Origin of the sequence: Bacillus sp. FSL K6-0138 (assembly GCF_037982765.1) — a bacterium.
In the GTDB taxonomy this organism is placed as follows: domain Bacteria; phylum Bacillota; class Bacilli; order Bacillales; family Bacillaceae; genus Bacillus; species Bacillus glycinifermentans.
In genome coordinates this window covers 1,393,864-1,451,534 of the sequence record NZ_CP150286.1, presented here as the reverse complement: position 1 = coordinate 1,451,534, position 57,671 = coordinate 1,393,864, and the positions used below count along the sequence as shown (strand labels likewise).

Below are 57,671 nucleotides of genomic sequence, written 5' to 3'. Positions count from 1 at the left end.
TGTCGGCTGATAGCCCGGCAGGCGAATGTCATGGTCGTAGCTGAATTCCCCTTCGATTCCGGCGATATCTTTCGGGATGTCGATTAAAACGGGGCCAGGTCTGCCGGTTGTCGCGATGTGGAACGCTTCTTTAATGATTCTCGGCAGGTCTTCAGCCTCCCGGACCTGGTAGCTGTGCTTTGTGATCGGCATCGTAATCCCGATCACATCCGCTTCCTGAAAAGCGTCAGATCCGATGACCGATGTCGCTACCTGACCCGTAAACACGACCAGCGGCAATGAATCGATCATTGCATCGGCAAGGCCGGTCACGAGATTGGTCGCCCCCGGCCCCGAGGTGGCGATCACGACGCCCGGCTTCCCGGAAATTCTCGCATACCCTTCCGCCGCATGAATCGCCCCTTGCTCATGGCGCGTCAACACATGAAACATTCCCGATCCGTAAAGTTTGTCATAAATCGGCAGGACAGCCCCGCCAGGATATCCGTAAATCACTTCAACATTTTCCCGCTTTAAAGCTTCAATCAGCATCGACGCCCCAGCCATCGTTTGTGTACATTGGGCATGATCTGCATCCAACTGTACATTCGTCCTCATTTTTCTTCCTCCTTATTTGTTCATCACTCACAACTTCAAGTTTGATTTTGATTTGATCTATATGTGCCGCAAAGCATGCATCCATTATGCCTTTACAGCTAAAAAAGCCTTCCCGCCCACAATGGCGCTGCTTACCTCGCAGGCCAAAGGGGCGAAAAGGCTTTTCTTTCCGCGGTACCACCCTTGTTCACGGCCGTTACGGCCGCCTTATGGATAACTATATCCGCTTTAATAACGAGTGATCGTTTCGGTTCACCCGGCCGGCCCTACTAAATTCTAACGAATCGTTCAAACCGGCACTCAGAGGGGAGTTCGCAAGCGGAGGCCGCCACCGGTTTCCAGCAATCCCGGCTCTCTGTAGACGGCGTTTCCGCTGTTACTTATCCTCTTCTACGTTTATCTTTATTCAGCTGACATTCAAGCTTTGATCGTTAAAGTTTACCTTTTCTCCTTCACGCACAACGCGTTCGCGGAATTTTTCCAGCATCCGGTTTGTATGGACTCCCGGCTTTCCGCTTCCGATCTGCCGGCCGTCCACTTTGACAACAGCGATGACCTCGGCAGCGGTTCCCGTCAAAAACACTTCCTCCGCCGTATATACATCATGGCGGGTAAACGGCTCTTCCTTCACTTCATAGCCGAGCTCTTCGGCGATTTCAATGATCGCATTGCGCGTGATTCCTTCTAGCGCGCCAAGGTATCCCGGCGGCGTCAAAAGCTTTCCGTTTTTATAAATAAAAACATTATCCGCAGAACCTTCGGCAACATAGCCTTGATCATTGAGCATAAGCGCTTCGCTGACCCCGGCCATCCGCGCCTCGATCCGGACAAGAATATTATTTAAATAATTCAGGGATTTTACTTTCGGGCTTAATACATCCGGCCGGTTTCGTCTTGTCGGCACAGTAACGATATCAATTCCCGTTTCATATAAATGCTTTGGGAATATTGCCAATGGTTCGACAATTATGATGACACTAGGGGCTGAACAATTGTTTGGATCGAGTCCGAGATCTCCCGGCCCCCTTGAAACAACCAAGCGGATATAAGCATCTTTGAGCCCGTTTTTCTCTACCGTTTTCAGAACGTGATCCGTCAGTTCTTCCTGCTGATAAGGGATCTCGAGCAGGATGGATCTTGCTGAATCATACAGGCGGTCCATGTGCTCCTTCATTCTGAAGATGTTTCCGTCATACACCCTGATGCCTTCGAACACCCCGTCGCCGTATAAAAAACCGTGATCATAGACTGATATTTTAGCGTCTTCTTTTTTAACGAGTTTGTCGTTTAGGAAGATCCACTGGTCTTTCTGGTCCCCCATCCTTTTAGCACACCTTTCTGTTGTAAATGAACGCGTTACCTGATTAAAAAATCATGATGCGGGAACCCGTTTTCCCGCCGTTATTCTTCGGGAAAATTGAAAAGCTCTAAAGCGATTTGATCTTTTGTTTGAACTCATATTACGCTCCTTTACAAACAGTGTCAACCGTATTTTTTAAAATTATTAGACAATTTAGATTTATCAATCTACTTGTATACGCTTACATGATTGCTATAAAAGGAAATTCGAAATTAAAAAATAATTAAAAATTTTTTCTGTAATCTATAAAGATTACACAATGAAAACGAAGTTTTATACTATTTTGTCACATTTCATGACAGAAAAAATGGAGCCTCCCAGGTTTGCCGGGTTAGGTTTTTTACCAGCAAACGTGTACAGACTCCATTTACAATAATTCACATAAACTAATAAAAATAAGAAAAGATAGGTGAATGATATGTACAGCACATACTCAGCTTTCCCGTATTCTGATCCTTCTTACGAAAACGGGTACCGTCAATATCCGGGATTTTTCGGATATCCGGGATTCCCGGGATATCCCGGATACTACCCTGGACCTCAGATGACTTACGTATATACGCCCGGCACCCCGATGACGTACTACCCGTATGGTTCCGTATTAACCGGTCCCACTCCCGTAGGCGCCATCAGCCACCCGGGAGTCATCAGCAGTCCCTCTGTCGGTGCGCATGGATTTAGAGGGGTTGGCGGCGGGTTCAGATAAAGAAGGAACACCCGTTGAATTAAACAACCCCCTGAGCAATCATCGCATCGGCGACCTTGATGAATCCCGCAATGTTGGCTCCTGCCAATAAATCACCAGGGCGTCCGTACTCCCCGGCCGCCTTCATGCTGTTTTGGTAAATGCTTGTCATGATATCGCGCAGCCTGTGATCCGTCTCCTCTGCCGTCCATCGCAGACGGGCGCTGTTTTGCGCCATTTCCAACGCAGAAACGGCGACACCGCCGGCGTTGGCGGCCTTTGCGGGACCGAACAGAATGCCAGAATTCAAAAAGCGCTCGATGGCTTCCTGTTCAGACGGCATGTTCGCCCCTTCCCCGACGGCTTTTACGCCGTTTGCGATCAGCATGTCGGCCGCTTTTTCGTCAATTTCATTTTGGGTCGCGCACGGAAGCGCAATGTCGCAAGGCACGGACCAGATTCCTGAACAGCCTGTGTAATAATGCGCGTCAGGATGTTCATCTACATACTCAGCGATTCTTTTGTTCCCGACTTCTTTCAATCGTTTGACAGTATCAAGATCGATCCCGTTTTTATCGTATACGTATCCGTCAGAATCGCTGCAGGCGACCACTTTTGCACCAAACTGCATCGCTTTTTCCATGGCGTATATCGCTACATTTCCCGATCCCGATACGACGACGGTGCTTCCTTCAAAACTCAGCCCCTTATCCTTCAACATTTCTTCGACAAAGTAGACAAGCCCGTAGCCGGTGGCCTCTGTGCGCGTTAGACTGCCCCCGTATTCAAGGCCTTTCCCCGTCAAAACACCCGCTTCATAAGCGCCGCGTATTTTTTTATACTGCCCGAACATATACCCGACTTCTCTTGCGCCTACGCCAATATCGCCCGCCGGCACGTCTCTGTCTGGTCCGATATATTTATGCAGTTCATTCATGAAGCTCTGCGTAAAACGCATGATTTCCCTGTCTGATTTGCCCTTTGGATCAAAGTCGGATCCGCCCTTTCCGCCTCCGATCGGAAGGCCTGTCAGAGAGTTTTTAAAAATTTGTTCAAAGCCTAAAAATTTAATGATGCTTGCGTTAACGGAAGGGTGGAAACGGATGCCCCCTTTGTACGGGCCGATCGCGCTGTTGAACTGGACGCGGAATCCGCGGTTAACCCGAACCGTCCCCTGATCGTCAACCCACGGAACCCTGAACACAATCATTCGTTCCGGTTCCGCGATTCTCTCAAGTATATTGTGCTCAATATACTTCGGATATTTCGCAAAAACAGGGACAAGCGAATCAAAGATTTCTTTTACCGCTTGAAGAAATTCGCTTTCATGAATATTGCGCTGCCGTACGGTTTCAAACGCTTCTGTCACATAATCTCTCGCCGCTCGCATATTTGTTTCTTCAGCTTTTTCTAGTGTGTGCACCTTTCTTCAGCTCCCTTTTTAAGTTGGATGTCCGATTGAACGTTGGAAGATTTTCTATCATGGTAAATATTACATCTTGGAGGCGTTTCCATCAATCTGGATAACAGATCAAACCATTGCTTGTATGAGATATATGTCTAAAACTGTGAATTGGCGGGTATTTAGGCAGGGCGGTGACGAGCGAAAGGCAAGGCGGAACGGACTATCGCCGTTTCGAAAGTTACTTGATCAAAATAGACGTTTAGGCCAATAAAGCGAGGTTTTGGGTGGGATGCCGGGAGCTTTCAAGTATCAGCTCAAATCACATTTTTTGTTGATCCCGATTTAGAGTCATAAAAAAATGAATCGTTCAGCATAAAATTTTGTTAAAAGTGACAGAGGCTCATAGCGCCGCTTTCATGGGCTGTTTTTTCTTGTGGAACCATTTATGCCCATGGTATCTTTTAAAAGATATGCGATAGGAGGCTTAGATTATTTGAAAAACATTAGAAGGTATTTCAAGAGACACCCCAGAATAGGTTTTACTATAGATTTTGTCACAACGGCTATTTGTTTAATGATCGCCTATCTGCTTTTACCCGGAATGTTAGGCACCCTCATTGCAGTGGCGGGATTGCTTTTGATCAGAAGCCTATTAGGTACATATTGGTCGGATCAGGGGGAATAAGCCTCAATATTAATCTCTGATTGAGTGTTTTTTATGCTCAAATCCGAGAAAAAGCCGACAAAAATTGGATAAAATGTCTTTAGTTCGTAATATTATCTTTAAACATATGAAACGGATCCTACAAATTTAAAAGTATACCCATTGTTAACAATTTCATTTCTTTTTCCTTCATAAACAAAGTTATATAGTAAAATGGCAGAGTTTATATTCTTGGGAAGTTGTTTATCCTGAATAGCTTCAAAACGAGACAAAATGATTTCATCATACGAACAGCCACCTATTAATTCTTGCAGCAATTCTTTATTTTGATCATAAACAACCTTTTCGATAAAATCTTCATCTAAATCATCAATATCTATGTCAAAATCTATTAAAAACGGAGAAGGGAGGAAGTCACCTTCTTCTTCATCGCAAGGTAATTCAACGTATTCATTTAATTTATCATCAGTTTGAATACTACCAATCCATAATGAGACATAATTTTCTCGTTCCATTTTAAACCCTCCTATTTTTTTATCCTTAGCCCATCAGGCAAAGCCTCAACTCCCCCTTTTAGTCTGTAATTGGCCCAATTGTCTAATCCTCTTACAAACATATTATAATCTTTTAATGAGTCTATAATCTTTAGTAGTGTTGTGAGCAGCAGTAGAACATAATCCACCGTGCTTTCCTGTCGGGTTAACAAATTCCACTTCATTTATTGCCGTTCGCAGCTCTCTAATTTGTTCTGCCGTTACTCCCCAGTGTTTAAAAGTATAGAGGCTCGTGAAACTAAATGCCACTTATGCATTCCTCCTGAAGCTCGAAGCTGTCTTTCTATGGCCCTTCTAGTTTTTTTATCACTCCAGAGTTCATCTAATTGTTTAGTTGATAATGAATTCAACCATTATTAAACTCCTCACTTTTAACTGTTGGCACAGCGGTCCCCAATCAGCTTCACAACAACAGTGTGCAAAAGATCAGTGCCCGCAGGCTCTCCGTCTTGGACTCAATATTCACGTTCGTTTTTCTTGTCTCTATCGTATAACAAAGTGGAATTAAAAAAGCCCCCTATTTTATCCCCCTTTTTGTCGGATTTTTCTCGAAGATGAACATTAAAAAGCACCCAAATAAAACTGGGTGCTAAAAAACTACTCTTCGTCCTCCTTAAGAGGTCTGAGTCCATTGATTAATTCTGTGAAATTCTCACAAACGTAAATCAACGCTTTTTCTGGATTTGTATAAGCCTCTTCGTGATCCCAAAAAACAATTTTAGGTTCAGAGGAATCTCTATAATCAAAACAATAAAAGTTTCCTCCTGGATCATTTGCAAACGGAATCACATTTTCTACTAATCGATCTTGTATAGAGTCGTAAACTTCTAGTATTCCTATATATTCATCGCTTTCAATTGTAAGAAGAAAATTAAAAGACTCTTTAAAACTTCCAATTTCAACAACGTTTTTATCTAAAGGTACGCACCCCTGATATTTCTTAACAATTTCTTTATAGTCGGATGGAAAAGCTACCTTCATTTTATTTTCTACAGCGTTAATGTCTTTATTTGAAAGTTCTTTATACTCTGATGGACTAAGCCAGTTTATTTCTTGAATCATCATCTAGGTTCTCCTTTCTATTTATGAGTCTCTCCCCCATATTTTTTGGCCTCCAGTATGTCCTGTTTTTGCATGGATTTCAGAATCAACAAGTTCCATTCGCCCAGGAATTTGATGGTGATGCCATGTATATTTCTTAGGTGTAAAGCCAGCTTGTAACATTAAAACTTCTTTATCGGTCAACCCTAAGTCTTTCTGTATTATGGGGTTCTCTTTAATCTGTTTATATAGCTTCTTATTAAGAATTGAAAATTGTGCAGTACGGGTTTTCTTATAATCAGCTTTATCAAGAGGCAATGTATGCTTTACTTCAAAAATAGGAAAGCCATCTTTATCGTACGGAACGCCTGTAATGGGATGCTTGTCATTTTTTAAATGTCCCATTCTCAAATTGATTGTTTTCGTTGCTCCTGAAGAATCTTTATATGTGTATGGAGCAGCTTGTACAAGCACACTTTTCTTTCTATCCTCGGCCAATTCTTTTAATACCATCGGCGTATTCTTCACGTTAATAGAATTCGGTGCATCTTGAAGAATCCCTTGCAATGCAGGAGTATATCGATTATTAGGTGGCTTGATTGACTGTTTTACGGCCTTACCGGCTTTCTTCACCTTACTTACCGCTGTTTTTCCCGCTTTCGCAATATCTTTTGAGCCAGTTGAAACAGAAGATTTTCCGTTTCTCAAGCCCCACAGGCTACCGATCATATAAGTAAAATAATGCGCTCTTGAATACGCATCCCCATGTACTACCTTCTCATCCCATTTTTCCGCCAACGTGTCAATCATACTCAGAAAAGAGCCTTTATAATCGTATCCAAGAACAGTATCTAAACCATCCGATATTCCATCCCAGCTGAATTCCGCCATCAACAAAATCTTTCGCAAGATCATATCCGGCGACCGCACTGCCTTTAACTGATTTATATACAGGACCTAAATATTTTTCCCCCGCCTCATCTAATTTTTCCCCTGCGTCCACTACACCGTCTAAAAGGCCTTGACCGGCCTCTTTAACATTATTAATTGTCGCTTGAAGAGGATCGTCCCAGAACTCAATGGATTTAACATGCTCCATTTCTTCTGGTGTGAGATTATCATAACCGATTTCTTTAGCAATCTTAATATATTCCTCTGAATCGGATGCATTTTCGAGCTTTTTCCTCAGCTTATAAAGTTGAACATCATGTTCGCTAACTTCGCTAATCTCTTTTTCAAGCTTTGATCTCTTATCAAGCTTATCCAACATGACGCCCATCGCTGTCTCTTGATCCCCGCGTAAAGCATCCATCTCATCCGGCTTTAAAATCGAGCCTTTTTGATAGGTTGCAATCTCAATTTTAGGACCCGTATACATTTTTTCAAGCTTGGTTATGTACCTCTGCATCGTCTCAAGATCGTTTTCAGCGGTTTTGAGGGCGTTTGTCTGCTCCCTGTCAAAAGTGTGCAGCTTTTCAATTGTCTGATTGATGTCTTTCATTGCTTTTCGGTTTTGTTCATGAAAATCATTGTCATTCAAATCCGGCAAATCAACAATATGGCTGACTTTTGAAATCGCGGCGTTAGCTTTTGATACCAAATGTTTCGTTGTTCGATCAGCCGCGTTTAAGCCTTGTTCCAGATCGTGATCGAGAAAGGCTTGCGAAATATAACCGTTGTGATTCGGTTCCAAGGAATTCAGTGCATTTTTCACTTTTTTACAGATGACTCGTATTCCTCGACGAAAGATTCATAGAACCGCAAAAACGGAGTGTGGCATTCTTCATAAAAGGCGCGAATCGCGTCGCCTCCTTTACCTTTTAAAGCATCATCAAGAGCCGTTATCCCGTCAACGCTTTTTTTGAGATTGGCGATTTCTTCTGATTGCTTTTTTAATTGTTCCAGCGTTTGATCAATTGCATGGTGCAACGCATGGACATCAAGAGTCTTCATGGCATTCCCCTCTAATACTAAAGTTACAATCAGTATAGAGTTTACCACTTTACGGAAAGAAATTGGTGAATAAATCCTGTCTATCCACGAAAATGAATCTTATTGATCAGGTCAAAAAACCCACCTTCTGTTTCTTGAAGTATTAAAAATAAAAATGGCTTTAAGATTGTAGACATGCTTTTAGAAGATGGTGCAGGTTGAATATGTACGTTTGAACAGTATTTATAGGGGTATAATGATATTTTATCGAATATACCAGAATTTTTCCCCACAGCTTTTACGCCTTTACCTTTGATCTTAAAGAAAAAAGCCCCAAACCCTTGTATACCAAGAAATTTGAGGCTTTTCAGCTTAACGTCCCAGGAGAGATTCGAACTCCCGACCGACGGCTTAGAAGGCCGTTGCTCTATCCAGCTGAGCTACTGGGACATGATGTGTTGTTTTTTGTTTGCTTTAACTATCAGCGACAAGATTTATTATATGCGTATTGTGCCCATAAGTCAACATTTTTTTAGAATTTTTTTCATCACGAGGAAGAAGAAATTCTTCCTCATGAATGTTACGGCAATCGGCAACGATTTGTTAAGCTTTCGATTTCCTGTCCGGATGTATCGTAAAAGCGGACTTCTGCGTTGTTATTGTCAATGCTTAGTATAGCATAAGTTTTCTCCCTTCGCATCCGGGGAAGGCGGATGCTGCCGGGGTTGATCAGCAGCTTTCCGTCCATCAGCTCGCTGCCGGCGATGTGGGAGTGGCCGAAGCAGATGATATCGGCTCCGAGTTCTTCCGCCCGGTAATACACATTTAACAGTGACTGCTTGATGCCGTATAAATGTCCGTGTGTAAAAAACAGCTTCCGCTCGCCGACCGGTACAACGATTTCATCTTTAAATTCCCCGTAAAAGTCGCAGTTACCTTTTACCGTCAAGTAGGAAGCAAGCGCCGGATGAGAAGGGTCAAGCTCGGAATCTCCGCAGTGGATGTTGAGATCGGCATCCTTCTCATGACGTTTGGCGATTGTTTCGAGTTCATTTTCAAGGCCGTGGCTGTCGCTTACGATCAGCACCTTCATTCCGGCACCCCCTCTCCGTGTCAATCCAATAATGCAGTCAGCTTTTTCAGCGCATCCGCCCTGTGGCTGATCTTGTTTTTTTCGCTGCTTGAAAGCTGAGCCATCGTCTGGTCCTTATCTTTGACGAGGAACACCGGATCATAGCCAAATCCGTTCGTCCCCATCGGCTCCTCTGTAATATAGCCTTCGACGGCCCCTTCGACCGTTTTCGTTTCCTGTCCCGGAATGCATAAGGCAAGCGCGCATCTGAATCTTGCCGAACGGTCTTCCTTTTCGACTCCTTCGAGTTCTTTTAACAGCTTCTGCAGGTTGGCGAGGTCGTTTTTTTCTTCTCCGGCATAGCGTGCCGAGTAGACCCCCGGCCTTCCGCCGAGATAATCGACGGACAGGCCGGAGTCGTCGGCAATCACGATTTTGCCGGTCGCTTTCGAAATCGTTTCCGCTTTGATGATTGCGTTTTCTTCAAAGGTTTGTCCGGTTTCTTCGATATCGGCCGTATAGCCGATATCCAGTAATGATTTGACATCATAGCCTCGCGGGGCGAGCATTTCTTTGAATTCCTTGACTTTTCCTTCGTTTTTTGTGGCAATGATGACTTCTTTCATTTCGTATCAAGCCTTTCTGAAAGTTTTATTGTTGCTGAATGGCCGCTGCAGCGTCACCGAGCGCTTCTTTCTGTTTTTCGATGAGTTCGGCAATCCCTTTTTCGGCAAGCTCTAAAAGACCGTTTAGTTCGCTTTTTGAAAATGTCGCTTCTTCACCGGTTCCCTGAAGCTCGACAAAGCGGCCTTCCCCCGTCATAACCACGTTCATATCAACCTCTGCTGCCGAGTCTTCCTGATAATTCAAATCAAGAATGAGTCCGTGCTCCTTGTCGATTCCAACTGAAGTGGCAGCCAAAAAGTCAGTGATCGGCATCGTTTTCAGCGTCCCGTTTTCCATAAGCCGGCTGACGGCAAGCGCCATCGCGGTGAATGCCCCGGTGATCGAAGCCGTTCTCGTTCCGCCGTCCGCCTGAATCACGTCACAGTCGATCCAGATCGTCCGTTCGCCGAGCTTCTCCAAATCAACGACCGCCCGCAAAGCTCGTCCGATCAGCCTTTGGATTTCCATCGTACGTCCGGAAATTTTTCCTTTTGACGATTCCCTGATCGTCCTCTGATTCGTGGCGCGTGGCAGCATGCTGTATTCTGCCGTAATCCAGCCTTTCCCTTCTCCGCGCAAAAACGGCGGAACTCGGTCTTCTACGGACGCGTTGCAAATCACCTTTGTATTGCCGACCGTAATCAGCACCGATCCTTCAGGATGGGTAATGAAGTCAAGTTCCATCTCTACAGGGCGCAATTCGTCATTTTGTCTTCCATCGTATCTCATGTTTTACCTCCGATTGTATGTACATAAACATTTCGCAGATTTCCTGTCAACGAAAACTGAATAAAGAAAGAGGCAGCTCTATACGCCCACCTCTTTTTTTATAGTATATCAAAAATCTCCGGCTAAAAACTACCTGTGTTCACCCTGCTCGGCCTTGAAACCGGTTTTGACAGCTTTTCTCCTTTTTCATTGACAAGCTCGGCCTTTCCGTTTACGGTGACAGATACGCTTTTAACATCCGGCAGTTCGGTTACCGTCAGCACGATGCTGTTTAACACTTCATCGGAAATCACTTTCTTTTGCCCGTCTGCGCTTCCGTAAATGGCTTCATTGAAGTCGAGCGTCACGTGGCCGTCCTCAATTTTCGGCTTGCTCTCGAGCTTCACGTCCCCCTGGAAATCCGACAGCAATCCGCTTTTTTTGCTCGGGCCTTCCGTCAGTTCTTCAATCGCTGCCGTGACTTGATCGCTTTCTTTGTCAGATGCGCGCTTTGTAACAGGGACATAGTATGTGCCTTCATCCGTCTCGGCTAAATAATAAACGGTAACAGGCTGTGTGGCTGTCATATCCGTAACACCTGCGGTATCAATATTAATGCCGTCCTCGCGGCTCAAATTCTCCGGCAGCGGCGTGCCGTTTACAGGCATTTCTTTTAAATCGTGCCCGTTCATCCGAATTTTCACTTTGTCGATGGAGTTAAATTGCGTTAAAGTCCATGTGATCGCCTGGACGATTTTTTGTTCATCTTCTGCTTTATAATTTTTAAATTCGTTTGAAAAATCGGCGATGGCTGTGCCATCTTCTTTAATGTCGACATTTACTGTTGTGTCCGCCGGCAGCACGGCTCTGAAACCGTTGGGAAGGATGTTTGAGACCGGACCTCCTTCAACGAGGTATTCAAGGGCCTGTTTTGCCGTTCCTTCCTGTTTTGGAAGCGGAAGCGTCTGTGCCGTTACATATCCGTTTTTATCGATCAGATAAAGCTCCCTCATGACCGTATCGCCATTTTGTTCCGCTTTATTTTCGCTTGTCGTTTTGCCGTCCTGGTCATCTGTTTTTTCTTTCGTCCGATCCGTTTGGTCTTGATCCTTCTCCTCTTTTACATATGTGATATCCTGCGGCGGATCAATTTCCTCTGATGCCTGATCTGACTGAAACAGACCGCATCCGGAAAGAAGCAGCACGGAGGCCGTCACAGACACCGCGATTCCCATCATCCCTTTTTTCGGCATACCTTTCCCTCCTAAGACTGTTTGTACTACTATGTATACGAGCCTTTATGCAAAATAGACCAATTGTTTGAATTGGTCTCAGGGCCCGAGGGGGAACATTTTAAGAAAACAAAATGAGCATCTTCCGCATGAGAAGATGCTCATTTGTTTCATGTATGTTTAGTACTCTTTTACAGCTGTTTTTTCAATCGTGATGCTGTTCACATTCTTTACGTCGTAGCCAAACCAATCGTTTGCGATTTTTTTAAATCGTTCTCGATCTCCGGTTGTGAAAAATTGGTGTTCAGGCGAAAGCGAGCTTTTGTTCAATAAACCGTTGTAGGATAAAATCGTACTGACTTCTCTCGCCGTCTCATCACCTGAAGAAATGATGTTGACGCGTTCGCCCATGTAGCGCTGAATCGGCTCTTTTAAGATGGGGTAATGCGTGCACCCGAGGATCAGCGTATCAATGGATGAATCCCTGAGCGGATACAGCGAAGCCCTGACGATTTCATCAGCCGTTTCGTCCAAAAATTTGCCGCTTTCCACGAATGGAACAAACATCGGACAGGCTACGTTTTCGACCGTGAGATCGCCGTTTAATGAAAGCAGCGCTTTTTCGTATGCTCCGCTTCTAATTGTATTCTCCGTTCCGATGACGCCGATCCGCTGATTTTCCGTCACTTTAATAGCCGCCCTTGCTCCGGGCTGCACCACTCCGATCACGGGAATGCCAACCGTTTGGCTGATGTCCTCAAGCGCGATGGCGGTTGCCGTATTGCAGGCGATCACGAGCATTTTAATATGATGACGGGATAACAGGTAATTTGTCATTTCCCATGTATATGAAAGAACTTCTTTTCTGTCCCGCGGACCGTACGGACATCTTTTCGTATCTCCGAGATATATGATGTTTTCTTTCGGCAGCTGCCTCATGATTTCTTTTGCCACGGTTAAACCGCCGACACCCGAATCGATGACTCCTATCGGTTGATCCAACAAAATCGCCTCATTTTCTATTCATTTCCTGCTGAAGTTTGATTAATAATTTTTCAAAAACGGCTGTTTCCTCTTCAGAAAACGCTTCTAGCATGTTATCCAAGTAATCCTGCCTTTTTTGAATAACCTCTTGAATGATCCGCTCCCCTTCCGGTAAAAGGTGGATCCGGACAACCCTCCGGTCTGACGGATCTTTCACACGTTCAACGAGGTTATTTCTTTCCATCCGGTCAATTAAATCTGTCGTGGTGCTGCACGCCAGATACATTTTGTGAGATAGCTCGCCGATCGTCATATCCCCGTATTCATACAGCCATTGCAAGCCGACGAACTGCGGGGGTGTAATCGAATATTGAGTAAGAATTTCTCTTCCTTTTTGCTTAATAATGCCCGCGATATGGCGGAGCGATTTTTCAATATCCGCAATATGGTTCAAAGAAGCTTTCGTATTCATGTGCTAAAACCTCGCTCAACTCGTCGTTTTATTTCACAACACCCGAGTCTATTTTCCTTCTTTTCTGCAAAAATTGCAAGACTAAGCACATGAATATGCTGCTTCCGGAAAAAACAAATAACCGGTTCCCTTCTTTTTCAAAAGAAGGAATACCGGCGCAATTTAGAGCTCTAGCTCACCCATTCGAAGAAGTTCAACAACAGCTTGCGAACGGCCTTTCACTCCCAATTTTTGCATGGCATTGGAAATGTGATTACGAACAGTTTTTTCACTTATAAAGAGCTCGCTTGCAATTTCCTTTGTTGTCTTGTCTTGAACGAGCAATTCGAACACTTCTCTTTCTCTCTTTGTTAGCAGCGGCTTTGATTGAAACTCTTTCTCCTTCAAGTATTGTAACCCTCCTTGCTAGGTGAGAGCTGATCTGAAACGAATGGGTTTCGATATAGTCGTGATATCATATGAAACATCCCTGAAGTCGGTGACGTTTCCGAAGGAGAAAAGGGTAACCGCTAACACCTATTTTTCGTTTTTTCGAAAAACAGCGGGACAAACCGCCTCCATTAAGGAATGCACTTCAAAATCCAGGCATGATCCGCCACCTTTTTGATATATAAGCGTGTTTTTTCTTTTTTCGGACAGCCTTAAGAATTTGTGCAGCTGCTTTTTCAGGAGAAGCCGCCCAAAACAGCCTCTCCCCTTTGGCAAGCGTAGTGTTGACGAAGCCGGGCTGAATTTCGGTGACGACGATGTCGGCCCCCGTGCTTTTCATTTTTCTTCTCAGGCCTTTTATATAATTTGAGACGAAGGCTTTTGAAGCGCTGTATAAGGCGCCTGATCCGCTTCCCCTTAATGCGGCAATCGATGAGATGCCGACAAGATGGCCGCGTCCGTTTTGGACGAAATGATCGAGAAACAGATTTGCACATACGGCAAACCCCAATACATTCACATCAATCGTTTCTTTTTGCTTTTGCCGGTCGAGTTCGCTTTCTGTATAGCCGACACCTGAACAAATGAAGACGGCGTCCGCCTGTCCCATCTCATCAATCAGATCCTTTAACAGTATATTCGTCGTTTTAGCGTCGGCTACATCAACTTTTTGATATATGAGGGGTTGGGCAGTTCATTCTGAAGTTTTTTGAGCAGTTCTTCCCGCCTTGCAGCAAGCCCGACGGTAACACCGCTCTCTGACAGCTGTTTTGCAAGCTCTCTCCCGATGCCGGAACTTGCGCCGATCACCGCTGCTTTCTTCATCTCTTTTCTCCTTGCATATTATTTCTCAGGAAATGAACCTGACAATTTGTTTTTTTGTTCGTCTGTCCAGCTTTCGGGTTTCCCCGTATCCCTTGCAATTTGAACCATGACGGCTTTTCCTGTAAAACAAGGAACCCCCGCTTCGTTTTCCGCCAGGTAATGGAGCGTGAGCGACGTTTGTCCGAGAGCTGCCGTTTTGACGCCATGTTTACGTTCTCATGGAGCATGACTTGCCTGAGGTAGTCGCACTGCTGGCTTGCAACGACAGGAATCGTCCGGCTGACTGTTAAGTCATCCATCGCCTGAAGATGTTTGAAATAAGAAATTCTCGCTTCTTCAAAATAGATGAACGGTGTCACATTGTTCATATGTCCGAACATATCCGTTTCCGAAAAACGGACAGACACCTTTTCAAAAAAGGAAAACGACTGGCGCCATTTGTCGAATGACCCCTCAATATATGAAGGCAATTTCAATTTATTCATCCCCTTATATCATGAAAACACCTCTTCAAAACTGAAGAGGTGCGTTCTCATTATTCCGTGTTGTCGCTTCCAAAGAAGTTTTTAAACGCCTGAACGGTTGTATCCCTGTTTAATGCAGCGATCGATGTTGTGAGAGGGATTCCTTTCGGACATGCCTGCACGCAGTTTTGCGAGTTTCCGCAGTTGGCAAGGCCGCCGTCTCCCATAATCGCTTCAAGCCGCTCCGATTTGTTCATCGCTCCTGTTGGATGGGCGTTGAACAGGCGGACTTGCGAAAGCGGGGCAGGACCCATGAAGCTTGATTTATCATTAACGTTCGGGCAAGCTTGAAGGCAGACGCCGCATGTCATGCATTTTGACAGCTCGTACGCCCACTGCCGTCTTTTTTCCGGCATTCTCGGTCCAGGCCCGAGATCGTATGTGCCGTCGATCGGCACCCATGCTTTGACTTTCTTCAATGAATCAAACATCCGGCTCCGGTCGACCTGAAGGTCTCTGACAACCGGGAATGTTTTCATCGGCTCAAGGCGGATCGGCTGTTCAAGCTGATCGATCAGCGCTGTGCACGATTGTCGCGGCCTTCCGTTGATCACCATGGAGCAGGCGCCGCACACTTCTTCGAGGCAGTTCATATCCCAGGCGATGGGCGTCGTTTTTTCTCCCTTTGCGTTAACCGGATTTCTTCTGATTTCCATTAAAGCGGAAATGACATTCATGTTCGGACGGTAAGCAATTTCGAACTCTTCCTGGTAAGGACTGGATTCCGATGTATCCTGACGAGTGATGATAAACCTGATTGTCTTATTTTCACTCATGATTTCGCCACCTTTTTCTTCGTGTAATCCCGTTTACGCGGTGCGATTAATGAAACGTCGACATCCTCATAATGGAATTTCGGGGCTTCAAAATCGCCAGCATGTTTCGCCATTGTCGTTTTCAGCCATTCCTCGTCATTTCGGTCAGGGAAATCCGGTTTATAATGGGCGCCGCGGCTTTCGTTCCGGTTGTATGCGCCGATCGTAATCACCCTTGCCAGCTGCAGCATGTTTCTCAGCTGACGCGTGAATGCGGCCCCTTGGTTGCTCCATTTCGCCGTATCGTTAATATTGATGTTGCGGTAGCGTTCCATAAGCTCCTGGATTTTTTCGTCCGTTTTCAGAAGCATGTCGTTGTGCCTCACGACCGTCACGTTGTCCGTCATCCATTCGCCGAGCTCTTTGTGAAGGACGTAAGCATTTTCATTGCCGTCCATCTTCATGATGCCCTCCCATTTTTCTTCTTCTTTTCCGACATAAGACTCGTATAGAGAAGAAGACAGGTCTTCGGCGGATGTTTCAAGCCCCTGGACGTATTCAACGGCTTTCGGCCCGGCCACCATGCCGCCGTAAATCGCGGACAAGAGCGAATTCGCGCCGAGGCGGTTTGCGCCGTGCATCGAATAATCGCACTCTCCTGCGGCAAACAGTCCCGGGATGTTTGTCATTTGGTCGTAGTTGACCCAAAGTCCGCCCATTGAGTAATGAACCGCAGGGAAGATTTTCATCGGCAGCTTGCGAGGGTCGTCCCCCATGAATTTTTCATAGATCTCGATAATTCCGCCAAGCTTGATGTCAAGCTCTTTCGGATCTTTATGGGAAAGATCGAGGTACACCATGTTTTCGCCGTTGATTCCGAGCTTTTGTCTGACGCATACATCGAAAATTTCGCGTGTCGCGATATCGCGCGGCACGAGGTTTCCGTATGCCGGATATTTTTCCTCAAGGAAGTACCAAGGTTTTCCGTCCTTATAGGTCCAGACCCGTCCGCCTTCCCCGCGGGCCGATTCGCTCATCAGCCGCAGCTTGTCATCTCCCGGGATGGCCGTCGGGTGAATCTGGATGAATTCTCCGTTTGCGTAATATGCACCCTGCTGGTAGACGATCGAAGCCGCTGATCCCGTATTGATCATGGAGTTTGTCGATTTTCCGAAGATGATCCCGGGTCCGCCGGTCGCCATGATGACGGCGTCAGAACGGAACGATTCGATTTCCATCGTCGTTAAGTTTTGCGCGACGATCCCCCGGCACGTTCTCTCGTCATCAAGTACGGCGCCGAGGAATTCCCAGCCTTCGTATTTTGAAACAAGTCCTTCGACCTCAAAACGGCGAACCTGCTCATCGAGCGCATACAGAAGCTGCTGGCCCGTCGTTGCTCCGGCATATGCCGTTCTGTGATGCTGCGTTCCCCCGAAGCGCCGGAAGTCAAGGAGCCCTTCCGGTGTTCTGTTGAACATGACCCCCATCCTGTCGAGCAGGTGAATGATTGACGGCGCAGCTTCGCACATCGCTTTAACCGGCGGCTGGTTGGCCAAAAAGTCACCGCCGTAAACCGTATCATCAAAATGCTCCCAAGGAGAGTCTCCTTCGCCTTTCGTATTGACCGCACCGTTGATTCCGCCCTGCGCGCATACAGAATGCGACCGTTTCACAGGGACGATCGAAAAGAGTTTTACGTTTGTTCCTGCTTCCGCAGCTTTAATGGTCGCCATCAGACCCGCGAGTCCTCCGCCGACGACGATAATGCTTGAGTTACTCATGCCAGCCCCACTCCCTCTAGTAATCTAGTTCTTTTACACAAATGCCAAAATCGCTCTCAGCCCTACATAGGACAGCACAACAAAGACTCCCATTGTCACAAACGTGGAGATTCGCTGCGAACGCGGGGAGACAGTAATTCCCCAAGTGACAGCAAACGACCATAAACCGTTTGAAAAGTGGAAGATCGTTGAAAGGACACCTACAATGTAAAAGCCGAGCATGATCGGGGAGCTTAAAATATCAGCCATCATGTCAAAGTTTACTTCTGCCCCCATTTGGGCGGCAATCCGCGTTTCCCAGACGTGCCAGCTGACAAAAATTAAGGTAATGATTCCAGTAATCCGCTGCAACACGAACATCCAGTTTCTAAAGTACCCAAATTGGCTCGCATTATTTTTCGCTGTAAACGCTATGTATACACCATAAACAGCATGATAAATCAGCGGTAGGAAAATCACGAAGATTTCCAAAGCGTACCTGAACGGCAGGTTTTCCATAAAACCAGCGGCATTGTTAAATGCCTCTTCTCCTCTTGCCGCAAAGTGGTTGACAACCAAATGCTGGATTAAAAAAATGCCAACCGGTATGACGCCAAGCAAAGAATGCAATCTTCGATACACAAATTCTCTGTTCCCGGCCAATTGCTTTACCCCCTAGTAGTTGAAAAGTGCAGAAAAATTGAAAGGTCTCCTATCCCCGTCCTGTTTCAAATATCGCACTTTGTTAAGATTTTATGACAATTTCATTTTACTCCTATGAGAAATAGGCGTCAAGAAAACGCGTACATAAATTGAAATTTTCTAATATTTAATTATATTTCAGAAAATTTTATTTTATTAAAATATAAATATATCAAATTTTTTTCTGTTAAAACGCATGTCCGCGCTATAATCTTCGGCCCCATTTAAGCTATAATATACGGAGGAAAGAGGGGAGACATTGGATATGAATAAATATGAAGCAAACTTAGCGCAATTAAAAGAGCTGGAAGTCTCCGCATATGCCTATGAATTAATCAGGGAAGTGGTTCTTCCGGATATGCTGGGACAAGACTATGCCGACATGATGTACTGGGCCGGGAAAAACCTCGCCCGAAAGTTCCCGCTCGAATCATGGGAGGATATCCCTGCGTTTTTTCATGATGCGGGATGGGGAACGCTCACAATGGTCCATTCAAAAAAACAGGAACTCGAATTTGAACTGGAAGGCCCGCTGGTCTCCAATCGTCTCAAATTTCAAAAAGAGCCTTGCTTTCAGCTTGAAGCCGGATTTATCGCCGAACAAATCCAGCAGATGAACGAGCACATCGCCGAGTCATACGAACAGGTGAAAAAAAGAGCCGAAAAAGTCGTGTTGACGGTGAAGTGGGATTTGAAAGATCCGGCATAATACATGAAAAAGGGCTGCCGGATATGATGCAGCCCTTTTTATCATAACAAGACTTTTGTCCCGGTATGATGTTGTTACATTTCCGCGTTCCCATCCGTCACACACGACCTTTCTCCCCGTACATCCGTCATGTATTCGCCTGCTTTTTGAACAAATTCCTCTTCGATTTTAAGGAGTATTGTATTTCTGTTAAATACATCGGATTGCAATTCGCTGATATACAGGCTTTTTGCCTTGTCGTCCTGCTTGATGACGGCGTCGCGCTTTAACTCATATAAACGGCGGTCATCAGCATCAGCCAGCTTTGCATACAGCGTTTCAGCAGCCTCCGCATTACCTTCCATTAATAAATTCATTTCTTCCAGATATACAATGGCGGTTAATACAGACCTTTTTTGCTTATTTTTGAATATGCCAAGCCCTTTATGTTTAATTTCGTTCAATATATATTGGTGAATTTTTACTCCTTCTCGGCTTGTCATATTAAAATTGATTTGAGAACAATATGAATAAAAATACAATGCACCCAAACAAGTCAGGCTGATCTTCTCAATGGAGTCCGCTTTCACCTTTTGCAGCTCGCCCCTCAATTCCTTCAGCAAAAAATCAAATTGCTTTTCCTCTTTGGAAGTCATCAATTCTACACTCAAAAAATAATAATAGGCATACAGGCTGTTCGTGAAAATGAGAATGGCAGGAAGTCCATCCGTAAATAGCAGTGTGCCTGTTCCTATTAAAATTGAGAAAATGCCAAAATAAAAAGCGTATTCATTGTTTTGACCAGCGTACAGAAAACCAAATCCCGACAGAAAACTTGTGACCGGGCCTCCTAGAAGACTCACTGCCGCTTTAATTTTTTCTTTACGGTACGCTTCCTTGTTTGTAATGGCTTCACCGTATAAAAACACGGCTCCGCCAAAATATTTGTGCTTCCAGCGAAATAAGATTTTCCCGTCTCTATATATGATGAGCGGCCCGATTGCCAGCCAATCGGCCTTGCGCCTGACGATCCGCCCGAAAAGGATATGCCCCAGCTCGTGTACGGCAATGCTGGCGATTGCTGCGACGGCCAATGGGCCTATGCTATGTACCAATGCAGTCATAATATGATTCCATACTCTCCTTATCAGCTAAAATCCTCAATGTGCCAATATTAACACAAATTTCACATTCCTCACATAAAAAATCCTGGAGTTGACCCTCCAGGATGCTGATTTAATTGGCCGGAACGCTGATTTTTGACAATTCAAATGCATCATGCAATGATTCAACGGCCTTTACCATATCGTTTTCATTGATCACGGTTGAGACTTTGATCTCGGACGTGCTGACCATTTTGACCTGGATGTTTTTTTCGGCAAGCACGGCGAACATTTCAGCTGCCACGCCCGGATTGGAAATCATGCCGGAACCGACGATGGACACTTTGGCTAGTCTGTTTTCAGTCTCAATCCGCTCATATTGCAGCGCGTCTTTGTATTCCTCCAACACCTGAACGGTTCTTGACAGGTCTTCCGTTTTCACGGAGAAGGATATCGACGTTTGGCTCGTGCTTGTGACCGATTGAATGATGATGTCGACATTGATGTTTTGTTTTGCGAGCGTTGTAAAAATCGTCGACAATGTCGTCAGCCCGCTTGACAGGCCGCAAACCGTGACGCGCGTAATTTGATCTTCAAATGCAATCCCTCTGACGACTAAATTCTCTTCCATGGATGATTCCTCCTCGATTAATGTTCCGGCTTCTTTTTCAGTGCTAGAACGGACCTCTAACGGGACCTGATAGTTTTTCGCAAATTCGACAGCTCTCGGATGCAGGACGCCTGCGCCAAGATTGGCAAGCTCCAGCATTTCGTCGTAGGAAATGCCGTCAAGCTTCCTCGCCGTTTTGACATAGCGGGGATCTGTCGTGAAAACGCCCGGCACGTCTGTGTAAATATCGCACTTATCGGCTTTTAAAGCGGCAGCGAGCGCGACCGCCGTCGTATCGGAGCCTCCCCTTCCGAGCGTGGTGATTTCCCCGCCTTCTGTGACACCCTGAAATCCGGCGACAACGACGATTTTTCCTTCTTTCAAGCGCTCCTTCAGCCTTGCCGCCGCGATATCGATGATCCTTGCATTGCCGTGAATGTTTTCGGTTTGGATGCCCGCCTGCCAGCCGGTATATGAAACGGCTTTATATCCTTTCTCCTGCAAGGCCATGGTCAAGAGAGAAATCGTCACCTGCTCACCGGTCGTAAGCAGCATGTCCATTTCCCGGCGGCTCGGCTGTTCGGTGATTTCCTTGGCAAGACTGACGAGGGAATCGGTCGATTTCCCCATGGCAGACACGACGACGACAACGTCATGGCCACGCTTTTTTTCCTCGATGACGCGGCTTGAAACGTTTAAGATTTTTTCCACTGATCCTACTGAAGTTCCGCCAAATTTTTGGACGATGAGACCCATATATACCACCCTTTTTGTTTTCAGTCGTGTTTGGCTATGTATGAAGAGGAAAGCCGGATCTGCGGTTTGTTCGCGAAAAACAAAAAAGCAATGAGAGAATTCCCTCATTGCTTTAACCGACAAACTGCGCCGATGATCTTAAACAACGAGATAGCTCTCCAAGAAAGTGACTTTCTTGACAGCCTCACATTTATTCAATGTAAAGCCAGCAGATAAAACGCATGGATTTTTACCCGCTTCGGCGACGCTCCCCTTTCAGCTTTCATCATCGAAATCCACCTTTCTCAGAAAGCCTACTCTTGAAGTTCGCACCTCTATCTTCACCATATCACACGATCTTATTATGAAATTAGTACAAATTCTATCAGATTCCTGCAAAAAGTCAATGTTATTTTTTCAGCGCCTCGAAAATCAATTGGGCCGTCTTCAGCGGAATGCCCGCTTGCTGGATGTCTTCGACGCTCGCTTCCTTCATTTTTTTGACCGAGCCGAAGTGCTTTAACAGCCGCTTTTTCCGCTGCTCCCCGACGCCGGGAATCCCGTCGAGAACGGATTGGAAAGCGCTTTTTCCCCTGAGCTGCCTGTGAAAGCTGATCGCAAACCTGTGCACCTCGTCCTGAATGCGCTGAAGCAAATAAAATTCCTGGCTGTTCCGTTCAAGCCGGACGATCTCAAGCGGATCACCGATCAGGAGGTTCGATGTTCTGTGCTTGTCGTCTTTTACCAGGCCGGCTACAGGAATATCGAGGCTCAGTTCGTTTTCAAGTACATCGAGCGCGGCTGAAACCTGTCCTTTCCCTCCGTCGATCAAAATCAAGTCGGGCAGGGGCAGATTTTCTTTCAACACCCTCGTGTACCGCCTTCTGACGACTTCGCGCATGGAGGCGTAATCGTCAGGCCCTTCGACCGTCTTGATTTTATACTTCCGGTACTCTTTTTTATTCGGCTTTCCGTCAAGAAACACGACCATCGCCGAAACCGGGTCCGTCCCTTGAATATTCGAGTTGTCGAACGCTTCAATTCTGTACGGCGTGTAGATTCCGAGGGCTTTGCCGAGCCGTTCGATCGCGCCGATCGTCCGCTCTTCATCGCGTTCGATCAGCGAAAACTTCTCTTTTAAGGCAAGCTTCGCGTTTTTATGGGCAAGGAGAAGCAGGTCTTTCTTCGCTCCCCTTTTCGGCTGGCGGACTTTGACATCCAAAAGCTCCTCGATCATGTCTTTGTCGACGCTGTCCGGCACCAAAATTTCCTTCGGAAGAAAATGATTGTTTTTGGAGTAGAACTGGCCGATGAACGTAAGAAATTCTTCATCGGCTTCCCTGTATAAAGGAAACATGCTGACATCCCTTTCGATCAGTTTTCCCTGCCTGATGAAAAAGACCTGGACGCACATCCACCCTTTGTCGTACGAGTACGCAAAAACATCGCGGTCAACCATATCGTTCATCGCCATTTTTTGTTTTTCCATCGTCGACTCGATATGGGCGATCTGATCGCGGTATTCCTTGGCTCTTTCAAACTGGAGGTTCTCCGATGCTTCAAGCATTTTCGCTTCCAGTTCTTTTTTCACGTCGCTGTAGCCGCCCTTTAAGAAGCGGGTGATTTCTTCCGTCAGCTCTCTGTTCGTCTCCTCTGTTACGTCATAGACGCACGGCGCCAGACACTGGCCGAGGTGATAGTACAAGCAGACGCGGTCAGGCAGCTTCGCGCATTTTCTGAGCGGGTACAGGCGGTCGAGCAGTTTTTTCGTTTCCCTGGCGGCCTGCACGTTCGGGTAGGGTCCGAAATAGCGGCCTTTGTCTTTTTTGACCTTCCTTGTTACGATCAGTTTCGGATGCCGTTCATTCGTAATTTTGATAAATGGGTAGCTTTTATCGTCTTTCAGCATCACATTATATTTTGGGTCGTATTTTTTGATTAAGTTCATCTCAAGGATCAGCGCTTCGATGTTTGACGAAGTGACAATGTATTCAAAGTCTTCGATTTCGCTGACAAGCCTTTGCGTTTTGGCATCGTGGGACCCGCTGAAATAAGAGCGGACCCTGTTTTTTAATATTTTCGCTTTCCCGACGTAGATCACGGTCTGCTGTCTGTCCTTCATCAGATAGCAGCCCGGCTGATCAGGAAGAAGGGCAAGCTTTTCTTTGATCGTTTTATTCATCAAAAATCCTTCCTTGTTTCGGCGTTTTACTTGCTTTTAGTTTACCACGGGCGACCACACGTTCTCCACAATTAGAGGTCCTTAAGAAAGCGGGATCGTATGAAAAAAGCGATCCCCTTGGGAATCGCCTTTTTCTCGTTTTATATTACAAATGTTTGTTGACAAGCTCTTCAAGCGCTTCTTTCGGCTTGAAGCCGACAGATGTTTCGACAACTTCGCCGTCTTTCAGCACAAGCAGAGTCGGGATGCTCATGACGCCGTATTTTCCGGCTGTTTCCTGGTTTTCGTCAACATCGATTTTTACGATTTTCAGTTTGTCTCCCATTTCTTGGTCAAGCTCTTCAAGTACAGGCGCAATCATTTTACAAGGTCCGCACCAAGGTGCCCAGAAGTCGGCAAGTACGACGCCTTCGCTTGTTTCAGATGAAAATGTTTGGTCAGTTGCTTTTACGATAGCCATTCTTTCATTCCTCCAATTGTGAAATTATGCTTTTTAGTATAGCATCTCCCTTTGGTTCACGCTAACATATTGCTTGAGTTTACGTTTCCCTATCTGCAAAGTTTTACACCTATCCTATGTTATTTTCACCCGGGGCGGAATGTGCCTATATAAAAAGCCGGCCCGTCATAGGCCGGCCCGTTATGCGCTGACGATGAGCTTTTTAAATTCCTCCGTCAAAAGCGGGACGATTTCAAACAAATCTCCGACAATGCCGTAGTCCGCAACCTTGAAAATATCGGCTTCGGGATCTTTGTTGATCGCGACGATGATTTTGCTGTTTGACATGCCGGCGAGATGCTGAATTGCTCCCGAGATGCCGCAGGCGATGTAAAGATCGGGCGTGACGACTTTTCCGGTTTGCCCGATCTGCAGGGAATAGTCGCAGTAATCTGCATCACACGCCCCGCGCGAGGCTCCGACCGCGCCTCCAAGCACATCGGCAAGCTCCTTAAGCGGCTTAAAGCCGTCTTCGCTTTTCACGCCGCGTCCGCCGGCGACGATAATTTTCGCCTCTGACAAATCAACGCCTTCAGACGTTTTCTTGACGACATCCCTGATGATCGTTCTGATATCGGCAACCTTGACCGGAACGCTTTCGACTTGTCCCGTCCGGCTTTCATCTTTGGCGAGCGGCGAGATGTTGTTCGGTCTGATCGTCGCAAAAATCGTATCATCGTCAGAAACGATCCGCTCAAACGCTTTCCCCGAATAAATCGGCCGCGTAAAGACGACATTTCCGCCTGCCACACTGACGTCGATCGCATCTGAGATCAGCCCTGTACCAAGGCGGGCAGCAACTTTCGGCGTAAAATCCTTTCCCACTGATGTGTGCCCGGCAATGATTGCATCCGGCTCTTCTTTTTCCAATATCGGCATAAACGCTTGCACGAAACCGTCAGATGTATAGTTTTTCAGGAGCGGGTCCTCGGCCGTCAGCACTTTGTCAGCGCCGTAATGGATCAGTTCGCCTGCATAATCTGAAACGTCTTCTCCGATCAGAACCGCGACCACCTCTCCCCCTTCGGAGATCGTTTTTCCCGCGGCTATGGCTTCAAAGGTGACATTTCTTAATGCGCCGTCCCGGCATTCTCCCAATACGATAACTTTTTTGCTCATATCCGTTTCCCCCTGTATTTTGATGACCGTGTTTCTCCCTTAAATCACTTTAGCTTCGCTTCTGAGCAGTGACACGAGCTCTCTTGCCTGCTCTTCCGGCTCACCTTCAATGATTTTGCCGGCTTCTTTTTTCGGAGGCAGAAAGCGCTCAATCGCCTTTGTTTTCGCGGCTACGTCTTCTTCATCAAGATCGAGGTCATCGAGTTCAAGCTCTTCAAGAGGCTTTTTCTTCGCCTTCATGATACCGGGAAGCGAAGGATAGCGCGGTTCATTTAGCCCTTGCTGAGCGGTCGCAACAAGCGGAAGAGACGTTTGCACGACTTCAAGGTCTCCCTCTGCGTCGCGTTCTGCTTCAACATCGCTACCGTTTACCTCAAGCTTTGTAATGGTCGTGACGCACGGAATGCCGAGCAGCTCGGCCAGCCGCGGCGCGACCTGTCCGGATCCGCCGTCAATCGCTACATTTCCGCCGAGAATGATGTCATAATCGCGGTCTTTTAAATAATGATAAAGGATGGCTGACGCCGTATATTGATCAGCTTCCTCCAAATCGTCTTCAATGTTGATCAAAACGGCTTTGTCGCACCCCATCGCCAGAGCCGTCCTGAGTTCTTTTTCAGCTTCCTCTTCACCGACGGTGACGACCGTGATCTCGCCGCCGTGCTTCTCCTTTAATTGGAGCGCCTCTTCAATCGCGTATTCATCGTACGGATTGATGATAAATTCCGCTCCGTCCCGGCTGATTTCCCCTTGTTCAATGTGAATTTTTTCTTCCGTATCAAACGTGCGCTTCATTAAGACATAAATGTTCATATTCGCTTTATCCCCCTTGTTTTCGCGCTTGTTACTCCCCTTTGAAATGCGGCTTGCGCTTCTCTAAAAAGGCCTGGATCCCTTCTTTTGCATCTTCTGAACGGAATACGTCGCCAAAGTGCTTTCCTTCAAGCTTCAGGCTTCCTTCATACGAATACACCTTGTTTGAATGGAGCAGCTCGATGACATAAGCCAATGTTTTCGGGCTTTTCTCAGCAAATTTACGGGCCAGCTCTTTTGCCTTCTCAAGCACTTCGGTTTCATCTTTCGCCAGGATGGTGACAAGGCCGTATTCAAACGCTTCCTTTCCGGAAATCGGTTCAGACGTTCCGATCATTTCGAGCGCTTTGGCAGTGCCTACGTATTTCGGAAGGCGCTGTGTTCCGGCAAACCCCGGAATGATGCCGAGATTCAGCTCTGGAAGGCCGAGCTTTGCCTGTTCCTCAGCGATCCGGATATGGCAGGCCATCGCCAGCTCAAGCCCGCCGCCGAGCGCTGCGCCGTGAATGGCGGCGATGATCGGCTTTGGAAACGATTCGACCTTTTCAAACATCTGCTGTCCTTTGTCGGCAAGGGCCGAGTAATCCGATCCGTCCATCAATTCGGTAAATTCCTTAATATCCGCACCCGCTGAGAAAAATCTTCCTTCCCCGTGAATGATAATGCTTCTGACATTGTTGTCTGAGGCAAGCTGATCAAGACATGCTGACAGATCGTCAAGGACCTTTGTGGAAAGCGCATTTGCAGGCGGATGCTGAATCGTGATGACGGCAATATGGCCGTCTGTCGCAACAGTTATTGTCCCCATGATTATTTCTCCTCCTTCTTCCTGCTGAAACCGTGTATCAGCAATTCGTGAATGCTGTCTGCCAGCTGCGGCAGATCGTATTTTTGATCATTCATCACCCAGGTCGTGACAGTCTCATCGACGGTCCCGAAAATCATCTGTTTCGCCAGCCGCACATCAAGCTTATCTTGAAATTCGCCAGCTTCTTTTCCCTCGGTGATGATGTCCTCCAGAATCATTAAATAACCTTTTAGAATTTCATTGATTTTCAGGCGCAGCTCCCGGTGCGACTGCCTCAGCTCAAGCTGGGTCACAATCGCCAGGTGCCTGTCGCCGCTGAGCAGCTCAAAGTGCTTCTTGATGAACAGCGCAAGCTTCTCGGTCGCCGTGTGCTTCGCTTTCATCTCTTCATTCATCTGCTCGATAAACTGGCCCATTTTCTCTTTGAATAACGAAATGAGAATATCTTCTTTATTTTTAAAATAAAGATAAATGGTCCCGTCCGCCACGCCGGCCTGCTTCGCGATCTTTGAAACCTGTGCCTGATGGTATCCGTTTTCTGCAATCACAATAACAGCTGCGTCGATGATCTGCATATACTTTGGTCGCTTTTGTTTCAATTGGTTTCGTTCCTTTCCGCTTAAATGAATGAGTATTCATTCATGACTTAATCGTAAATAAAATGACGCGCTTTGTCAAGCGCTAGAAAAGAACTTCTTCCCGATCCGCCGCCGGCGGCAGACGGCGGATCAGGATATTATACGTTCGCCTTTTCGTCTTGAACGAGCGCCCTTCTTAAAATCTTGCCGACCGCCGTTTTCGGAAGTTCGTCCCTGAACTCATAGACCTTCGGAACTTTGTAAGGAGCAAGGCGCGATCTGGCATATTCGTCCAATTCCTTTTCCGTAATTGTAACATGTTCTTTTAAAACGACAAAGGCTTTCACGGTCTCTCCCCTGTATTCGTCGGGAATTCCCGCTACGACCGCCTCCTGCACCGCTTCGTGCTCGTAAAGCACCTCTTCGATTTCGCGTGGGTAAATGTTGTAGCCGCCGGCAATGATCATGTCTTTCTTTCTATCGACGATGTAAAAGAAGCCGTCCTTATCCATGTATCCGATATCCCCGGTAAAAAGCCAGCCGTCACGGAGAACGGCTGCCGTTTCCTCATCGTTGTTCCAGTAACCTTTCATGACCTGCGGGCCTTTCACAACGATTTCTCCGTGCTCATAAGGCTCCAGAAAACCGCACGTGTCTTCCGAAAAGATGGCGGCGTCTGTGCCGGGCCACGGACAGCCTATGCTTCCCGCTTTATTTTTGTCCCAAATAAAATTGGCATGGGTGATGGGCGCCGCTTCAGACAGTCCGTAACCTTCAACAAGCTTGCCTCCGGTGACGTTTTCGAACTGCTGCTTGACCTCGACGGGCAATGCTGCCGATCCGCTTAAACAGCTTTTGATGGACGACAGATCATACCGCTTGAGATCAGGATGGTTCAACAGGGCGATATAAATGGTGGGCGCGCCGGGAAATATGGTCGGCTTTTCTTTATCGATCGTCTTCAAGGCGGTTTCTGCATCGAATCTCGGCAAAAGGATCATTTCATACCCTTGCCTGATCGTAAAGTTGAGGACTGCCGTCATCCCGTATACGTGAAAAAACGGAACGATGCCGAGCACTTTCTCGTTTCCTTTTTTTAATCGGTAAAACCATGCCGCACACATTTCCAAATTGGCTAAAATATTTCGGTGGGAGAGCATGACGCCTTTCGGAGTTCCTGTCGTGCCTCCAGTATATTGCAAAACCGCGATGTCGTGAGCGGGATCAATGCCGATTTCCGGCGGATGCGGAGGGACGGGGCGCTTCATGATCGTCCGAAACAGATGCGTCGTTTCGTTTTCCGCGATTTCGATCGAAAACCGCTGCTGCTTTTTTTGGACAAACGGATACAGCAAATTTTTCGGAAAAGGCAGGTAATCTTTAATTCCCGTTGCAATAATATGCTTCACATTTGTTAGCGTTTTCATTTTGAAAGCCGCCGGGTACAGCACATCAAGGGTAATGATCATTTCAGCTCCGCTGTCTTTCAGCAAATGTTCAAGCTCTCTTTCCGTGTAGAGAGGATTCGTCTGGACGACGATCCCGCCGGAGAAGAGTACGCCGTAGTACGCGATGACGGCCTGAGGACAGTTCGGCAGCATGATTGATACCCTGTCTCCTTTTTTCATGCCGAGCATCAATAAATAATCTGCCATTTTTAACGCTTCTTCATATACTTGCTGATACGTTCGTTTCTTTCCGAGAAAATGAATCGCTGTTTTTTCAGAAAACTGTCGGGCGGATTGTTGCAGGATGGAGTGCAGTGTCTGATCTTCAAACTGGAGGTCTTGAGGAATTTGTTCTGGATAGTGAAGCAGCCACGGCTTTTCAGTCGGCATAAGATCCCCCCTTTAAACAAAATATAGTCTCAATTTCAGTATATCAAAACAATTTTCAGAACGTAATGATTTTTTGGAATAAAGAAAAAGACGCCAAAGGCACCAGCCTCTGAAAGCGTCTTTTTTCTTAAGCGTAAAACAGCATATAAATGAGACCGATGATTACAAATACCCCGGCAGCGCAAAACAGGATTTTCGCTAATTTCTCCATGTCTGTCCCCTTTAGATTCCGGCGGCCACGACGAATGACAGGCCGACGGAGATCACAAATGAAATGAAACCGACGGCTCGGTTGTCGTTTTCGATTTCCTTGTCAATTCTGAATCGAGGCGTCAGGAATTCGAAAATGAAATAGCCGATCAAAAGCAGCATGAAGCCGAACAATCCCCACCCCATCATTTGCAGAAGGGAATTGTGCTGGCTGATCGACTTTTGCAGAACGTTGGCGATGCCTAAAATTTTCCCGCCTGTGGCCATCGCCACCGCCATGTTTCCTTTTTGAATCTCCTCCCAGTTTTTATACGTGGTGACGAGTTCGAATACGGTCAAGAAGATGACCAGGCAAAGAACGGAAACGCTGTAATAGGCGGCGATTTCCACGAGATCATTTTCCCAAAACTCTTTCATGTTTCCAGACTCCCTTTTTATTTTAGTTCGACAATCGTAACTCCTGATCCTCCCTCTCCCGCTTCGCCGAACCGGGAGTTTTTCACGCTGCGGTGGTTTTTCAAGAGGTCCTGAACGCCTTTCCTGAGAGCGCCCGTTCCTTTTCCGTGAATGATCGATACCCGCGGATATCCGGCGAGAACCGCATCGTCCAGATATTTTTCAACCCGGTGGAGCGCGCTTTCATAGCGTTCTCCCCTGAGGTCGAGCTCAAGCGATACGTGATAATCCTTGCCTTTGACTTTGGCGATCGATTGCTGCTTTTCGGGTTCTGGCGCCGATTTCAAAAATTCAAGATCCTTTTCTTTCACTTTCATCTTCAGGATGCCGATTTGCACGTTCCATTCGTCAGCACCTGTTTTTTCAAGCAGCGTTCCTTTTTGGCCAAAGGTGAGAACCTTGACCTCGTCGCCCGGTTTCAGCGTACGCTTGTCCGTTTTTTTCTGAACGGGCTTTTTTGTTTTTTCAAAAGAAGGCACCGCTTCTTCAAGGCGCTTTTTCGCCTCGATCAATTCGTGGTCTTTAAACGTTTTCTGCTCGTCTTTTATCATTCTGAGCGACTGGATAATGTCATCGGCTTCCTTCATCGCTTCCTTGACCTTTTCGGCAGCTTTCTGCTCCGCTTCCTCATAGAGCCTGTCTTTTTTCTCCTGCCACTCGCTGATCTGTTTTTTCAGATCGCGGTGAAGGGCTTCCGCTTCCGCACGGATCGCTTCGGTTTCAGCCAGCTCGGTTTCCGCGCGCTTTTTGCTGTCTTCAAGCGAGGCAATCATCGTATCGACCTCATTGTGCTCAGCCGTCATTTCTGCTTTCGCGCGGCTGATCAAGCGCTCAGGCAAGCCGAGTCGCTTCGATATTTCAAACGCATTGCTTCGCCCCGGCACCCCGATCAGCAGCTTATACGTTGGAGACAATGTTTCGATGTCAAATTCGACGCTTGCATTAATGACATTTTCACGGTTATAGCCGTACGCTTTCAGCTCCGGGTAGTGGGTCGTCGCAATGACGCGGGCGCCGGTCTGGCACACTTCGTCAAGGATGCTGATCGCAAGCGCCGCTCCTTCCTGCGGATCGGTTCCGGCACCGAGTTCGTCAAACAGTACCAGGCTGTTTGGCGTCATGTCCTTTAAAATGTCGACGATGTTCACCATGTGTGATGAGAACGTACTCAAGCTTTGCTCGATCGACTGTTCGTCCCCGATGTCCGCAAATACTTGATCAAACACCGCGGTTTCCGAGCCTTCCTCAGCCGGAACGTGAAGTCCGGACTGCGCCATTAAGGTCAAAAGGCCGAGCGTTTTCAGCGTAACCGTTTTTCCGCCCGTATTGGGCCCCGTGATCACGATCGTTGTATAATCACCGCCGAGCTCGATATCGTTCGGAACGACCTGATCGGCGGGCAAAAGCGGATGGCGCGCCCGGATGAAGCGGACATAGCCGTCTCTATTGACGGCCGGCTTGACTGCCTTCGTCGCCTTCGCATATTTCGCTTTTGCAAAAATAAAATCGAGGGTTTGCAGGATCTTTACATTGTGTAACAGTTCATCCGTGTGCTCCGCCGTTTTTTCCGTCAGCACGCGCAAAATCCGTTCGATCTCCTGCTTTTCGTTTACTTTCGCCTGGCGGAGCGAATTGTTCATATCGACGATGACCTGGGGTTCGATAAACAGCGTAGCCCCGGAAGATGACTGGTCATGCACAATCCCCCCGTAGCTTGACCTGTATTCCTGTTTAACGGGGATGACGAAACGGTCGTTTCGAATCGTAATGATCGTGTCTGAAAGCATTTTTTGCGCTGAAGAGGACCGGAGCATCGCTTCCAGACGGTCTCTGATTCTTGATTCGAGCGTCCTCAGCTGCGTTCTGATTCCCCTTAGGGTCTCTGATGCATGGTCAAGGACCTCTCCGTGGTCATCGATGCACGAGTTAATGTCTTTCTCCAAGTCTGACAGCGGAATCAGCTGTTCCGCATACTGATGAAGGTGAGGAATCTCAACGCCGTCTTCAAACAACCCTTCGAGAAAATGCTTCATCTGTTTGGCGGCGTATAACAGACCTGATATTTCCGTAAACTCGGCCGGGCTTAAGATGCTGCCGATTTCGGCTCTTCTGACCGCTTTTCTGATGTCCGACAGCCCGCCGAAAGGGGCGCTGCCTTTCAGGCGCAGGACAGTCCCCGCCTCATCGACTTCTTCCAGGAGCTTTTTGACCTCCTCAAATGAGCGGGAAGGCTTCAGGTCAAAGAGCATCTCCTTCCCTAAAGAAGATGCCGCATGCTCTGCAAGCTGCTCTTTTACTTTATGAAATTCGAGTGCTGATAGCGCTTTTTGCTGCAAAATCAATTAAACCTCCTTAAGATCGGCGGCGAGACAAAAACGCGCGGACTTCGTCAAGCGAACGGGCATTCAGTACGTTCGCTTTCGGGGTCCATCCTTTTCTCGCTGCCGTAACGCCCGTTTCCATATCGTCTAGCATCGACGTGTTGTGGGCGTCCGTATTAATGACAAGCGTCACCCCTGCGGCATTCGCTTTGAGCAAATGCTCCATTCTGAGATCGAGCCGCGCGGGGTTGGCGTTCAGCTCCAACGCCGTATTCGTTTCTTTGGCGAGTTCGATCAGCCGGTCGATATCGACTTCATAGCCGGCCCGTCTTCCGATGAGCCTGCCGGTTGGGTGGGCGATAATATCGACGTGCTGATTTTTCAGCGCGTTTTCGAGCCGTTTCATGATAACGTGCTCCGGCTGTGAAAAGCTTGAATGGATGGAAGCGATCACAAGATCCATTTCCGCCAGCAGCTCATCGTCATAATCGAGTGATCCGTCAGGCAGTATATCCATCTCAACGCCTTTGAATATGTGAAAATCGGTAAATTCTTTGTTCAGTTCGTCAATTTCCTTCGCTTGCATGCGCAGCCTTTCCGGCGTTAAGCCGCCTGCGACTTTTAAATATTGCGAATGATCGGTGATCGCCATATATTTGTATCCTTTTGCCATGCAGGCTTCGGCCATTTCCCTGATCGAAAACGCGCCGTCGCTCCATGCCGAGTGCATATGGAGATCCCCTTTGATATCATCTGAGGTAATCAGTCCGATATCGTCTCTGTACTCATCGACTTCTTTGCCGGTCTCCCTCAGCTCAGGCGGAATAAAGGGCAAGCCGAAGTGGGCGAAAAACTCTTTTTCGCTTGAGAACGTTTGAATATCTCCCGTTTCAACCGTCTCGACTCCGTACTCGCTGATTCTTTCGCCTCTTTCTTTGGCGAGCTGGCGCATTTTAATATTATGTTCTTTTGATCCTGTAAAATGGTGGAGCGTCGTCGGAAACTGCTCTTCGGTCACAAGCCTGAAATCGGCGCTGATTTCGTATTCAAACGCAAATGTCAGCGATACTTTCGTATCACCGCTGGCAATGACCTCTTTAATGTTTGACAGCTTCAGGAGCCACTCGCGGACCAGGGCCGGATCTGTGACGGCCATGATATAGTCCAGATCTTTCACGGTTTCTTTGGCCCGTCTGAGGCTTCCGGCGCGCGAAAACTTGATCAGTCCCGGGATCCCTTCAAGCTGCCCTTCAATCACCTCGGCAACGGCGAGCGCCGCCGCGATCGGATACCGTTCAGGACGTTTTCCGGCTTCTCCGAGAGCCTGAAGGATTTTTTCCTCCGTTTTTTTGCCGAATCCGGCCAGCCCCTGAACCTTTTGCTGCTCACAGGCCTCTTTTAATGATTCCGCGTCACAGACGCCCAATTCCTGGTAGAGCTTGGCGATTTTTTTGCCGCCGAGACCGGGCAGCTTCAAAAGCGGAACAAGCCCTTCCGGAACCTCCTCTTTTAAACGTTCAAGCGTGCTCGATGCCCCTTGATCCATATATTCCTTAATGACGGCATACGTCCCTTTGCCGATCCCGGAAAGCGACATCATATCATCGATTTCGGAAAGGCTGCGGTCATCTTGTTCAAGCGCCGCGGCGGCTTTTCTGAAAGCGGATATTTTAAACGGGTTGTCCCCTTTTAGCTCCATGTAAATCGCAATCGTTTCAAGCAATCTGATGACATCTTTTTTATGCAATATGTTTCACCTCTTATTTCCCCGTGTTCACCTGATTCCATCATACAAATTTTTGGCTGATCCTACAATCATTCGACAAATTGCAGCCGGAAAAAAAACTTCTCCGAAAAGAGAAGTTTTTAAGATCCGTACTGAACCGGCAGATTCTTTAACAAGTTTGATAAATACGGGGTTTTATTTACAATCATATCAGCCAATACGGAGTGGGCCATCATGTTTTGCAGAACGTCGATCGGCAGCAGTGATCCGACGAACAGGACGATGAAAATGAACAGGTAAATCTCCGCAAAACCGAGCACAGCTCCGAGAATTTGGTTGATTTGTTTAAGAACCGGGATTTGCGCGACAGCATCCAAAAATGATGCCGCAATTCTCAATAGGATAATCGTCAGGAAAAAGAGAATCAGAAACGCAATCATATTATAGTAGGCATTTTCAATGCTTCCGTTGATAAATGTAAGCGCGGACTGCCCGCCCGTGAAATCCGGCGACGGAATCCAGCTCAGCTTCGGCGCAAGGTCGCGGTAATAGATCCCCGCCACGGCAATCGCTGCGATAAACGTCACCAAACGGATAAACTGGCGGATAAATCCTCTTTTCAGACCGATAAACAGACCGGACAAAAGCAAAACAATAATGATGATATCTAGCATCTTGATGTTCAATCCTTTTCTTTAATTTGTCCTTTCAATCTCTCAAATTCTTCCTTCAGCTTCAAATAATCATGCACAACATTTACCGCCGTCAAAACGGCGAGTTTATTTATGTCAAGATACGGATTTTTTTCATTGATTTCTCTCATTTTATCATCGACAATTGAGGCAACGTGCCTCATATGGCTTTTCGTTTCATCGCCGACAATTGTGAATTGCTGACCGTAGATGTCAACTGTTGTTTTCGTTTTTCGACCATCAGACAACGTTTCTCCTCCATTCCTGCAACGAGAATCCTAGACTCTATCATAACATGTTTAGAGATTGAATGGAAAGACGAGCCCTCCGCTGTTATGATACACTTATAAAAACGTGTGAAAAAGCCTGTTTTACCGGCTAAAAAAGGAGATTAAACCGTGTCACATTCAGTTTTAAAACTTCCCCAGTCTGTTATTGAACGCATGAAAAGCCATTACCGTTCCGACATCACCTCCCTTTCTGTGCAGGGAGCGGTTTTTCAGGCGAAGCCCCAAGGCTGCACCATTACGGCATATAAATCCGGAAAGGTGCTGTTTCAGGGAAAAAACGCCGAAACAGAAGCCGGACGGTGGGCGGCTTCTGCCGAAGCACCAGCAGCAGCAAAATCCGCTGCCAAACCGCGTACCGCTTCTCTTTATCAGCCGCCTGAAGGCATCGGCTCAATGTCTGTCATCGGCTCGGACGAAGTCGGAACCGGAGATTACTTCGGTCCGATGACAGTCGCATGCGTGTACGCGGATAAAACAAAGCTTCCGCTTCTGCAAGAGCTCGGCGTCAAGGATTCCAAACATTTAAAAGATCCGCAAATCGTCGAAATCGCCCGCGACCTCATCAAGACGGTCCCATACAGCCTGCTCGTGTTAAAAAACGAAAAATACAATGAATTGCAGGAAAAAGGCATGAGCCAAGGGAAAATGAAAGCCCTCCTGCACAACCAGGCGATCACAAACCTTCTGAATAAACTTGACGGAACCCGGCCTGAAGCAATTTTAATCGACCAGTTCGCAGAACCGGCCGTTTATTTTAAACACTTGGCCGGCAGAAACGCGATCAAAGAACGTACATATTTCAGCACAAAAGCGGAAGGCATTCACCTGTCCGTCGCCGCCGCTTCGATCATCGCGCGCTATTCATTTTTAATGGAAATGAACAAGCTTTCAAAAGAAGCCGGCATGACGCTTCCGAAAGGAGCGGGACCGCTCGTCGATGAAGCGGCCGCAAAGCTGATCAAGAAACACGGCGAAGCAGCGCTCGGCCATTTCACGAAACGCCACTTTGCAAACACACAGAAGGCGAAGCGGCTGGCGTCGAAAATCTGAATGTGCCAAACAGCGGGAACTCCTGACTTGCAGGGGTTCCCGGCGGTTCTGGCAGGAAGCACAAATTCCCGGGGTTCCGGGGAGTATTTCTGCTCGCGACTATATCCTGCATTAATCCCGGCTTTTCACGATGAAACTGACAATATTCTTATCATCGATCCATTTACAGTAAATATTCGAAACGGAATGGGTGTATCGTCTTGGCAAAACATAATGATCTTCATGATCATAAGGATTATTTCTCTGTCATTTTCATTAATTTTTTATGCTAGCTCCCAATAAGAGTAACCATTCTACAAATATTTCAATTCTTCGGTGTCACGGCAGTCACATTCTATAACAGGTTCTCCTGATTAAGCTTTGCTTTATTATGTCATGTACTTAGTTATATTGGAATCACTGAGATATTCCACATAAATCAAGCCCATTATCATAACCCCTTCTTAAAGAGCATTGAAAAACAGGGGCAGCAAAAGGTACGTCCTGAGATCACGGTCCATTGGCATCCCGGCATCATAATCAAGTAAAAAAGCAGACCACCCGGCCTGCTTTTTTTATGTATACTGACTGTCCCAGATTCCCGTTATCGCTTGGAATGAATTTAATATCGGCCGTAGCCATTCCTAATACAACACCAAATAAACCACAAGCGATAGCTGCGATCATCATAATTGTGCCGTGTTGTACTTTCCCGTTACTTCTTACTAGATATCCAAAAATAACTCCTCCTGCACCAAATAAAATCGGAATAAGCAGCAGTGATATACCGGTACATATCCAGCCTAAAATGATAAATGTTTGAGTATTATTGCTTGGGTTTTTCGTCATAGTCCCGATCCTTTCTGAATGGTTATTTTGCACTATTAATGATTTTATACTAAAAAAAAGAAATATGAAATAGTTTTTTCCAGCGATCCAGAGGAAAGCGATTTGGTTAAAATTTATTGAGAGAAAGAATGAGGTACAAAATAAGGTTCATAGAGGAGGAAGGCTTGTCCATCGTTTATGCGAAACAACAATGATATGGCCAGGCAGCGCCTTTCTCGTGCTTCTATTCCCGCAGGAAACACAAAGCGGCGCAACCTTTGCTGAATTTCGATCTTTTTGCTTGAGATTATTACAATTTATCAGAAGATTACCAAATAAAAGGCCTATAGATCTGTTTGAAAAGCCCTGTCAAACGGCAGATTTTTTGTCGAATTTCAACGAACTTTGTAGTTACATTGAAAGGTTTGTCATAAGAATCCATGTATATTTTCCTCTTTTTGGATAAAAAAGGGATTTCTAGTTAACTAGACGAATCTTTAGTCTGTTAAAAACTAAGGAGGGAATTTTTTTAATGAAAAAACGGTCTTTATTCTTTACTTTATTGCTTTCTGCAAGTTTAATACCCGGGGCGGCGGGAGTCGCGGAAACGGGCGGTCATCATGAGCATGTTCATGAAGCGAAAGGGATTCATAAGGAAGCATTGCCTAAACCTAAGGAAGGTTTTAAAGATTTAACCGGCAAAGTTCACATTGAAAAAACAACGAAAACAAAGGTGTTGGATGAAAAAGGAAACACAACCGGTACGATGACATTTAACAAGAATGTAAACACCGGCACATTTTCGACTCAAGCCAGCACGGGTAAACAAAAGGTAAGCGTATTGGCAGTGGCTGATAAGCAATTTCGGACGAAATATAAGGATTGGAAAACAAGAATCGTCCAAATTGTTGAGGAGGCGGACGAAATGTTTAACCGCGACCATGATATTGACTTTGTCGTGGAAGCCGTTGCCCCTTGGAATTCTTCCGGTAAGAACGCCTCTGACATTCTTGACAACCTTGCGGCCAAATTCGAGGGCCAGCCTTATAAATTCGTAGCCGGCTTTACAGCCAACGACAACTTTGAAGCGGGCGGCATCGCTTTTCAATATCCTGTTAAGCCGGACGGTCCCGCTTTCAGCGTCACGCTCGACATGGGAACGGAAAATTCGGCAAAAGCGGCAAGACACGAATTTTCCCATAACTTCGGCGTGGAACATGATCCGCAAGGAAGCGGAATCCGCTGCATTATGAACTATGACTACGCATACACAGTCGATGTCTGGGATGAGGCTCATAACGAGCTCATCGAGAAAAATAAAGTTTGGTATCAATAACAAAACATAACCGGTTCCTGATACATGGGAACCGGTTATGTTTTTAAGTTTTATCCTCTTAACACAGCGTGATACGTTTCCTCCAGGGCTTTCAGCACTTTGTCGTGAACTTTTGTCACTTCTTCTTCTGTCAGCGTTTGTTCCGGATTTAAATATTGGAGGCTGAAAGCGACCGATTTTTTGCCTTCTTCCATGTGCTCGCCTTCGTAGACGTCAAAAACGTGCACTTCCTTCAATAATTTCCCTCCGGCTTTTTTGATGACGTCTTCAAGCTGGCCGCTTGCGATGTCTTTGTTTACGACAAGCGCGATGTCGCGTGTGACGGATGGGTATTTCGGAATGGCCGTATACGTGATGGCCGGCACGTCCAGAGCGAAAAGTGCGTGCAAGTCAAGCTCGAATACGTACGTTTCTTTCAGATCAAGCTCTTTTTCGACTGATGGGTGGAGCTGGCCGATGAAACCGATTAGGCTGCCGTTGTGCAAAATATTGGCCGTCCGTCCCGGATGAAGCTCTTTTCTTTCAGATTGAACGAATTCGATGCCTTCCTGCACTCCGAGCTTTTCTAAAAGGCCTTCGACGATGCCTTTGGCGACGAAGAAGTCAACCGGCTTTTTCTCGCCCTGCCAAAGGTTTTTGTGCCACAGTCCTGTCACGGCTCCGGCGACATGCTCTTTTTCGACCGGTTTTGTCTGTTCTTCGACTTTTAAGAAAACCGAGCCGATTTCGTAAAAGGCTGCTGAATCGGTCTGTCGCGCCAGGTTATAGGCGACAGAGTCGAGCAGGTTCGGAAGCAGGCTGTGCCTTAATACGCTTCTTTCCTCACTCATCGGCAGTGAAAGGATCGTTTTGAACGACTTTTCAAGGGCGAATGCGGTCGCTTTTTTATCGTTTGTCAGCGAGTACGTGATCGCCTGTGAAAGCCCCGCGCCTTCCAAAAAGCGTCTGACCTTTCTCCGCTTTTCCTGATACGGGGTGAGACCGCCGGTAAAGCCTGCCACCTCAGGAAGCGTAGACGGGATATTGTCATAGCCGTACAATCGTGCGACCTCTTCGATCAGGTCCTCTTCGATCGTAATGTCGCCCCTTCTCGTCGGAACGGTTACGGTGAGCTTGCCGTCAGCTTCTTCTACGGAAAAGCCGAGCTTCTTGAAAATATCGGCCATTTCCTCTTTGCTGATGGACATGCCGAGCACTTTCGTCACTTTATCAGCGGACAGGCTGATGACTTTTGGCTCGATATCGAGGTGATTTTCTTCCACAGTGCCCTCCAGCACGGTTCCGCCTGCATAGCGGCTGATCAGGTCTGCGGCCCGTTCTGCGGCGAGGCTCACCCGCGCAGGATCGATTCCTTTTTCGAAGCGGATGCTTGATTCGCTTCGAAGCCCGAGGTCTTTTGAAGCTTTGCGTACGACTTTTCCGCTGAAATATGCCGCTTCAAGCAAAATCGTCTTCGTATCTTCGCGGACTTCAGAATCTGCTCCGCCCATCACGCCTGCTACTGCCTGCGGAATAGAGCCGTTTGTGATGACAAGGTGATCGGCTGACAACGTTCTTTCCTGCTCATCGAGCGTCACAATCGTTTCGTTTTCTTTCGCTTTGCGGATGACGACCTCTTTTGAGCCGAAGCGGTCATAGTCAAAAGCATGCAGAGGCTGGCCGTATTCGAGCAGGACAAAGTTTGTAATATCGACGACATTGTTGTGCGGTCTGATTCCTGCATTCATCAGCTTCGTCTGCATCCAGAGCGGAGACGGACCGATATTGACATCCTTAATGATTTTTGCCGCATACATAGGATTTGCTTCCCGGTCTTCGATTTGAACCGAAATGTAATCTTCCGCTTTTTCAGCACCCGGCTGATATGACGGTTCAGGAAACTTCACATCGCGTCCGAGAATCGCCGCCACCTCGTAGGCGACGCCGAGCATATTCATCGCATCGGCGCGGTTCGGCGTGAGTCCGAGCTCCAGCACCGCATCATCGAGCGCAAGGCTCTTCAGCGCGTCCGTTCCGGTTTCGGCATCGCCCGGGAATACGAAAATGCCTTCCGCGTATTCCTTAGGCACGAGCTTGCCTTGAATGCCGAGCTCCTGAAGCGAGCAGATCATACCGTTTGACTCTTCGCCGCGGAGCTTCGCTCTCTTGATTTTAAAATTGCCCGGCAGTACGGCGCCGACCGTTGCAACGGCTACTTTTTGCCCTTTATCGACGTTCGGGGCGCCGCAAATGATTTGAACGGGCTCATCAGCGCCGATATCGACGAGACACTTGTTTAATTTGTCTGCGTTCGGATGCTGCTCCCGCTCAAGAACATGTCCGATGACAACCCCTTTGATGCCCTCGCCTTTGTATTCAACGCCTTCTACTTCGATCCCGCTTCTCGTAATCTTTTCCGCAAGAATCTCAGGCGTCATTCCGTCTAAATTCACGTACTCTTCCAACCATTTATATGAAACAAACATCACGCGTCCTCCTCTTTAAGCCTGTTTAAATTGAGATAAAAATCTGACATCGTTCGTATAGAAATGACGGATATCGTCAATGCCGTATTTCAGCATCGCGATGCGTTCGACACCCATTCCAAACGCAAAGCCCTGATACTGTTTGGAATCAAATCCCGCCATTTCAAGCACGTTCGGATGGACCATTCCTGCACCGAGAATTTCGATCCAGCCTGTTTGTTTACAAACGGAGCAGCCTTTTCCTCCGCATTTGAAACAGGAAACGTCAACTTCAACAGATGGTTCTGTGAACGGGAAGAAGCTTGGACGCAGTCTGATTTCGCGATCTTCGCCGAACATCTTTTTCGCGACGGTTTCAAGCGTGCCTTTCAAATCGCTCATGCTGATGTTATGATCGACGCAAAGCCCTTCGATCTGCATAAACTGGTGAGAGTGTGTTGCATCGTCGTTGTCACGGCGGTACACTTTTCCCGGGCAGATGATTTTCACCGGGCCTTTTCCTTTATACTTTTCCATCGTACGCGTTTGAACCCCTGATGTTTGTGTTCTCATCAGCGTGTCTTCGGTGATGTAGAAGCTGTCCTGCATATCGCGCGCCGGATGATCCTTCGGAAGGTTCAATGCTTCGAAATTGTAGTAATCCGTTTCCACTTCTGGGCCTTCTTCTACAGAATATCCCATGCTGATAAACAGGTCTTCAATGTCCTCGATCACGATGGTCAGCGGATGCTTTGCGCCCGTTTTGACGGGATTTCCCGGAAGCGTGACATCGATCGTTTGACTTTTGAGCTTTCTTTTGACCTCTTCTTCTTCAAGACGTGCGTTTTTTTCAGCAATCGCGGCGGCAATCGTCTCTCTGACTTCGTTTGCCAATGCGCCCATTTTCGGCCTTTCTTCTGCGGAAAGCTTCCCCATTCCCCTGAGCACTTCTGTAATTGGTCCTTTTTTGCCTAGATACGCGACACGGACATCGTTGACTTCTTTTAATGACTGTGCGGCTTCAACCTTGGCTACCGCTTCTTTTTCAAGCTGTTTCAGCTGTTCCTGCATGTTTAGCAATTCCTCCTTTTATCTGGACAAACCGATGAATGACAAATAAAAAAGCCCCTTTCTTATTGAAAGGGACGAATCGTGGCCGCGGTACCACCCTTTTTAAACAAAGCAAAACAAGCTTTGTTTCTCGCTTCATTGACATAACGGATTGGCTCCGGTTCGCCTTTACGCATATCATGCGGTCCCGGCGACAACTCAAGAGGTGAAACGTTTTTTTAGCCTGCCATAAAAATGCTTTCAGTCCGGGGCATTTTCTCCCTGAATGGCGGCGCTTAAAAAAACCGTCCTCTGTCACTGTTTTTCAACATATTACATTCATTATAGTGAATTCCATCATCGTGTGCAAGCGGTTATCCGCGCAGATGGTAAAGCAGGACCGCCGCAGCGGCGGCCACATTCAAAGACTCGGCTTTGCCGTAAATGGGAACGTACAGGTTCCTGTCCGTCCGGCCGAGCAGATCGGGATCAACGCCTGCTCCTTCATTTCCGATCAGAAGGGCAAACGACTTCGACGGCGGTGCTTCCTTGAATGGCACGGCATTTTGCAGCGCGGTGCCGTAAACCGGAATCCGCTTTTCTTTAAGCTCTTCGATCAGCCCGGAAAGCTCCGCTTTTACGATCGGGATATGGAAATGCGAGCCTTGGGCTGACCTGAGCGTTTTGGCGTTGTACGGATCAACCGTCCCGTGTCCGACGACAACGGCATCGATTCCTGCGGCATCAGCGGTCCGAATGATCGTTCCCAAATTGCCGGGGTCCTGGACGGCATCTGCCAGAAGCAGCTTTTCGTATTGAATGGGCCCTTGTTCAGGGATGCGGCAGACAGCCGCGACTGCCTGCGGCGTTTCCGTTTCCGTTACTTGAGAAAAAGCGTCATCGCTCAGGATATAGCACGGAACAGACGCATCCAGTCCAGACGGGATGTCCGCTTCATCCTTGACCATGATTTCTTTTACAATACCGGGGCTTTTTAGCGCCTCCTCCACAAGATGTTCGCCTTCTATTAAAAATGTATTGGTTTTCATCCGTTCTTTTTTTGTATGAAGTTTTTTCCAATCCTTCACTTTTTGATTTTTGGCTGATTCAATTCGTTTCAAATCGTTTGACTCCTTTGTCTGGCAATAGTCACATTATATCTCATGAATGATACATAATAAACCCGGAAACGAGACAGAATATAGAAAATCAGATAAGGAAATGGAGTGAAAAAAGTGGATTTGAATCTGCGACACGCGGTTATCGCCAATGTAACAGGAAACACTCAGGAGGAGCTTGAACACACGATCGTCGATGCAATCCAAAGCGGAGAAGAAAAAATGCTGCCTGGACTGGGCGTTTTGTTTGAAGTGATTTGGCAGAACGCTTCAGAATCAGACAAAAATGAAATGCTTGAGACGTTGGAGCAAGGATTGAAACCGAAGCAATAAAACCGGAGGCTGCAAAAGCCCCCGGTTTATTTGTTCAGCCTGGAATCGACGGCTCCATTCTCAGCGCAGGATCACGCCAAAGCACCATCCACTTCTTAATGGCCGTCACCATAATCACCAGCCCCAGAATGAGCATGATGATCGACAAAATGCCGTTTAATACGCTGTAGCCTGCAGCTTCGGCATTAAAATACACGTGTCTGATCATCCAATATCCCGCATAATTGACCGTTGCATATAAATAAGCGAGCGGAATGAGGCATGTCAGCATATACCGCCTTTTGTCGGCGATTTTTAAGACAACGGTCGCCCCGATGATCAAGCCGACGGATGCCATCAGCTGATTCGAGACGCCAAAAAGCGCCCAAATGGAACTGATATCGCCCGAATACAAGAGGTAGCCCCACATTAAACAGGCGAGCGCGCTTGCGAAGACCGACCCCGGAAGCCAATCCGTTTTTTTGAGCGGTTTGTACACTTCGCCGAAAAAGTCTTGAATCAAGTAGCGGGCCACCCTCGTTCCGGCGTCGATCGCCGTTAAGATAAAGACCGCTTCAAACATGATGACAAATTGGAAGAAATATGAGGCCAAGTGGCTGAAAAACGGAATATCCGTAAAAATATAAGCCATGCCTACGGCAAGCGTCACGGCCCCGCCCGTCCTTCCCTCCAGATCAAGGCCGATTTCGCGGCTGAGCTCAGGCAAGTGGACGGTGTCCATGCCAAGCGTCCGAAATACTTCAGGGGCGCTGTTGATCGCAAAATAATCGCCCGGCTGCAAGGCCGTCGCCGCAATCAATGCCATAATCCCGACAAGGCACTCGACCAGCATGGCGCCGAAGCCGACGAATTTCATATCGCTCCATTTGTCGAGCATTTTCGGCGTCGTTCCTGAACCGACAAACGCGTGGAATCCGGAAATCGCCCCGCAGGCGATCGTGATCGAAATAAATGGCCAAACCGGGCCTGGCGAGACCGGGCCGCCGCCTTTCGTAAATTCGGTAAACGCCGGAAACGGAATCGCCGGATTCACGACAAAAACGCCCGCAATCAACGCGATAAACACGCCGATCTTCATAAAACTGCTCAAATAATCGCGCGGCGCAAGCAGCAGCCAGACAGGGAGCGCCGCCGCAAAAAACGCATAGACCGGAAGCGCGACCGCGAGCGTTTTCACATCAAGCGTCAGCGCTTCGCCGAGCGGCGTATTCGCGACAGACGGACCGATGAACACACCGGCCATGAGCAGAATGAACCCGCCGGTTGATGCGAGTTTTAAGTCGCCCGTTTTTTTATAAAATAAACCGACTCCCATCGCAATCGGAATCGTAATGGCCACGGCAAACGTCCCCCACGGATTGCGTTCAAGCGCATGGAGCACCACCATCGAAAGCCCTGCCATTGTGATCGTAATGATAAACAGCATTGCAAGCCCGGTGCAAAATCCGGCAACCGGTCCGAGCTCTTCTTTGGCGACTTCTGAAAGCGATTTTCCATTCCTCCGCATCGACGCAAATAAAACGACGATGTCATGAACGGCTCCCCCGATAACCGCTCCGATCAACAGCCATAATAAGCCCGGCAAATAGCCGAACTGCGCAGCCAAAATCGGTCCGACAAGCGGTCCCGCAGCCGCGATGGCCGCAAAATGATGGCCGAACGACACCCATTTATTTGTCGGCACGTAATCTTTGCCGTCTTTTTGAAGATGGGCAGGAGTCGGTTTGTCGTCATTCACCTTCAGCACTTTCGCCATCATAAATGTTCCGTACAAACGGTAGGCGATCGCCAATATGCAGATAGAAGCGATCACAATCGTAATTGCATTCATCCCAATCCCTCCCCCTTTGTTTCCCTTTTAACATAGCCTATCTTTTATGTAAGCGCAATCATCATTTTCAAAAAAAACCTTTCCTTACTTTTTGTTTCTGTATTTCAGCGGCTTTTAGATTCCGTTTCATATAGAATCATTTTTAGATTGACACTTTAGCACGATCGTACTAAAATGAAGCCATGAATACAAAAACACAAAAGCGAAGACTGCAAATTATTGAAGACGCCATTCAAGTGCTTGCGGAAGAAGGCTATGCAAATGCTTCTATCGGCAATATCGCAAAAAAGGGGGGAATTAGCAAAGGAGTTGTCACGTATCATTTTCCGAATAAAATGCAGCTAATGAAGGCTGTTGTGGAGCATTCCTACGGACTTGCAGCGCCTTATATGGAAAAGTTCATGGACGGTTTAGACAGTGCACCGGCTACACTCCGTGCCTATATTGAATCAAATCTCAGATTTATGTTTGAACACCCCAAATACGTTACCGCAATCATTGAAGTAGTTTCCAACCTACGAACAGAAAGCGGTGAGCTGTATTATAAGGATGAAGATGAATCAATATATGAACCGCTGATTGATATTTTTAAGTGGGGACAGGAAATGGAAGGGAGTTTCAGGGAGTTTTCCCCGCTCATTATGGCCAGAACCGTGCGAAGCGTAATCGATTCATTGGGACCAAAAATCGCAAATCATGATATATCAGACATGGAGAGCACGATCTCTGAAATTGTTGATACGTTCGATTATGCAACGAGAAAAACAACTAAATAGGGGGACTATCGTGAGAACTGGCGAATTGCAGAAATTAGACAAAAAAATTGTTGCCGCAAGGAAGCTTGAAGGTGTGATCACGTTATGCGTGTATACCTGCGTTATCCTTGTCTTGCTATACTGCACTTTAACATTCGGCTGGCCAAAATGGATATTGGCCGGAGCATCGTGTTTGGCTATTGCCTCTGTACCATTTGAACTTTATCTTTTGCCGAGGTGGAAGTATCGTTTGTGGAGATATCGGATCAGTGAATTAAGCATCCAAATCCATAAAGGGATCTTTTTTAAGCGGAAAGTATTAATTCCCATGGGGAAAGTCCAGCATGTCGAAGCATAACAAGGCCCTATTTTAAAAAAGTACAATTTATATACGATTACTTTATCGACAGCAGCCGGGAGCCATGAAATTCTGGGATTATCCGAAGGAACCGCCGAATCTCTCCGGCAAGATATTGAAGCTTATGCGAGGTTAAGCGATGAACAAGTCTGAAACATCGATAAAACATCGTCTCCATCCTGTTTCGATCCTTTATTTTGTCATGATAGCGATCAAGGAATCGTTATCCTTCATATGGCCGGTTCCGCTGCTCGCACTATTTATTCATAAACTGGGCAGCCACATCCCCGCTTTCATCATCATTATTGCTTTAAGTTCTTTGCTTATTATCGCGTTTTTCATAATGGGTGTATTGAGATGGCGGGCATTTTCCTACCAGATACACGAGAAAGCCATATATATTGAATCTGGTTTGTTTGTGACAAAGAAAAGATGGGTGCAGCCGGACCGCATTCAATCCGTCGATTCTACTGTCCGTGTATATGACCATTTATTCTCTACACGAACGTTAACGATTGAACTTGCCGGAGGTGATGAATCCAGCATCATTCTCAGCTGCATTTCAAAAGAAGAAGAACAGCGCATTCGAACGGTTTTAAAAGCAGAATCAAACAGCAGGCCGATCAATCATTCTGTAGAGTCAATGTTTCAACTATATAAAAATGATCTCATATTGCACAGCCTTCTCTCGCCTAAATTTGGGATTGTGCTTACGCTTTTATCACTGGGATTGCTAAAATATCGGGATATAACGAAAGACACTGACCGGGACACTTTGTTCACCTGCCTATCCGGCTGGTTCGGTTCCAACTGGATCATGATCACGGTGGTCATGCTGGTGGTTTTATCATTTGCACTTTCATTATTGCTGACATTTGCAACCGACTATCATTTCACATTAAGCAAGAATGCCAAAGGAGAACTTGAAATCGAACAAGGCCTGTTTGAGAAGAAAAAGCGAACGATTGACCCAAACCGGATACAGGCGATTCTCATCATTGAACCGCTGATTCACCGCCTCTTGGGATTCGTCTCAATTAAAGCTGTCGTTATACGTAACAGTCCAAATGAACAAAGCCAAAAAACGATTACGATTCTTCCCTTTGTTAAAAAAGAAAAAGCCCATTCCATGCTTGAACCGTTTACCGGTTACCGGAGGAACCGCAATTTGCGCATGCTGACAAAAGAAGCCAGACTTCATTATATGGTTCTGCCATTTACAGCAGGCTGCCTTCTATCAATACCGATATGGATGCTTCTTCCTCATCCCTTTCATTATCTGACTGCCATTCTGCCGCTTGCATTATTATGGGCAGGATGGATGGGGTATCGAAGGACTCGCTGGAATCAAAGCAGCCGATTTTTAACTTTGCAGTACGGAACTTTTGCCCGGCGAACGGCCATCATTAAACACGGCCGCATTCAGTGGGCAGCGTTGGGCCAAACAGTTATGCAAGAGAGGAAGAACTTGGCATCCATTAAGGTAGCCGTTGCTTCCGGAAAAGAAAACGTAAAGTTTTCGTTAAACCATATTCCGATAGAGAGTGCGACAGAAATTTATCAACATGCCATCAAAATACCAAAAAACCTAGTTGACTAATCAGAATAATAAGATTAAAATGATCACATGCTTCATCTGCTGCCTTTTCAAGGCATAATTGGCGGGAATCACCGGATGCCCGCCTTTTTTGTTTCAGCAAAGCGGAATGACATAAAAATGAATGAGGATCACAAGGCAAAATGATGCTGATCCTGCGATTCTATTGGCATGCTTGTTTTCAGCCGAAGCGGTGATATGATGAGCCAGCGTCCAAAACAACACGGTGCCGGTCAATATGACGGCTCCCGTTAAAAATGAGCTGTTAAAAGACTGTGTTCTCTCAATGATTTCCGATATAAACAAAAGCCAAAGGTATGCCAAAAACCCGTACATCAAACACCAATACGCAGCAGAAAAAAATTTCATATGTCTCCCCCCTGTTTTAAATTATTCTACCCACACATAAAAAACCGGCACAATGATCTGCACCCTGTCAAGTAGACAGTGGAAATAACTAAAACACACTAGACGGCTTTAGCCCTGTATTCCACTGGGCTGAGGCCGTTTAGTTTTTCTTGTAGACGATCGTGGTTGTAAAAGTGGATATATTCATCAATTGCGCTTTGAAGTGCCTCAAATGTCTCGTACGAATTCCGTCTGTATTTCTCGCATTTTAATTTCCCCCAAAACGACTCAATGGGGCCGTTATCAATACAGCGGCCGACGCGGGACATACTCTGTGTCATATTTGCGTTTTCAATCATCCTTCTAAACTGGTGGGACGTGTATTGAAAACCTCTGTCGCTGTGAAGGAGAGGACGTGCGTTTGGGGCTGCCTCAAGCGCTTGGTTCAAGGTTTTAAACACAAGGGCGTTATTATTGGATTTCCCCAGCACATAAGACACGACCATTCCCTCATGAAGATCTAAAATGGCACTGAGGTACGCTTTCCGATGGCCGTATTTTAGCTCTGTCACATCAGTCACCCATTTTTGATTTGGTTTGTCCGCTTTAAACTCTCGATTCAGGATATTTTCGGACACATGTTGAGGCGTCGCTTTGCCGTAACGTTTTTTCTTCCGCCGAATGACACACTCCAGCTTGGCAATTTTCATCAGCCGATAGATGCGCTTATGATTGAGGCGCTCTTTAAAGCGGCGGTTCATGTTTAAGGTCATTCTGCGGTATCCGTAGATACCGCCAATTTGTTCGTGAAGTAGCGCCATTTTGGCGATAATCTTTTCATTCTGTTTTTCTCTCGCTGAAGGTACTCGGCTCCTCCATTTGTAATACCCCTGGCGCGAAACTTCGGCAATCTCACATAACATTTGGACAGAAAAGCCTTCTTTTCGATTCAGCTCTAAAATGGCGAGATATCGATCTTCGTACCGAACCTGACTTAGAACCGCCTCCTTTTGATCTCTTCCAACTTTTTTAAGAACGCATTCTCTGCGCGCAAACGCTCATTTTCCTGTTCCAGCCGTTTGTTTTCCCGTTGAATTTTTTCTTCAGGTGTCAATTCTTCTTCGGTTTTGCGTTTCCCTCGGTTGTCTTTTAAGGCCTCTTCTCCGCCTTCTTGATACTTTTTCACCCATTGATACACCTGTTGGTAGGAGACTTGATGAATCTCCATTGATCTGGCGTAGTCCTTTCCATGAGCTAGACAATCCTTCGCAATCTCAATCCGTTCTTCCAATGAAACGTTCTTCCGTTTGGTCATCAAACGATTCCTTCCTCTCCCGCTGTCTTTTAACGTTTTATGACCATTATAAAGCTCAACCCACTTCATGAGTACGGATTTACTGGAAATCTTATATTTTCTCGAGATTTCTCTTTGAGAGTAGCGTCCGGATAAGAAGTCTTTCACGGCATTGTATTTTAATTCTGCGGGATAGAACTTATGGCGCTTTGAACGTTCCAAACTCTCCACACCCGCCATATCATGCGATGTTCTCCATTCACGAATCGTTTCGGCATGAATGCCATATTTTTCTGCGATCTCCTTCACCGAATTATTGCCCTGATCACATTCTGATAGAATATTCAATTTTTCTTCTTTTGAAAACCATTTTCCAGCCATGAAAAAACTCCCCCAAGGCAAACAGATTTTTTTATTTCATCTGTCTACCTTTAGGGGAGCATATCACAATGGTCGGTTTTTTTACATTGATTGTTTTTTCAGCCTGATCACATTCCAGGAAAGCTTAGGGAGACGCGCCGTCAGCCTGCCGTCGCACACTTTGGCGTCTCCGCCGCTGTGCGGAACGACGTTGTTTCGGTCTTTTTCGTTCGTCGCTTTGTTGTCTTCGTGTTCAAGCACGATGTGTTCGCAGACGGCATAGCCGTCAAAGCTTCTGATATCGGCTTCGAGTTGCAGGCCGCCGTTCGTATCGCGGTTGACGGCGAATACCGTTAATTCTTCGGCTTCTTCATTGAAAACGGCGACAGACTCTAAATACGGAACATCTGTAAAGTCTTTGCTGTCATACTTTGGCGATGAAACGGCCGTTTGCAATACCGTTCCCCGTCCGTAGACAGAAGCGTGCATGAACGGATAGAATGTCGTCTGCCGCCAGGCTTCTCCGCCTTTTTCAGTCATGATCGGCGCGATCACGTTGACAAGCTGTGCGAGACAGGCGATTTTGACGCGGTCGGCATGTTTCAAGAGCGTGATCAGCATACAGCCGACAAGAAGGGCATCCTCGAAGTTGTAAATGTCTTCAAGAAGGTGAGGCGCTCTTTCCCAGCGCTCGACCAGTTTGTCTTTTTCATTCGAATGATACCAGACGTTCCATTCATCGTAGGAAAGGTGGATCGTTTTTTTGCTGCGCTTTTTCGCTTTCATATAGTCGCAGACGGCAATCACCGTATTGATAAAGTGGTCCATATCAAGCGATCTCGCCAAATAGTTCGGAAGGTCGTTGTCGCGGTTTCCGTAATACGAATGAAGCGAGATATACTCGACGTGTTCATACGTATGGTCGAGCACGGTCGTTTCCCAGTCGATAAACGTCTGCATTCCGCTTCCTGAGCTTCCGCAGGCGACAAGCTCGATGGAAGGGTCGGTCCATTTCATGACCTTTGCGGCTTCAGCTGCGATCCTTCCGTACTCGGCGGCCGTTTTATGGCCGATCTGCCATGGACCGTCCATCTCATTGCCGAGGCACCACGTTTTGATCTTATGCGGCTCTTTATAGCCGTGCGATTTTCTGAGATCGCTGTAGTATGAATCTGACGGATGGTTGCAGTATTCAACGAGATTGCGGGCTGCGTCAATGCCTCTCGTGCCAAGGTTGACGGCCATATTCACTTCCGCGCCGACAAGCTTCGCCCAGTCCATGAATTCATTGGTGCCGATCAAATTCGGTTCAGTCGTCGCCCATGCCAGATCAAGCCTTGTCGGCCGCTCTCCGACAGGGCCGACTCCGTCCTCCCAGTTATATCCCGATACAAAGTTGCCGCCCGGATATCTGATAAACGGCACCTTCAGCTCTTTGACGAGTTTGATGACGTCTTTTCGAAAGCCCGATTCATCTGCCTCCGGGTGATCCGGTTCATAAATGCCTTCATAGACGGCTCTTCCGAGATGCTCGACGAACGAGCCGAAGATCCGCTTGTCAACCTCTGCAACCTTATATCCCTTGTCGATCGTCATTTTCGCTTGTTTTGCAGTCATTTTACAATCATTCCTTCCCAGAGAATATTTTATGATCAGCCTTTAATCCCGCCTGCTGTCAAACCTGACACAAAGTACTTTTGGAAGAACAAGAAAATCAGAATGACAGGCAGAATCGCCAGCACTGAACCTGAGATCAGCATGTCGTAGTTGTTGCCGTAAGGACTGAGCAACGCCGACAATCCGATCGGAAGCGTAAACATTTCCTTCGACCGCAGCACAATCAGCGGCCATAAAAAATTATTCCAGCTGTTTAATGACTGGAGGATGATCATCGCTCCGAAAGCCGGCTTCATGAGCGGGGCCATAATCCGGAAGTAAATGCCGAATTCGGTGCATCCGTCCATTCTCGCCGAGTCGAGCAAATCTTTCGGCAGGCCGAGCGCATACTGCCGGAAGAAAAAGACGGCGACGGGCGATACGATAAACGGAAGGATCACCCCGGCATACGTGTCGACGATATGCAGCGCGACCGTCATTTTAAATAAAGGCAGCATCAAAACTTCAATCGGCACCATCATGATCAAGAGCACAAATACAAACAGGAGATTTTTCCCCTTAAACTGATAAACGGCAAGCCCGTAACCGACCATCGATGAAAACAAAAGCGTTAAAACGGTCGATATGACGACAAGAATCAGGCTGTTCGAGAACCATTTAAAATAAATGCTTCCTCCGTTAAACAAATAGGCATAGTTGTCAAGGCTCAACAATTCGGGGCTCAACCTTAAATTAAGCCCGAACCTCAGCAATTCTGAAGACGGCTTCAGCGAGCCGAGCACAAGACAAAACAGCGGAAACACAAACAAAAAACTTAAGATCGCAAACAGGAAAAACGTCGCTGTTTTCGCAATGTTTGAGCCTCTGGCATGCATTAATAGCCCTCCTTTTTAAATGAGCCTGACAGCTTTAGCGATATGAGGCTTGCGATGAAAATAATCACGAGCAGCACAATGCCGAGCGCGGAACCGTATCCCATATTGTTGTAGGCAAGCCCCTGCTGATAAATGTATCCGACCATTGTCAGGCCGATATTGCCCGGGGAATTGTTTTGCCACAGCACATAGCTTTCTTCAAACATCCGAAAGCCGCCGATGATGCTGATCGTCAGCACGTAGACGGTGACGGGCTTTAAAAACGGAAGCGTAATATAGAAAAATTTCTTCAGTGTGCCGGCGCCGTCAATTTCGGCCGCTTCGTACAATTCTTTCGGAACATTTTGCAGGCCGGCCAAGAAATACAGCACATTAATGCCCATCCACCGCCATGATGCGAGCATGACCATTAAAAACATTCCCGTATGCTCATTGTTCAGCCAGTTTTGCGGCGCGGCTCCGAGCTTCAGCAAAATCGAGTTTGCAAGCGATGTTTCCATTTCGCCGAAAATCAGCCTGAAAATGATGCCCGCCACGATCGTGGATGTCAAGGCAGGGATAAAAAGGGCCGATTTAAACACATTTTTAAACTTTACAAGCTTTGAATCCAAAAAGACTGCAAGAATAAGAGGAACCGGTATTAAAATAAGCAATGTCCAAAAAGTGTATTTGATTGTATTGAATAATGCGGTATAAAAAGTGGGATTATTTAAAGCTTTATAGTTTTCCGCCCCGACGAAGCGGATCTCCCCCGGGAGAATGCTTTGAAAGCTCATGATGATGACGCTGATAAGCGGATAAAGGAAAAAGATGCAAAATGAGAGTACGAAAGGTGCTGTAAAAAAGTAAGGTGCGGCTTTTGCTGAATATAATAGGCGGGTTATCTTTCTTTTTCTGCTCACCGGCGGAAACGAATGCACTGTATCCGTTTTGACAGTCTTCAAGTTATCGCCTCGCTTTACAGTAATGAAAGACTATTGTCCCTTTACCTCGGCGGCTGCTTTGTCCAGGGCTTCCTTCGGTGTTTTGCTTTTCGTTTTAAGAGCTTCGTATAAAACGTTTTTGTTGACCAGATCGGATGTTTTTGCATAATCCTCTGTTAAATAAAGCGGATTGATCTCATCTTTCACCTCGAGAAGCATCGAAAAAATCCCGCTGCCGTTTTGGAAATATTCTGTATATTGATTCGGTTTCTTCAGTTCTTCCGAATCCCACACATCCCATCTGAGCGGGTCAAACCCGAGGACGGTCCATAGCTTGATGTTTCCTTCTTTTGACACTTTGGCAAACGATAAAAAGTCCTTGGCCAGTCCGGCTTCCTTCGCTTGTTTTGGAATAACGGTCGCTGTGCCGCCCATCCCTGCCGATCGGTCTCCGCCTTCTTTCCATGCCGGAAGCGGCCTGATCGCAATCTTCCCTTTTAAATCAGGCATATAATCCAAAAATCTTCCCATATACCAAATCGGCATCAAAACGGATGCTGCCCCGCCTTGATTCATGAAGCCGTAATATTCTTCGCTGTGGTGAAAGCCTCCAGGCGCTGTGACCGCAATTTTGTCCTTTTCGATCAAGGTTTTCAAAAATCCGAGCGTTTTGACATTTGTTTCATTATTTAAAGTCAGACGGCCCTTTTCATCAAAGTAGCCTGAGCCCTGCTGGGAAATCAGCGGCAAAAACGAATTCGGGTCTGCCGTTTCGATTGTCGTCATCGGCTTGCCTGTAGCCTCTGCGACCTTTTTGCCCGCTTTTCTGTAATCTTCCCATGTTTTAATATCATCCGGATCGACTCCCGCTTTGTGTAAAATATCCATATTATAGTACATCACCGTCGTTCCGACGTGGGTGTCAAGCCCGTACAGTCTGCCGTTTTTGCTGTACAGGGTAAGCCGCGCTTCCACAAACTTGTCGCGCTCATCTTCGACAAGGGAGGTCAGGTCTGTTAAAGGAATGTCAGAGCCTTTCAAAAAATTGGAGAAGCGGGCGAGCTCAACATCGGCAATATCCGGAACCCCTTTTCCCGCCAAAAGCGATATCGAAAGATTGTCGTGCATCTGTCCGTACGGATAAACGACGGTATTTAATTTGATCTTACGGTCCGGATATGCTTTATTCCATTCTTTCACCATTTCCGCATAAAACTGTTCATGAAGGCCGTTGAACGTCCAAAACGTCAGCTCTGTGGCATCGTCATCTTTGCCGGCGGCGGGACTCGCCCTGCACCCTGTCAAAAGCAAGCTAAAAGCCATGATGATCATAAGGAAAAATGAAAGGAACCTTTTCACGTTTTAACCCCTTTCATGTTTGACATGCTGCCTGATGTCAGGCAAAAGTCCGTATTGATTCATGATGGCAAGACCCGTGTACCGGTCCCTGAGGTTGTGGGCCCGGGCCATCGCCTCCATAAGCAAAGGCTCGTCAATATCGAGGTCTGTAAATGATACCGGCCCGCCGACTTTTCTCATCCATTCCGCCATCTCCTCTCCGCCGGGAAGCTTTTCATAGGCGGAACGAACCGTTTTTGCGACGTGTTCATCGCCGAAATCCCGGTCTTTAAGAGAACGGTAAACATCCGCAAGCATGATGGAAGCGCAGCCTACTTTTGCCCCGTGGAGAATCTGCCGCTTGCTGTTTTCGAGCGCTTTCATCTCAAGGTAATGGGAGAGGTGGTGCTCACCTCCGGAAGCAGGTCTTGAATGGTCGAGCATCAGCATGACAAGGCCTGAAACGATCAGCGATTCCATCAATTTTTCGATGCCCTCCCGCGATTTTGCCGCGATGTCATCGATCCTGGACAGACACTGATCAAGCGCTTTTCTCGTGATGGCGCAAGCGGTCGGACAGTATGGTTCATCAGCAAGCGAACGGGAGATCTCCCAGTCGGCGAGCGACGTTATTTTGCCGAGCATATCGCCGAATCCCGCGGCGATCATGTTTTGCGGCGCATTCCGCAAAAGCTCGATATCTGCAAATAGCGCAACAGGCGCCGTCGTTTGAATCGTCTGCTTTGTACCGTTTATAATGAGCGGAGCTCCGGCCGATGTAAAACCGTCAACCGACGGTGCAGTAGGCACCGAAATAAACGGAATGCCTCGCTGATAGGCGCAAAACCTGACGATATCATGGATCGTCCCCGCACCTGCGGCAATGAGCGCATCCGCATCGATCGGCGCATCGATCAATGCCTTGACCATCGTTTTCTCATCTGCTATGACATCCCCTGCCGCATTCGCCTCAAGCTTGACAAGGGATACCTCCGCCGTTTCCTGAAGGAGAGACGCCAGCCGTTCTCCCGCGATTCGGCCGGTCGTTTCATCACAAACGATAGCAATGTTTTGAAATGAAGCGGCTTTTATAAAGGCAGGCATTTCGTTTTCGACAGCATGTTCGCCAATCGCGATTTTTTCAACCGTAAGCGGGAAATGGACGGCTCCGCACCCGCAGTCGCCCAACGTCTTTTTCATATAAGAGATCAAGTCATTCATGATTATCCCTCACTCCTCCTATTGGCCGTAATACGCGTCAGCCCCGTGCTTCCGGAAAAAGTGCTTATCGAGCAAGACACCGCTGATCGGATGTAGCGACGGATTCAGCATGAGCGAATGATAGGCCATTTTTGCGACCTCTTCCAGGACAACGGCGTTGTGCACGGCCGTCAAGGCATCTTCCCCCCAGCAAAACGGACCGTGATTGTTGACGAGAACGCCTGGAATGTCGCGCGGATCAAGGTGCTGAAACGTCTCCCTGATGACTTTGCCGGTATTTAATTCGTATTGTTCCGCGATTTCATCAGCGCGCATTTCCCTCGTACAGGGAATATCGCCGTGATAGTAATCCGCGTGAGTCGTTCCCAATGAAGGGATGTCCCTGCCTGATTGCGCCCAGCTCGTCGCCCACGGGGAATGGGTGTGGACGATTCCGCCTATCGTTTGAAACTCTTTGTAAAGGTAAATGTGCGTCGGCGTATCCGAAGACGGCTTCAGCTTTCCCTCGACAATCTCTCCGTCCAGGTTCAGCACGACTAAATCTTCCGCTTTTAATTCGCTGTATTTCACGCCGCTCGGCTTGATGACGATCAAGTTTTTATCACGGTCGATCCCGCTGACATTTCCCCATGTAAACGTGACGAGCCGGTGCTCCACAAGCTGTAAATTCGCTTTTAACACTTGTTCCTTTAAAGCCTCCAGCACAAGGTTCTCCTCCTTTTGATTTTGCGATTTACCGGACGGCGGCGCTGACGGACTGGATGTTTTTCAGCTTTTTAAGGCGTTTCATGACGTTGTTTTGTTTTCCGAAGAATTCGTAAAGCTCCTTGTAGTCTGCGTAAAGCTGATCGTACAATGTCACGTTTTCCGGAATCGGCTTATACGTGTGATCTTTCACTTTTCCCATATGCATGACAGCCTCTTCGATCTGATCATATCCGCCGTTTTCGCTTCCGGCCGCAACCGCTCCGAATATCGCCGAACCTAATGCCGGGGCTTGCGGAGAACCGGAAATTTTAATTTCCATGTTTGTTACATCAGCATATATCTGCATGATAAACGGGTTTTTTTCGGCAATTCCCCCGGCGGCATACAGCTCTTCGATCGGCACGCCGCTCTGCCGGAACGTTTCGATGATCTTTCTCGTCCCGAATGCGGTTGCTTCAACCAACGCACGGAATATCTCCTCAGGCTTCGTTGATAAGGTCATCCCGAGCATCATCCCGGTCAAATCCGCATCGACGAGCGTCGAACGGTTTCCGTTCCACCAATCCAATGCAAGCAGACCGCTTTCGCCGACTCCCAATCTGTCCGCCTTTCGGGACAGCAGCTCGTAAATCGATATCCCCTCTGCTTCAGCTTCTTTCGCATAGCTTTCCGGCACGAAGTGCTCGATCAGCCAATGAAAATGATCGCCGACGCAGGATTGGCCCGCTTCATAGCCGACATAACCCGGCAGAATGCCGTTTTCCACGACTCCGCACATTCCCGGCACCATTCGGACGTCCTCGCCGAGCAGCATGTGGCAAGTGGATGTCCCCATGATCATCAGCATTTTCCCCGGCTCTGTAATGCCGACCGCCGGAACTGACACATGGGCATCGACATTGGCAACCGCGACCGCTGTACCCGGCAAAAGCCCCGTTTTAGCTGCCATTTCATCAGTTAAACCGCCGGCTTTCTCCCCTATCGGATAAATGTCTTCTGTCAATTTTTCCTGAACGACATGTTTCAGCTTCGGATGCAAAGCTGCGAAAAAATCTTCCGAAGGATAGCCGTCCGTACGATTCCAGATCGCCTTATAGCCCGCCGTACAATTGTTTCGTTTCATCTTTCCGCACAGCCTGTATACGATCCAGTCCGCAGCCTCCATGATCTCGGCGGCGGCATCGTATATATGCGGTGCTTCTTCTGCGATTTGCATCACTTTCGGCACGAGCCATTCGGAGGAAATTTTTCCGCCGTACGTTTTCAGAAACGC

54 protein-coding genes, 1 tRNA gene, 2 pseudogenes, 1 riboswitch and 1 other annotated feature (2 of these 59 only partly in view) are annotated in these 57,671 nt (G+C 47.1%); of the genes and pseudogenes, 8 read left to right on the top strand and 49 right to left on the bottom strand.

Annotated features, from left to right (window positions below; genetic code table 11):
* Positions 1–597 carry the 5' end (the start) of an acetolactate synthase large subunit gene (gene ilvB / locus MHB78_RS07885; RefSeq protein ID WP_046132037.1) on the bottom strand. It extends 1,128 nt beyond the left edge of the window, so the window shows 597 of its 1,725 coding nt (coding positions 1–597); its start codon is at positions 595–597; its stop codon lies off the left edge, out of view.
* A gap of 144 nt (positions 598–741) precedes the next feature.
* Positions 742–999: a binding site (T-box leader), on the bottom strand.
* 4 nt (positions 1,000–1,003) lie between these two features.
* Complete coding sequence (gene ilvE, locus MHB78_RS07880) at positions 1,004–1,918, bottom strand: branched-chain-amino-acid transaminase (protein ID WP_046132036.1); 915 nt, start codon at positions 1,916–1,918, stop codon at positions 1,004–1,006.
* A 457-nt stretch (positions 1,919–2,375) separates the two neighbouring features.
* On the opposite strand from ilvE, the gene MHB78_RS07875 reads away from it, so the two are divergent.
* Positions 2,376–2,663: a hypothetical protein gene (locus MHB78_RS07875; protein WP_082094149.1), complete on the top strand. Its 288-nt coding sequence runs from the start codon at positions 2,376–2,378 to the stop codon at positions 2,661–2,663.
* Between the two features lie 19 nt (positions 2,664–2,682).
* On the opposite strand, the gene gdhA is transcribed toward MHB78_RS07875, so the two are convergent.
* From gdhA to MHB78_RS07780, 19 genes and pseudogenes are all read right to left on the bottom strand, one after another.
* Positions 2,683–4,065 (bottom strand): NADP-specific glutamate dehydrogenase, encoded by a 1,383-nt coding sequence (gene gdhA / locus MHB78_RS07870; RefSeq protein WP_173427508.1) that lies wholly within the window; start codon positions 4,063–4,065, stop codon positions 2,683–2,685.
* Positions 4,066–4,830: 765 nt separating this feature from the next.
* Complete coding sequence (locus MHB78_RS07865) at positions 4,831–5,226, bottom strand: immunity 22 family protein (protein WP_046132034.1); 396 nt, start codon at positions 5,224–5,226, stop codon at positions 4,831–4,833.
* A 636-nt stretch (positions 5,227–5,862) separates the two neighbouring features.
* Positions 5,863–6,330, bottom strand: a complete 468-nt coding sequence (locus tag MHB78_RS07860; RefSeq protein ID WP_231947371.1) for an SMI1/KNR4 family protein — start codon at positions 6,328–6,330, stop codon at positions 5,863–5,865.
* An 18-nt stretch (positions 6,331–6,348) separates the two neighbouring features.
* Positions 6,349–7,197, bottom strand: coding sequence for an HNH endonuclease (locus tag MHB78_RS07855; RefSeq protein WP_231947372.1), 849 nt, complete (start codon positions 7,195–7,197; stop codon positions 6,349–6,351).
* A gap of 208 nt (positions 7,198–7,405) precedes the next feature.
* Positions 7,406–8,259: pseudogene (locus MHB78_RS07850) on the bottom strand (T7SS effector LXG polymorphic toxin); the annotation flags it as partial.
* Positions 8,260–8,614: 355 nt separating this feature from the next.
* Positions 8,615–8,688: transfer RNA gene (locus MHB78_RS07845), tRNA-Arg, on the bottom strand.
* Positions 8,689–8,818: 130 nt separating this feature from the next.
* Positions 8,819–9,331: a metallophosphoesterase gene (locus tag MHB78_RS07840; RefSeq protein WP_046132003.1), complete on the bottom strand. Its 513-nt coding sequence runs from the start codon at positions 9,329–9,331 to the stop codon at positions 8,819–8,821.
* Positions 9,332–9,351: 20 nt separating this feature from the next.
* Positions 9,352–9,936 carry an XTP/dITP diphosphatase gene (locus MHB78_RS07835; protein ID WP_046132002.1) on the bottom strand — a complete coding sequence of 195 codons (585 nt, stop codon included), beginning with the start codon at positions 9,934–9,936 and terminating at the stop codon, positions 9,352–9,354.
* 25 nt (positions 9,937–9,961) lie between these two features.
* Positions 9,962–10,705: a ribonuclease PH gene (rph, locus tag MHB78_RS07830; protein WP_046132001.1), complete on the bottom strand. Its 744-nt coding sequence runs from the start codon at positions 10,703–10,705 to the stop codon at positions 9,962–9,964.
* A 122-nt stretch (positions 10,706–10,827) separates the two neighbouring features.
* Positions 10,828–11,937, bottom strand: a complete 1,110-nt coding sequence (locus MHB78_RS07825; protein ID WP_046132000.1) for a GerMN domain-containing protein — start codon at positions 11,935–11,937, stop codon at positions 10,828–10,830.
* A 159-nt stretch (positions 11,938–12,096) separates the two neighbouring features.
* On the bottom strand, positions 12,097–12,921 hold the full coding sequence (gene racE, locus MHB78_RS07820; RefSeq protein WP_082094146.1) for a glutamate racemase: 825 nt from the start codon (positions 12,919–12,921) through the stop codon (positions 12,097–12,099).
* Between the two features lie 7 nt (positions 12,922–12,928).
* Complete coding sequence (locus tag MHB78_RS07815; protein WP_046131998.1) at positions 12,929–13,372, bottom strand: MarR family transcriptional regulator; 444 nt, start codon at positions 13,370–13,372, stop codon at positions 12,929–12,931.
* A gap of 162 nt (positions 13,373–13,534) precedes the next feature.
* Positions 13,535–13,759 carry a spore germination transcription factor GerE gene (gerE, locus tag MHB78_RS07810; RefSeq protein ID WP_003184172.1) on the bottom strand — a complete coding sequence of 75 codons (225 nt, stop codon included), beginning with the start codon at positions 13,757–13,759 and terminating at the stop codon, positions 13,535–13,537.
* Between the two features lie 187 nt (positions 13,760–13,946).
* On the bottom strand, positions 13,947–14,423 hold the full coding sequence (locus MHB78_RS07805; RefSeq protein ID WP_269082054.1) for an SDR family NAD(P)-dependent oxidoreductase: 477 nt from the start codon (positions 14,421–14,423) through the stop codon (positions 13,947–13,949).
* 35 nt (positions 14,424–14,458) lie between these two features.
* Complete coding sequence (locus MHB78_RS07800; protein ID WP_254416523.1) at positions 14,459–14,626, bottom strand: SDR family NAD(P)-dependent oxidoreductase; 168 nt, start codon at positions 14,624–14,626, stop codon at positions 14,459–14,461.
* Positions 14,627–14,644: 18 nt separating this feature from the next.
* A pseudogene (locus MHB78_RS07795) lies at positions 14,645–15,102 on the bottom strand (thioesterase family protein).
* Between the two features lie 59 nt (positions 15,103–15,161).
* Positions 15,162–15,926 (bottom strand): succinate dehydrogenase iron-sulfur subunit, encoded by a 765-nt coding sequence (gene sdhB, locus MHB78_RS07790; RefSeq protein ID WP_046131943.1) that lies wholly within the window; start codon positions 15,924–15,926, stop codon positions 15,162–15,164.
* Positions 15,923–17,686, bottom strand: a complete 1,764-nt coding sequence (gene sdhA, locus MHB78_RS07785) for a succinate dehydrogenase flavoprotein subunit (protein WP_046131942.1) — start codon at positions 17,684–17,686, stop codon at positions 15,923–15,925. The genes sdhB and sdhA overlap by 4 nt, the downstream gene beginning before the upstream one ends.
* A 33-nt stretch (positions 17,687–17,719) precedes the next feature.
* Positions 17,720–18,328, bottom strand: a complete 609-nt coding sequence (locus MHB78_RS07780) for a succinate dehydrogenase cytochrome b558 subunit (RefSeq protein WP_046131941.1) — start codon at positions 18,326–18,328, stop codon at positions 17,720–17,722.
* A gap of 304 nt (positions 18,329–18,632) precedes the next feature.
* On the opposite strand from MHB78_RS07780, the gene MHB78_RS07775 reads away from it, so the two are divergent.
* Entirely contained in the window at positions 18,633–19,076 is a 444-nt protein-coding gene (locus tag MHB78_RS07775) for a YslB family protein (protein ID WP_046131940.1), read from the top strand.
* 74 nt (positions 19,077–19,150) lie between these two features.
* On the opposite strand, the gene MHB78_RS07770 is transcribed toward MHB78_RS07775, so the two are convergent.
* The 14 genes from MHB78_RS07770 to zapA all read right to left on the bottom strand — a co-directional run bounded on the left by MHB78_RS07770 (position 19,151) and on the right by zapA (position 34,993).
* Positions 19,151–20,179 (bottom strand): site-2 protease family protein, encoded by a 1,029-nt coding sequence (locus MHB78_RS07770; RefSeq protein WP_046131939.1) that lies wholly within the window; start codon positions 20,177–20,179, stop codon positions 19,151–19,153.
* 112 nt (positions 20,180–20,291) lie between these two features.
* Positions 20,292–21,524: an aspartate kinase gene (locus tag MHB78_RS07765; protein ID WP_046131938.1), complete on the bottom strand. Its 1,233-nt coding sequence runs from the start codon at positions 21,522–21,524 to the stop codon at positions 20,292–20,294.
* Between the two features lie 143 nt (positions 21,525–21,667).
* Positions 21,668–21,849: riboswitch (Lysine riboswitch) on the bottom strand.
* Positions 21,850–21,912: 63 nt separating this feature from the next.
* Positions 21,913–23,685, bottom strand: a complete 1,773-nt coding sequence (gene uvrC / locus MHB78_RS07760; RefSeq protein WP_046131937.1) for an excinuclease ABC subunit UvrC — start codon at positions 23,683–23,685, stop codon at positions 21,913–21,915.
* 145 nt (positions 23,686–23,830) lie between these two features.
* On the bottom strand, positions 23,831–24,145 hold the full coding sequence (gene trxA, locus MHB78_RS07755) for a thioredoxin (RefSeq protein ID WP_003184189.1): 315 nt from the start codon (positions 24,143–24,145) through the stop codon (positions 23,831–23,833).
* Positions 24,146–24,325: 180 nt separating this feature from the next.
* Positions 24,326–25,303: an electron transfer flavoprotein subunit alpha/FixB family protein gene (locus MHB78_RS07750; RefSeq protein ID WP_046131936.1), complete on the bottom strand. Its 978-nt coding sequence runs from the start codon at positions 25,301–25,303 to the stop codon at positions 24,326–24,328.
* 39 nt (positions 25,304–25,342) lie between these two features.
* Positions 25,343–26,116, bottom strand: coding sequence for an electron transfer flavoprotein subunit beta/FixA family protein (locus MHB78_RS07745; RefSeq protein WP_046131935.1), 774 nt, complete (start codon positions 26,114–26,116; stop codon positions 25,343–25,345).
* A gap of 31 nt (positions 26,117–26,147) precedes the next feature.
* A complete protein-coding gene (locus MHB78_RS07740) occupies positions 26,148–26,924 on the bottom strand; it encodes an enoyl-CoA hydratase (protein ID WP_046131934.1) in 777 nt (258 codons plus the stop codon).
* Positions 26,925–26,926: 2 nt separating this feature from the next.
* The gene (locus MHB78_RS07735) at positions 26,927–27,523 is read right to left on the bottom strand and encodes a TetR/AcrR family transcriptional regulator (RefSeq protein WP_046131933.1); all 597 of its coding nucleotides are present in this window, start codon (positions 27,521–27,523) and stop codon (positions 26,927–26,929) included.
* Positions 27,524–27,660: 137 nt separating this feature from the next.
* Positions 27,661–29,340, bottom strand: a complete 1,680-nt coding sequence (locus tag MHB78_RS07730) for an AMP-binding protein (protein ID WP_046131932.1) — start codon at positions 29,338–29,340, stop codon at positions 27,661–27,663.
* A gap of 222 nt (positions 29,341–29,562) precedes the next feature.
* Complete coding sequence (locus tag MHB78_RS07725; RefSeq protein ID WP_046131931.1) at positions 29,563–29,967, bottom strand: DUF350 domain-containing protein; 405 nt, start codon at positions 29,965–29,967, stop codon at positions 29,563–29,565.
* Positions 29,968–29,984: 17 nt separating this feature from the next.
* The gene (locus tag MHB78_RS07720) at positions 29,985–32,342 is read right to left on the bottom strand and encodes an endonuclease MutS2 (protein ID WP_046132129.1); all 2,358 of its coding nucleotides are present in this window, start codon (positions 32,340–32,342) and stop codon (positions 29,985–29,987) included.
* 16 nt (positions 32,343–32,358) lie between these two features.
* Positions 32,359–34,074 (bottom strand): DNA polymerase/3'-5' exonuclease PolX, encoded by a 1,716-nt coding sequence (polX, locus tag MHB78_RS07715; protein ID WP_046131930.1) that lies wholly within the window; start codon positions 34,072–34,074, stop codon positions 32,359–32,361.
* A 119-nt stretch (positions 34,075–34,193) separates the two neighbouring features.
* On the bottom strand, positions 34,194–34,727 hold the full coding sequence (locus MHB78_RS07710; protein WP_046131929.1) for a CvpA family protein: 534 nt from the start codon (positions 34,725–34,727) through the stop codon (positions 34,194–34,196).
* 8 nt (positions 34,728–34,735) lie between these two features.
* On the bottom strand, positions 34,736–34,993 hold the full coding sequence (gene zapA / locus MHB78_RS07705; RefSeq protein ID WP_006637920.1) for a cell division protein ZapA: 258 nt from the start codon (positions 34,991–34,993) through the stop codon (positions 34,736–34,738).
* A gap of 150 nt (positions 34,994–35,143) precedes the next feature.
* On the opposite strand from zapA, the gene rnhC reads away from it, so the two are divergent.
* Positions 35,144–36,085 (top strand): ribonuclease HIII, encoded by a 942-nt coding sequence (rnhC, locus tag MHB78_RS07700; RefSeq protein WP_046131928.1) that lies wholly within the window; start codon positions 35,144–35,146, stop codon positions 36,083–36,085.
* A gap of 519 nt (positions 36,086–36,604) precedes the next feature.
* Here the strand turns inward: rnhC and MHB78_RS07695 are convergent.
* The gene (locus tag MHB78_RS07695) at positions 36,605–36,913 is read right to left on the bottom strand and encodes a hypothetical protein (RefSeq protein ID WP_052948541.1); all 309 of its coding nucleotides are present in this window, start codon (positions 36,911–36,913) and stop codon (positions 36,605–36,607) included.
* Between the two features lie 511 nt (positions 36,914–37,424).
* Here MHB78_RS07695 and MHB78_RS07690 point away from each other — a divergent pair.
* Complete coding sequence (locus MHB78_RS07690) at positions 37,425–38,228, top strand: zinc-dependent metalloprotease (protein WP_046131927.1); 804 nt, start codon at positions 37,425–37,427, stop codon at positions 38,226–38,228.
* Between the two features lie 50 nt (positions 38,229–38,278).
* Here the strand turns inward: MHB78_RS07690 and pheT are convergent, their stop codons facing one another.
* The 3 genes from pheT to MHB78_RS07675 form a co-directional block, all read right to left on the bottom strand.
* Positions 38,279–40,693, bottom strand: a complete 2,415-nt coding sequence (gene pheT / locus MHB78_RS07685) for a phenylalanine--tRNA ligase subunit beta (protein ID WP_046131926.1) — start codon at positions 40,691–40,693, stop codon at positions 38,279–38,281.
* 15 nt (positions 40,694–40,708) lie between these two features.
* Complete coding sequence (gene pheS, locus MHB78_RS07680; protein ID WP_046131925.1) at positions 40,709–41,743, bottom strand: phenylalanine--tRNA ligase subunit alpha; 1,035 nt, start codon at positions 41,741–41,743, stop codon at positions 40,709–40,711.
* 353 nt (positions 41,744–42,096) lie between these two features.
* The gene (locus MHB78_RS07675) at positions 42,097–42,843 is read right to left on the bottom strand and encodes an RNA methyltransferase (protein WP_046131923.1); all 747 of its coding nucleotides are present in this window, start codon (positions 42,841–42,843) and stop codon (positions 42,097–42,099) included.
* A 114-nt stretch (positions 42,844–42,957) separates the two neighbouring features.
* Between MHB78_RS07675 and sspI the strand changes: the two genes are divergently transcribed.
* Positions 42,958–43,173, top strand: coding sequence for a small acid-soluble spore protein SspI (gene sspI, locus MHB78_RS07670; RefSeq protein ID WP_046131922.1), 216 nt, complete (start codon positions 42,958–42,960; stop codon positions 43,171–43,173).
* Between the two features lie 34 nt (positions 43,174–43,207).
* Here sspI and cstA read toward each other — a convergent pair whose 3' ends face one another.
* Positions 43,208–45,004 carry a carbon starvation protein CstA gene (gene cstA, locus MHB78_RS07665; RefSeq protein WP_046131921.1) on the bottom strand — a complete coding sequence of 599 codons (1,797 nt, stop codon included), beginning with the start codon at positions 45,002–45,004 and terminating at the stop codon, positions 43,208–43,210.
* Between the two features lie 182 nt (positions 45,005–45,186).
* On the opposite strand from cstA, the gene MHB78_RS07660 reads away from it, so the two are divergent.
* The 3 genes from MHB78_RS07660 to MHB78_RS07650 all read left to right on the top strand — a co-directional run bounded on the left by MHB78_RS07660 (position 45,187) and on the right by MHB78_RS07650 (position 47,717).
* Entirely contained in the window at positions 45,187–45,780 is a 594-nt protein-coding gene (locus MHB78_RS07660) for a TetR/AcrR family transcriptional regulator (protein WP_046131920.1), read from the top strand.
* Positions 45,781–45,790: 10 nt separating this feature from the next.
* Positions 45,791–46,117, top strand: a complete 327-nt coding sequence (locus MHB78_RS07655) for a PH domain-containing protein (RefSeq protein WP_231947376.1) — start codon at positions 45,791–45,793, stop codon at positions 46,115–46,117.
* A gap of 139 nt (positions 46,118–46,256) precedes the next feature.
* On the top strand, positions 46,257–47,717 hold the full coding sequence (locus MHB78_RS07650) for a PH domain-containing protein (protein WP_046131919.1): 1,461 nt from the start codon (positions 46,257–46,259) through the stop codon (positions 47,715–47,717).
* Positions 47,718–47,810: 93 nt separating this feature from the next.
* Here the strand turns inward: MHB78_RS07650 and MHB78_RS07645 are convergent, their stop codons facing one another.
* The 9 genes from MHB78_RS07645 to araB all read right to left on the bottom strand — a co-directional run.
* The gene (locus tag MHB78_RS07645; RefSeq protein WP_046131918.1) at positions 47,811–48,083 is read right to left on the bottom strand and encodes a hypothetical protein; all 273 of its coding nucleotides are present in this window, start codon (positions 48,081–48,083) and stop codon (positions 47,811–47,813) included.
* Between the two features lie 98 nt (positions 48,084–48,181).
* Positions 48,182–49,737 (bottom strand): IS3 family transposase gene (locus MHB78_RS07640; protein WP_231947364.1). Its coding sequence is split into 2 segments (ribosomal slippage): positions 48,182–49,080 and positions 49,080–49,737, totalling 1,557 coding nucleotides; the frame shifts between segments, so codons are not numbered across the junction.
* 81 nt (positions 49,738–49,818) lie between these two features.
* Positions 49,819–51,333 carry an alpha-N-arabinofuranosidase gene (locus MHB78_RS07635; RefSeq protein WP_046132170.1) on the bottom strand — a complete coding sequence of 505 codons (1,515 nt, stop codon included), beginning with the start codon at positions 51,331–51,333 and terminating at the stop codon, positions 49,819–49,821.
* A gap of 35 nt (positions 51,334–51,368) precedes the next feature.
* Complete coding sequence (locus tag MHB78_RS07630; protein WP_046132169.1) at positions 51,369–52,208, bottom strand: carbohydrate ABC transporter permease; 840 nt, start codon at positions 52,206–52,208, stop codon at positions 51,369–51,371.
* A complete protein-coding gene (locus tag MHB78_RS07625; RefSeq protein WP_046132168.1) occupies positions 52,208–53,152 on the bottom strand; it encodes a sugar ABC transporter permease in 945 nt (314 codons plus the stop codon). The genes MHB78_RS07630 and MHB78_RS07625 overlap by 1 nt, the downstream gene beginning before the upstream one ends.
* Positions 53,153–53,182: 30 nt before the next feature.
* Positions 53,183–54,463 carry an ABC transporter substrate-binding protein gene (locus MHB78_RS07620; RefSeq protein ID WP_099047117.1) on the bottom strand — a complete coding sequence of 427 codons (1,281 nt, stop codon included), beginning with the start codon at positions 54,461–54,463 and terminating at the stop codon, positions 53,183–53,185.
* 30 nt (positions 54,464–54,493) lie between these two features.
* On the bottom strand, positions 54,494–55,669 hold the full coding sequence (locus tag MHB78_RS07615) for a sn-glycerol-1-phosphate dehydrogenase (protein ID WP_231947505.1): 1,176 nt from the start codon (positions 55,667–55,669) through the stop codon (positions 54,494–54,496).
* A 39-nt stretch (positions 55,670–55,708) separates the two neighbouring features.
* Positions 55,709–56,395 (bottom strand): L-ribulose-5-phosphate 4-epimerase, encoded by a 687-nt coding sequence (araD, locus tag MHB78_RS07610; protein ID WP_046132165.1) that lies wholly within the window; start codon positions 56,393–56,395, stop codon positions 55,709–55,711.
* Between the two features lie 28 nt (positions 56,396–56,423).
* Positions 56,424–57,671, bottom strand: the 3' portion of a protein-coding gene (gene araB, locus MHB78_RS07605; RefSeq protein ID WP_046132164.1) for a ribulokinase. 432 nt of this gene lie beyond the right edge of the window; 1,248 of the gene's 1,680 nt are visible here — the last part of the coding sequence; its start codon lies off the right edge, out of view; its stop codon occupies positions 56,424–56,426.

What these genes read in the sequence shown, in the direction of transcription:
- ilvE (WP_046132036.1), bottom strand. Translation starts at nt 1,918, where the DNA reads ATGGGGGACCAGAAAGACCAGTGGATCTTCCTAAACGACAAACTCGTT.
- MHB78_RS07875 (WP_082094149.1), top strand. Translation starts at nt 2,376, where the DNA reads ATGTACAGCACATACTCAGCTTTCCCGTATTCTGATCCTTCTTACGAA.
- MHB78_RS07865 (WP_046132034.1), bottom strand. Translation starts at nt 5,226, where the DNA reads ATGGAACGAGAAAATTATGTCTCATTATGGATTGGTAGTATTCAAACT.
- MHB78_RS07860 (WP_231947371.1), bottom strand. Translation starts at nt 6,330, where the DNA reads ATGATGATTCAAGAAATAAACTGGCTTAGTCCATCAGAGTATAAAGAA.
- MHB78_RS07855 (WP_231947372.1), bottom strand. Translation starts at nt 7,197, where the DNA reads ATGGCGGAATTCAGCTGGGATGGAATATCGGATGGTTTAGATACTGTT.
- MHB78_RS07840 (WP_046132003.1), bottom strand. Translation starts at nt 9,331, where the DNA reads ATGAAGGTGCTGATCGTAAGCGACAGCCACGGCCTTGAAAATGAACTC.
- MHB78_RS07835 (WP_046132002.1), bottom strand. Translation starts at nt 9,936, where the DNA reads ATGAAAGAAGTCATCATTGCCACAAAAAACGAAGGAAAAGTCAAGGAA.
- rph (WP_046132001.1), bottom strand. Translation starts at nt 10,705, where the DNA reads ATGAGATACGATGGAAGACAAAATGACGAATTGCGCCCTGTAGAGATG.
- MHB78_RS07825 (WP_046132000.1), bottom strand. Translation starts at nt 11,937, where the DNA reads ATGCCGAAAAAAGGGATGATGGGAATCGCGGTGTCTGTGACGGCCTCC.
- MHB78_RS07815 (WP_046131998.1), bottom strand. Translation starts at nt 13,372, where the DNA reads ATGAATACGAAAGCTTCTTTGAACCATATTGCGGATATTGAAAAATCG.
- MHB78_RS07800 (WP_254416523.1), bottom strand. Translation starts at nt 14,626, where the DNA reads ATGAAGAAAGCAGCGGTGATCGGCGCAAGTTCCGGCATCGGGAGAGAG.
- sdhB (WP_046131943.1), bottom strand. Translation starts at nt 15,926, where the DNA reads ATGAGTGAAAATAAGACAATCAGGTTTATCATCACTCGTCAGGATACA.
- sdhA (WP_046131942.1), bottom strand. Translation starts at nt 17,686, where the DNA reads ATGAGTAACTCAAGCATTATCGTCGTCGGCGGAGGACTCGCGGGTCTG.
- MHB78_RS07775 (WP_046131940.1), top strand. Translation starts at nt 18,633, where the DNA reads ATGAATAAATATGAAGCAAACTTAGCGCAATTAAAAGAGCTGGAAGTC.
- MHB78_RS07770 (WP_046131939.1), bottom strand. Translation starts at nt 20,179, where the DNA reads ATGACTGCATTGGTACATAGCATAGGCCCATTGGCCGTCGCAGCAATC.
- MHB78_RS07765 (WP_046131938.1), bottom strand. Translation starts at nt 21,524, where the DNA reads ATGGGTCTCATCGTCCAAAAATTTGGCGGAACTTCAGTAGGATCAGTG.
- uvrC (WP_046131937.1), bottom strand. Translation starts at nt 23,685, where the DNA reads ATGAATAAAACGATCAAAGAAAAGCTTGCCCTTCTTCCTGATCAGCCG.
- trxA (WP_003184189.1), bottom strand. Translation starts at nt 24,145, where the DNA reads ATGGCTATCGTAAAAGCAACTGACCAAACATTTTCATCTGAAACAAGC.
- MHB78_RS07750 (WP_046131936.1), bottom strand. Translation starts at nt 25,303, where the DNA reads ATGAGCAAAAAAGTTATCGTATTGGGAGAATGCCGGGACGGCGCATTA.
- MHB78_RS07745 (WP_046131935.1), bottom strand. Translation starts at nt 26,116, where the DNA reads ATGAACATTTATGTCTTAATGAAGCGCACGTTTGATACGGAAGAAAAA.
- MHB78_RS07740 (WP_046131934.1), bottom strand. Translation starts at nt 26,924, where the DNA reads ATGGGGACAATAACTGTTGCGACAGACGGCCATATTGCCGTCATCACG.
- MHB78_RS07730 (WP_046131932.1), bottom strand. Translation starts at nt 29,340, where the DNA reads ATGCCGACTGAAAAGCCGTGGCTGCTTCACTATCCAGAACAAATTCCT.
- MHB78_RS07725 (WP_046131931.1), bottom strand. Translation starts at nt 29,967, where the DNA reads ATGAAAGAGTTTTGGGAAAATGATCTCGTGGAAATCGCCGCCTATTAC.
- MHB78_RS07710 (WP_046131929.1), bottom strand. Translation starts at nt 34,727, where the DNA reads ATGCTAGATATCATCATTATTGTTTTGCTTTTGTCCGGTCTGTTTATC.
- MHB78_RS07695 (WP_052948541.1), bottom strand. Translation starts at nt 36,913, where the DNA reads ATGACGAAAAACCCAAGCAATAATACTCAAACATTTATCATTTTAGGC.
- MHB78_RS07690 (WP_046131927.1), top strand. Translation starts at nt 37,425, where the DNA reads ATGAAAAAACGGTCTTTATTCTTTACTTTATTGCTTTCTGCAAGTTTA.
- pheT (WP_046131926.1), bottom strand. Translation starts at nt 40,693, where the DNA reads ATGTTTGTTTCATATAAATGGTTGGAAGAGTACGTGAATTTAGACGGA.
- pheS (WP_046131925.1), bottom strand. Translation starts at nt 41,743, where the DNA reads ATGCAGGAACAGCTGAAACAGCTTGAAAAAGAAGCGGTAGCCAAGGTT.
- cstA (WP_046131921.1), bottom strand. Translation starts at nt 45,004, where the DNA reads ATGAATGCAATTACGATTGTGATCGCTTCTATCTGCATATTGGCGATC.
- MHB78_RS07660 (WP_046131920.1), top strand. Translation starts at nt 45,187, where the DNA reads ATGAATACAAAAACACAAAAGCGAAGACTGCAAATTATTGAAGACGCC.
- MHB78_RS07650 (WP_046131919.1), top strand. Translation starts at nt 46,257, where the DNA reads ATGAACAAGTCTGAAACATCGATAAAACATCGTCTCCATCCTGTTTCG.
- MHB78_RS07645 (WP_046131918.1), bottom strand. Translation starts at nt 48,083, where the DNA reads ATGAAATTTTTTTCTGCTGCGTATTGGTGTTTGATGTACGGGTTTTTG.
- MHB78_RS07635 (WP_046132170.1), bottom strand. Translation starts at nt 51,333, where the DNA reads ATGACTGCAAAACAAGCGAAAATGACGATCGACAAGGGATATAAGGTT.
- MHB78_RS07630 (WP_046132169.1), bottom strand. Translation starts at nt 52,208, where the DNA reads ATGCATGCCAGAGGCTCAAACATTGCGAAAACAGCGACGTTTTTCCTG.
- MHB78_RS07620 (WP_099047117.1), bottom strand. Translation starts at nt 54,463, where the DNA reads ATGATCATCATGGCTTTTAGCTTGCTTTTGACAGGGTGCAGGGCGAGT.
- MHB78_RS07615 (WP_231947505.1), bottom strand. Translation starts at nt 55,669, where the DNA reads ATGAAAAAGACGTTGGGCGACTGCGGGTGCGGAGCCGTCCATTTCCCG.